General features: G+C 69.1%; 46 protein-coding genes, 1 tRNA gene and 2 pseudogenes (1 of these 49 running past the window's edge). 39 read left to right on the top strand and 10 right to left on the bottom strand.

Annotated features, from left to right (window positions below; genetic code table 11):
- Positions 1–515: the 5' portion of a hypothetical protein gene (locus ACWD4O_RS02935; RefSeq protein WP_451276830.1), read on the bottom strand. Its footprint begins 7 nt before the window's first position; the window shows 515 of its 522 coding nt (coding positions 1–515); the start codon lies at positions 513–515; its stop codon lies off the left edge, out of view.
- Positions 516–1,358: 843 nt separating this feature from the next.
- Between ACWD4O_RS02935 and ACWD4O_RS02930 the strand changes: the two genes are divergently transcribed.
- Positions 1,359–2,588, top strand: a complete 1,230-nt coding sequence (locus tag ACWD4O_RS02930) for a hypothetical protein (RefSeq protein ID WP_451276828.1) — start codon at positions 1,359–1,361, stop codon at positions 2,586–2,588.
- 982 nt (positions 2,589–3,570) lie between these two features.
- Positions 3,571–3,900 carry a hypothetical protein gene (locus tag ACWD4O_RS02925; RefSeq protein WP_451276826.1) on the top strand — a complete coding sequence of 110 codons (330 nt, stop codon included), beginning with the start codon at positions 3,571–3,573 and terminating at the stop codon, positions 3,898–3,900.
- A 680-nt stretch (positions 3,901–4,580) separates the two neighbouring features.
- On the opposite strand, the gene ACWD4O_RS02920 is transcribed toward ACWD4O_RS02925, so the two are convergent.
- Positions 4,581–6,287 (bottom strand): caspase, EACC1-associated type, encoded by a 1,707-nt coding sequence (locus ACWD4O_RS02920; protein WP_451276824.1) that lies wholly within the window; start codon positions 6,285–6,287, stop codon positions 4,581–4,583.
- A 2-nt stretch (positions 6,288–6,289) separates the two neighbouring features.
- Positions 6,290–6,670 (bottom strand): hypothetical protein, encoded by a 381-nt coding sequence (locus ACWD4O_RS02915; protein WP_451276823.1) that lies wholly within the window; start codon positions 6,668–6,670, stop codon positions 6,290–6,292.
- Positions 6,671–7,275: 605 nt separating this feature from the next.
- Between ACWD4O_RS02915 and ACWD4O_RS02910 the strand changes: the two genes are divergently transcribed.
- The 5 genes from ACWD4O_RS02910 to ACWD4O_RS02890 all read left to right on the top strand — a co-directional run bounded on the left by ACWD4O_RS02910 (position 7,276) and on the right by ACWD4O_RS02890 (position 11,475).
- Entirely contained in the window at positions 7,276–7,803 is a 528-nt protein-coding gene (locus tag ACWD4O_RS02910) for an SMI1/KNR4 family protein (RefSeq protein WP_451276821.1), read from the top strand.
- Positions 7,804–8,277: 474 nt separating this feature from the next.
- Entirely contained in the window at positions 8,278–9,129 is an 852-nt protein-coding gene (locus tag ACWD4O_RS02905; RefSeq protein ID WP_451276819.1) for a helix-turn-helix domain-containing protein, read from the top strand.
- Positions 9,130–9,225: 96 nt separating this feature from the next.
- Positions 9,226–9,630 (top strand): ATP-binding protein, encoded by a 405-nt coding sequence (locus ACWD4O_RS02900; RefSeq protein ID WP_451276817.1) that lies wholly within the window; start codon positions 9,226–9,228, stop codon positions 9,628–9,630.
- 178 nt (positions 9,631–9,808) lie between these two features.
- Positions 9,809–10,660 carry a sigma factor-like helix-turn-helix DNA-binding protein gene (locus tag ACWD4O_RS02895; protein ID WP_451276815.1) on the top strand — a complete coding sequence of 284 codons (852 nt, stop codon included), beginning with the start codon at positions 9,809–9,811 and terminating at the stop codon, positions 10,658–10,660.
- Positions 10,657–11,475 carry an integrase gene (locus tag ACWD4O_RS02890; protein WP_451276813.1) on the top strand — a complete coding sequence of 273 codons (819 nt, stop codon included), beginning with the start codon at positions 10,657–10,659 and terminating at the stop codon, positions 11,473–11,475. The genes ACWD4O_RS02895 and ACWD4O_RS02890 overlap by 4 nt, the downstream gene beginning before the upstream one ends.
- A 28-nt stretch (positions 11,476–11,503) precedes the next feature.
- Here the strand turns inward: ACWD4O_RS02890 and ACWD4O_RS02885 are convergent, their stop codons facing one another.
- The gene (locus tag ACWD4O_RS02885) at positions 11,504–11,758 is read right to left on the bottom strand and encodes a hypothetical protein (protein ID WP_451276811.1); all 255 of its coding nucleotides are present in this window, start codon (positions 11,756–11,758) and stop codon (positions 11,504–11,506) included.
- Positions 11,759–11,830: 72 nt separating this feature from the next.
- Positions 11,831–12,364, bottom strand: a complete 534-nt coding sequence (locus ACWD4O_RS02880; RefSeq protein WP_451276809.1) for a hypothetical protein — start codon at positions 12,362–12,364, stop codon at positions 11,831–11,833.
- 502 nt (positions 12,365–12,866) lie between these two features.
- Here ACWD4O_RS02880 and ACWD4O_RS02875 point away from each other — a divergent pair.
- The 10 genes and pseudogenes from ACWD4O_RS02875 to ACWD4O_RS02830 form a co-directional block, all read left to right on the top strand.
- Positions 12,867–13,214 (top strand): SCO3933 family regulatory protein, encoded by a 348-nt coding sequence (locus ACWD4O_RS02875; RefSeq protein WP_451276807.1) that lies wholly within the window; start codon positions 12,867–12,869, stop codon positions 13,212–13,214.
- Between the two features lie 5 nt (positions 13,215–13,219).
- Complete coding sequence (locus tag ACWD4O_RS02870) at positions 13,220–14,584, top strand: FtsK/SpoIIIE domain-containing protein (protein WP_451276805.1); 1,365 nt, start codon at positions 13,220–13,222, stop codon at positions 14,582–14,584.
- 82 nt (positions 14,585–14,666) lie between these two features.
- A complete protein-coding gene (locus tag ACWD4O_RS02865) occupies positions 14,667–14,885 on the top strand; it encodes a hypothetical protein (RefSeq protein WP_451276803.1) in 219 nt (72 codons plus the stop codon).
- 24 nt (positions 14,886–14,909) lie between these two features.
- Entirely contained in the window at positions 14,910–15,596 is a 687-nt protein-coding gene (locus ACWD4O_RS02860; RefSeq protein WP_451276801.1) for a DUF2637 domain-containing protein, read from the top strand.
- A 16-nt stretch (positions 15,597–15,612) separates the two neighbouring features.
- Positions 15,613–15,792, top strand: coding sequence for a mobile element transfer protein (locus ACWD4O_RS02855; protein WP_398421719.1), 180 nt, complete (start codon positions 15,613–15,615; stop codon positions 15,790–15,792).
- A 15-nt stretch (positions 15,793–15,807) separates the two neighbouring features.
- On the top strand, positions 15,808–15,963 hold the full coding sequence (locus ACWD4O_RS02850; protein ID WP_167467581.1) for a hypothetical protein: 156 nt from the start codon (positions 15,808–15,810) through the stop codon (positions 15,961–15,963).
- Between the two features lie 20 nt (positions 15,964–15,983).
- Entirely contained in the window at positions 15,984–16,298 is a 315-nt protein-coding gene (locus tag ACWD4O_RS02845; protein ID WP_451276798.1) for a SpdD protein, read from the top strand.
- A gap of 101 nt (positions 16,299–16,399) precedes the next feature.
- Positions 16,400–17,763 (top strand): annotated as a pseudogene (locus tag ACWD4O_RS02840) (replication initiator).
- Positions 17,739–17,933: a helix-turn-helix transcriptional regulator gene (locus ACWD4O_RS02835; RefSeq protein WP_451276796.1), complete on the top strand. Its 195-nt coding sequence runs from the start codon at positions 17,739–17,741 to the stop codon at positions 17,931–17,933. Before ACWD4O_RS02840 ends, ACWD4O_RS02835 begins: the two are co-directional and overlap by 25 nt.
- Positions 17,934–17,991: 58 nt before the next feature.
- Positions 17,992–18,436 (top strand): annotated as a pseudogene (locus tag ACWD4O_RS02830) (tyrosine-type recombinase/integrase); the annotation flags it as partial.
- 231 nt (positions 18,437–18,667) lie between these two features.
- Here ACWD4O_RS02830 and ACWD4O_RS02825 read toward each other — a convergent pair.
- Complete coding sequence (locus ACWD4O_RS02825; protein ID WP_451276794.1) at positions 18,668–19,246, bottom strand: suppressor of fused domain protein; 579 nt, start codon at positions 19,244–19,246, stop codon at positions 18,668–18,670.
- A gap of 314 nt (positions 19,247–19,560) precedes the next feature.
- Positions 19,561–19,632, bottom strand: a tRNA-Arg gene (locus ACWD4O_RS02820).
- A gap of 200 nt (positions 19,633–19,832) precedes the next feature.
- Between ACWD4O_RS02820 and ACWD4O_RS02815 the strand changes: the two genes are divergently transcribed.
- From ACWD4O_RS02815 to ACWD4O_RS02740, 16 genes are all read left to right on the top strand, one after another.
- A complete protein-coding gene (locus ACWD4O_RS02815; protein ID WP_451276792.1) occupies positions 19,833–20,393 on the top strand; it encodes a response regulator in 561 nt (186 codons plus the stop codon).
- A gap of 237 nt (positions 20,394–20,630) precedes the next feature.
- The gene (nrtL, locus tag ACWD4O_RS02810) at positions 20,631–21,773 is read left to right on the top strand and encodes an ArgS-related anticodon-binding protein NrtL (protein WP_451276790.1); all 1,143 of its coding nucleotides are present in this window, start codon (positions 20,631–20,633) and stop codon (positions 21,771–21,773) included.
- A 50-nt stretch (positions 21,774–21,823) separates the two neighbouring features.
- Entirely contained in the window at positions 21,824–23,215 is a 1,392-nt protein-coding gene (gene lysA, locus ACWD4O_RS02805) for a diaminopimelate decarboxylase (RefSeq protein ID WP_451276788.1), read from the top strand.
- Positions 23,216–23,395: 180 nt separating this feature from the next.
- On the top strand, positions 23,396–24,694 hold the full coding sequence (locus tag ACWD4O_RS02800; protein WP_450948922.1) for a homoserine dehydrogenase: 1,299 nt from the start codon (positions 23,396–23,398) through the stop codon (positions 24,692–24,694).
- Between the two features lie 6 nt (positions 24,695–24,700).
- Entirely contained in the window at positions 24,701–25,759 is a 1,059-nt protein-coding gene (gene thrC, locus ACWD4O_RS02795; protein ID WP_358801265.1) for a threonine synthase, read from the top strand.
- A 304-nt stretch (positions 25,760–26,063) separates the two neighbouring features.
- Complete coding sequence (thrB, locus tag ACWD4O_RS02790) at positions 26,064–26,993, top strand: homoserine kinase (protein ID WP_351903502.1); 930 nt, start codon at positions 26,064–26,066, stop codon at positions 26,991–26,993.
- 406 nt (positions 26,994–27,399) lie between these two features.
- Entirely contained in the window at positions 27,400–29,445 is a 2,046-nt protein-coding gene (gene rho, locus ACWD4O_RS02785; RefSeq protein WP_451276785.1) for a transcription termination factor Rho, read from the top strand.
- Positions 29,446–29,629: 184 nt separating this feature from the next.
- Positions 29,630–31,381 (top strand): trypsin-like serine protease, encoded by a 1,752-nt coding sequence (locus tag ACWD4O_RS02780; protein WP_451276783.1) that lies wholly within the window; start codon positions 29,630–29,632, stop codon positions 31,379–31,381.
- Between the two features lie 169 nt (positions 31,382–31,550).
- Positions 31,551–32,690 (top strand): LCP family protein, encoded by a 1,140-nt coding sequence (locus ACWD4O_RS02775; protein ID WP_451276781.1) that lies wholly within the window; start codon positions 31,551–31,553, stop codon positions 32,688–32,690.
- A 138-nt stretch (positions 32,691–32,828) separates the two neighbouring features.
- A complete protein-coding gene (gene rpmE, locus ACWD4O_RS02770; RefSeq protein WP_351903514.1) occupies positions 32,829–33,053 on the top strand; it encodes a 50S ribosomal protein L31 in 225 nt (74 codons plus the stop codon).
- A 105-nt stretch (positions 33,054–33,158) separates the two neighbouring features.
- Entirely contained in the window at positions 33,159–34,235 is a 1,077-nt protein-coding gene (gene prfA, locus ACWD4O_RS02765; RefSeq protein WP_451276779.1) for a peptide chain release factor 1, read from the top strand.
- 36 nt (positions 34,236–34,271) lie between these two features.
- A complete protein-coding gene (gene prmC / locus ACWD4O_RS02760; protein WP_451276777.1) occupies positions 34,272–35,117 on the top strand; it encodes a peptide chain release factor N(5)-glutamine methyltransferase in 846 nt (281 codons plus the stop codon).
- A gap of 53 nt (positions 35,118–35,170) precedes the next feature.
- Positions 35,171–35,818 carry an L-threonylcarbamoyladenylate synthase gene (locus ACWD4O_RS02755; protein WP_358801270.1) on the top strand — a complete coding sequence of 216 codons (648 nt, stop codon included), beginning with the start codon at positions 35,171–35,173 and terminating at the stop codon, positions 35,816–35,818.
- Entirely contained in the window at positions 35,815–36,492 is a 678-nt protein-coding gene (locus ACWD4O_RS02750; RefSeq protein ID WP_358801271.1) for an arsenate reductase/protein-tyrosine-phosphatase family protein, read from the top strand. The genes ACWD4O_RS02755 and ACWD4O_RS02750 overlap by 4 nt, the downstream gene beginning before the upstream one ends.
- A 298-nt stretch (positions 36,493–36,790) precedes the next feature.
- Positions 36,791–38,053, top strand: a complete 1,263-nt coding sequence (locus ACWD4O_RS02745; protein ID WP_451276774.1) for a serine hydroxymethyltransferase — start codon at positions 36,791–36,793, stop codon at positions 38,051–38,053.
- Between the two features lie 196 nt (positions 38,054–38,249).
- Positions 38,250–39,602, top strand: a complete 1,353-nt coding sequence (locus ACWD4O_RS02740) for an MraY family glycosyltransferase (protein WP_451276772.1) — start codon at positions 38,250–38,252, stop codon at positions 39,600–39,602.
- A gap of 12 nt (positions 39,603–39,614) precedes the next feature.
- Here ACWD4O_RS02740 and ACWD4O_RS02735 read toward each other — a convergent pair whose 3' ends face one another.
- From ACWD4O_RS02735 to ACWD4O_RS02725, 3 genes are read right to left on the bottom strand one after another with little or no spacing between them, the layout of a single operon-like run.
- Complete coding sequence (locus ACWD4O_RS02735) at positions 39,615–40,709, bottom strand: methylmalonyl-CoA mutase family protein (RefSeq protein ID WP_451276770.1); 1,095 nt, start codon at positions 40,707–40,709, stop codon at positions 39,615–39,617.
- Positions 40,706–41,359 (bottom strand): 4'-phosphopantetheinyl transferase family protein, encoded by a 654-nt coding sequence (locus ACWD4O_RS02730; protein WP_451276768.1) that lies wholly within the window; start codon positions 41,357–41,359, stop codon positions 40,706–40,708. Before ACWD4O_RS02730 ends, ACWD4O_RS02735 begins: the two co-directional genes overlap by 4 nt.
- Positions 41,356–42,228 (bottom strand): metallophosphoesterase family protein, encoded by an 873-nt coding sequence (locus ACWD4O_RS02725; protein WP_451276766.1) that lies wholly within the window; start codon positions 42,226–42,228, stop codon positions 41,356–41,358. The genes ACWD4O_RS02730 and ACWD4O_RS02725 overlap by 4 nt, the downstream gene beginning before the upstream one ends.
- Before the next feature lie 279 nt (positions 42,229–42,507).
- Between ACWD4O_RS02725 and ACWD4O_RS02720 the strand changes: the two genes are divergently transcribed.
- The 6 genes from ACWD4O_RS02720 to ACWD4O_RS02695 form a co-directional block, all read left to right on the top strand.
- Complete coding sequence (locus ACWD4O_RS02720) at positions 42,508–43,296, top strand: thioesterase II family protein (RefSeq protein WP_451277708.1); 789 nt, start codon at positions 42,508–42,510, stop codon at positions 43,294–43,296.
- Positions 43,297–43,576: 280 nt separating this feature from the next.
- On the top strand, positions 43,577–46,360 hold the full coding sequence (locus ACWD4O_RS02715; protein ID WP_451276764.1) for a LuxR C-terminal-related transcriptional regulator: 2,784 nt from the start codon (positions 43,577–43,579) through the stop codon (positions 46,358–46,360).
- Between the two features lie 131 nt (positions 46,361–46,491).
- The gene (locus tag ACWD4O_RS02710) at positions 46,492–49,248 is read left to right on the top strand and encodes an AAA family ATPase (protein WP_451276762.1); all 2,757 of its coding nucleotides are present in this window, start codon (positions 46,492–46,494) and stop codon (positions 49,246–49,248) included.
- 246 nt (positions 49,249–49,494) lie between these two features.
- Complete coding sequence (locus ACWD4O_RS02705) at positions 49,495–50,691, top strand: cytochrome P450 (protein WP_358801279.1); 1,197 nt, start codon at positions 49,495–49,497, stop codon at positions 50,689–50,691.
- Positions 50,692–51,117: 426 nt separating this feature from the next.
- Complete coding sequence (locus tag ACWD4O_RS02700; protein WP_451276759.1) at positions 51,118–52,314, top strand: cytochrome P450; 1,197 nt, start codon at positions 51,118–51,120, stop codon at positions 52,312–52,314.
- Positions 52,315–52,534: 220 nt separating this feature from the next.
- On the top strand, positions 52,535–57,671 hold a 5,137-nt coding region (locus ACWD4O_RS02695; RefSeq protein ID WP_451276757.1), incomplete at its 3' end, for a beta-ketoacyl synthase N-terminal-like domain-containing protein.

The raw sequence follows: 57,671 nt of genomic DNA, 5'->3' as shown, positions 1-57,671 counted from the left end.
TAGCTCAGAGGTCCGTGCCCCATGGGATACGTCTCCCGGATCAAAGCGGCAAGGTCGTCTTGAACCTCCAACAAGTGCTGCCTGGTCTCCTCGGCCTCCGTCACCCACGTGCGCAACGACTCAAGGTCAGCTGCCTCAGCCGCCATGGCCTTTTCCAGGGCTGCGCGATTTGCCTCAACCCACGCTAGCCGCCGATCCGTTGCCTGTTCGAACGCGAGTAGAAGTTCGGGGCAGTACACGCGCATCATGTTGTGGAGATTGCGCCGTGCGGCCCGTTTCCTCAGTCTGTGAGTAAGCTTCTGTATCAGGGAGTCCTTCGAGGTCAGCTGCTGTGTGATCTGTCCGTAGATGCTGTGCTGAGATCCCAGGGAAAACGAAATTGGGGTCCGCCCTCGCCGTTCTCGTCTCGGCGTGCTCGGCAGGCTCGACTGCGGATCCTCAAGTCTGTTCTGGATCAAGCTCACGGTCTTGGCAGCAGCCTCGCACCAATCAGCAACGATCGCGTGCAGCTCCAAGAGCCCAGCGTGAAGAGAAGGCCACTGCGACGATGTCGTTGCCTGCCGTGCTACGCCTTGCACGATTGTGCTACTTGCCCGCACGACGACGGCTGCTTCTGGTCCAGCGAGCATGTTCCCACCTCCAGTCGAAGGCGAATACTGCTAGTTATCACCATTCTCCCGCAGACACCCCTAGGTGGCCTCGCAGCTCCGCGCTCGGCCTGGATGGCACACCAACAGGGGCCTGTTCCGCCCTTTCGGCTCAGGCCCCTGACCTGGTAGCTCTCTGTCGGGGTGGTGGAGTTTGAACAGCCGTGCAGTAACTGCAACATGGCGACACCCCAGTCATCACCCGGGGATCTCCGTCGTGCGTTCGCAGGCGGCCGAGCTTGTCCGCCGTTGCGCGTGGGCGTTGTCACGTAGTTAGACACTCACGGGGCGTATGCCCAACCTGCTGCCTGAGGCCGGGTGAGGCCGGCGCCCATCCGACGCACGGCTGTTGGCGAACGAGGCCGTGCCGTCGTTACAGTCCGTGTTGCCGTCACTTCAATCACTTCTCGGATTCACTCGACCGCAGTAGTTCGGCAGGACCTTGGCTGGCAGAAGGCGGAGTGTGGTCCCATGGGTATTCGACCTTGGGTGATCGTGGAGCCGCCGGACAGCCGCGGTCTTCGTAAGATCACTATCAACGGCAACGTAGTGGGCAGTGCTTGGTCCCTCCTCGAGCTGCGCAAGGTACTCCGTAGCCTTGGCTATCCGGACGACATGGACATGGGCGACGAGTCTTGCGTCCACTGGCGTGGTGGCGACAACAGCGCGTGGCCCGATAGGGGCTGGAGACGGCATTTGACCATCGGTCTCATGAGCGTGGGGCTGCTGATTTCGATGACCCTGCACGCCGTCATCGGTTGGCCGGATGCCGTCGGCGCCCTCACCTTCGCTCAACGTCTCGTCGGTGCCTTGTTCCTGTTGGCAGCCGCAGCGCAGGGCCTGGCGACGCTTGCGGTCGTCGACCATTGGGGCCGGCGACAGGTCAGCCTGTCTGGTGCGCTGGTCTTTCTCGGTGTGCTAATCGCTCTGGCCACGACCAGCCTTCTGCTCTTTATGTGGTCTCAGGAGCGAGAAATCGTACCTGCAGTGGCGGTTTTTGTTTCACTGTGGGTCTGGTCCATTTGGGCTCTCTACATCCTTACCCAAGAAAAAATTTGGAGACAGATACCACACCCTAAGAAGTTCGCGGCCGGTGTTACCGCCACCGCACTACTGACAGCCGTCAGCATTGGATACTCTTCCCTTTATCAGCCGACGTCCGCCCCTGTACACGTTCTCCTGAAGGAAGAATTTGGGAAACCTCAGGCGGGTAGTTCAATCTCCTACATTCAAATCCCTCTTAAGCTTTCCGCGAAAAACGATGGAGGGATTCCTCTCTACATAGTCGTGGACGACTACTCCGTCTATGGGAGGTCGTATGCAATCTCGAGTTCGGGCACAGGGATGGAAGGGTGGAAAAAGAAATGGGAGGAGCTGGGGGACACAAGGGCGGAAATGTATGTAAGCCTGCCCGAGGAGGAAGTTATTGCATCTGGACAGTTCCAAGGCCCTGGAACCACGCTCGATCCCGGGGAAGAGTTCAAAATGGAGACAGTGGTCACGCTTCCCAGGGACACAACGTACGAAACGCTCAACGCCGTTCTTAGTGTCGCCATCTTGAGGCAAGATCGCGGGAAGCTTGATGACGAATTCGAATACCCCAAGGCCTCCTGGCGGAAAGATTCGGGCAGTTATTACTGCCCACCCGAACAATGCGGAGAGCATCTCGTATATTACGGCAGGGTGCGCTATAACAATAACCTGATCAATGTAACACGTCAACCGCGATACGTCGCGGCTTTCTGGTCGCCGCTAGAGCCTCCAGATGTTTTCATTTCATCGTTCAAATTCGAAAATGAGAAGAGTGGGTCGGTTTATGCCACATATGAAGGCCTGGATCTAAAAGAATCGGAAAGAGAGCGGAACAGGTATGAGCTTTATTGGGTCTGGGGCAATTCGGAAGTGTCTGTCCCGGGACTGCTGAAGCAGTCCATGCCCTAAAATTCAGGTATCGTCGATCGAAATCTGCTGCTGAAACGCAGGTTGAGGACCTCGGCTCACGCGCCGCCCATTGTCTGGTGCCTCCGACAGGATCAGATCTGGCGACGCGCTCTTTAGGAGAGAGGCTGGGGTGTCCTGCTACTGACCCGCGGCTTCGATACCTGATGCGGTGGCTGGCAACTCGACCCCACGCCACCATTGTTGACCGTGGCTGACCCCTGGATCTGGCACGGTTGTGGCACGAACCTCAGCCGACGACAGTCAGCACGACGGCGGGTGCGCCGACCGACCACGCACGCGTGTGCCTCGCTGCACCTCCACTGGCCTCAGCTACGCTGCCATGCGTTCGACCAGAGCAAGTCACGACGGCCGGGCCGTGAAAGAGATTCCCGAGCCACATCGGTCCGGGAGCTCGTGAAGCTTCGAGACCACCCCCCTCCAAGCAGCCGTCCAGAGGTCCCGAACCGCGCGCGGATCACTTCCTGCGACGCCGGCTCGCACGCTTCTTCAGCTCGGCCTGGCCACGTTTCGTCCATTCACCCTGATGGCGGTAGCAACGTGCCGTGCCCTTCAACGTTTTGTTCTGACAACGGGCTCCGGCCGCCGTCGGCCAACCGCACTTCCCCTGCTTCCAGTCACCCACGCTGTCTCCCCCTCCCGATCGTCCGCTTCGTGCCCGGGCATCCAGGGTCTGGCACGTAGCTAACACACAGCAGGGCGCACAGTCAGCGGAGTCAGGCGATGCAAGCGCACGCGGGTCAGTACGTCGGGGGCGCTCTTCTGGGTGCACGCTTTCCAACTGTGGTGGTGCCTCGCGGGGCCGCGTACGAGGTCGTTCACCTGCGTTCATGGCCGGTCGGTCGCGGGAGCGGATACGGGTTACGGTCCCGTCTGAACGGCCGTGAACGGCGCTGAATGAGACGAAAATGAGACGGAGGGCGGGGCCGGGCTCGCTAGCATCGTCGCTGTTGAAGGGGGAGCCATGGCACTGGTCCGCAAGGGATCACGACGGATCGTTGTCGACGGCACGGCCTACCGCTGGCGGCTCCGAGGCCGGCCGACGTACTTCCAGGCGCTGGCCTGGTCGCCGTGCACGTTCGCGGTCGAGCATGCAGATATCCCGGTCATGACGCTCGTGGTCACCACGAACCAGCCGCATCCGAGCAACTGGTTCGGACGCGAGGCCACGCCTGTACTGCCGTCCGGCGTTGCCCAGGCCATTCAGCTTGCTCTCCGCGCGGGTTGGACTCCGACGGCTCCGGGCTCCCCGTTCCACCTCGACCAATCCGCTGGCCTCACGCCCTCGTCCTGAACGCCGTGACGCTGGCACGGCTACCTCTTGCAGTGCTGGCAGGCTGTGAGCCCTTGCGCCTTGGCCTGGTCCTCGGACATCGACTCTTGACTCATGTAGGTGTCCTGCTTCCCGTTCAACGACGGGCAGTCGGCGTCAGTGCGGCACTTGGTTCGTTGGTCCCCGATGCGTACGTGAACAGTGCTCATGAGGGCTCCTGAGTTGCTTGCCTGACGATGTGTAAGCCGGACACGGTAAGAAACACCCCATCTTGCCTGAGGTCCACCCCTGGGTAATAACCCGTTTGGTCGGGGGCCGTGAGCTGGGGTTTCGTCGCAGACGGCCGTGGCTGGCCTGTCACTGTCGGTCGCTGTCGAGTGGCCTCGGTCGCCCTTGCACGGCTCAGAGACCGCCCCGGGGTTGATCACCACGGTCAGCCGGTTGCCGACGACGGACACCTTCGATGCGCACCGCCTGAACCTCAGCCGACGACAGTCAGCCACGACGTCGGGCGCGCCGACCGACCAGGCGCACGTGTGCCTCGCCGTACCCCCACCGGCCTCAGCCACGCTGCCAGGCCGTCAACCAGAGCAAGCCCCACCGGCCGGCCCGTAGGCAACCTTGGGTAGTTCGCCCCTCGAAGACCTCAGCTTGGCTTGGGCGCTCTGGGAGCAATTATTGGCGATGGGCCCGCCTCCCCGTCAAATGTCGGGAGTTTGAGCTATAAAACTTGAGTCTTTTAGATTCTGGGTAGCCAGCATCATTTCTGCTGCATTCACGCGTCGCGGCACCAACTTCGAAGCCAGGTGTGGGTTCTTATGGGCAATGTCTTCAGCAGACATCATTAGTGCTTTCGCAAGTTTCTCTGGAGTGGCCTCTGGGTAAACCATCCAAGCCAGGGCCAAGATGCCGGTTACTATACAGCAAGGAAGAGAAGTCCCAGAGAGGACTCTGTAACTCCCTTCCGGCCCGGCTGAAAACACGCCAGCACCAGGAGCACTCACGCTGACCCATTCACCGTAATTAGAGTATGACGGAATTCTGTCTTCGTGATCAACTGCTGCCACACTCACCGAATGTCCGATCGACCCAAAGGATATAGGCTCGGATTTTCCGTCATTACCAGCCGGGCACACGACAAGTGCACCGAGCTGTTCCGCTCTGGCAAACACGTCTAGCCATATCTGCGATCCTTCAACGCGTCCAAAAATAGGCAAACATATCAAGCGCAGGCCATGGTCAAGAGCATGCGAAATGGCTGAGAGTAGCTGGAAGTCGCTTGTAGCTCGACCAGCCAGTACCCTGTAGAGATGGAGGGTTGCATACGGTGACACCCCGACGAAAGCGTCTTCATGCTGGCGACCAACCAGTATGCTGGCCACGGCGGTGGTGAATTCCATTTCGATGTTAGTTTCATCCTGGCCCGGCGAGTCGGTCACCTGTGTAAATTCAACTTCACGTATATCGGCATGCTGCAAGGATGGGTGACCTTTATCAATTGCCCCCGCCAGGAGTGCTACATCGCAGCTAGAGTCCTTGGGCGTCAGGGCCCATGCGCTCTGCAAATGTATTGTTTCATAGTAGTAGGAGTTACTCCCCTCCTTGCTGAATCGACTAGATCGGATCATTGCAGGGCGAATATCCGGAACTGCAAAATCTCTGCGACGTGTACTCCGCGCGAGTACCGGAGGGCTCCCTTGGGCGCCATATTTCGAAAGAGTGGGAGTCTGGTAAGTCTTAAGCTCCGTAGTTCGAATTCGGGCAAACTCATAAAGTTCTTCAACATCTATGAACCCGTCACCGTTTAGATCCGCTTCCTCCGACTCTATCCCCTCAACGAGGAACCTAGTAAAGATACTTCTGTCTCCGCTAACCCAAGATCGTTCATATGCTCCCGAACTGGTGAGTACATATTCGCCGATGCCTTCGGATGTTAGCTGTTCAAAATCCGTCGAGTCACCCTTGGCCAGACCGCTCGGCGCCTTCCCGCTGTGGCAGCAGTCCAAGATCAGAATCACCTTGCGCGAGGCGCACTCAACGAGTATCTCCTTCAAAGTCGTCCAGGGGAGCGAAGTGGAGGCTAGGGAATTTACCCTACTGTCTTTTGTTGCCAGATACAGTCGCCCGAATGTGTCAGCCTTTCCGTGGCCGGAATAATAGAGGAGTCCGAGGTCGCTGCGATGCAGTTTCGAAATGAAGCCGTGTACTGTGCGGAGTAGTTTGTTTGATGTCGGACTGTGTACTTCAGTGACGCATTCGAAGACGCCGTGAGGTGGTTCCGATAGAACCTCGTGAAGTAATGTCACGTCGTTTGTCGCGGCAGGCAAATCGGGAAGTTGGGACTTGTTGTAGGTGTATTTGGCTGACCCTATAAGCAAGGCCTGATTTCGACTGCGTACGTTACCCATTTCTATCCCTGGTCGACTCTGGCGCTCTCTATGATTTTCTGCACATCTTTAGCGGAGTATCCTTGGGTATTGGCGGTAAACTTCTTCTTCCCAATGTCAATTTGGATTTTGGCCCGCCGCTCACCCAGCATGTGAACCCACTCGTTTATTGCCCCAACTGCGCGAGTCACGGCCGGAGTTCCTGCCAGCATGACGATCAGAACTCCGATAGTAATTGGGTCTCCCTTTGCGTCGACCCCAGCATCTCGGACAGGGGGTACTTTAACGTCTACTTCGGAGTCAGCCTCCAGCATGTTTTGCAGCTCGCGACACATTAGCTCCCATGCGGGGTCGTCACGATCCATGTCCTCTGGAAGGACAGTCAAAGCCATGGTGGCAGTCATGAAGATCAACCTCTCGCGGCGGCTCCATCGCAAGCTGCACTTGCTCTTCTTCTTTCCAGGATCCGGCTGCAGCCTATGAGTAGCAAGTCAGGGCTTCCTGTTAAAGACGCGCGCAGGAGTCGGGTGGAGCACGGGTGCGTCATCCTGATTGGAACGCTGAGCTTCTGCTGCTCAACGGGCTAACGAAGGAGAGGGAACGGGCCCTTGCCGGCCTACCGCCTTGTACCCGACGTCCTGCCGTTCCCCGGAGGGAGGGCCGGGGTGTTGTGGCGGAGTTCCAGATCAATTCACCCTGCTTAGAGGGAGGTTCGAACTGCGGGCTGCGGCGCCGGAGGGGCCGTGCGCCAGAGCGGGACGCAGGCAGGAGCGGCGGCGCGCGGGCCATTCGAGCGCCGCGCGCCGCGCTTGCGCGGCGCCTTGAACCAGTAGAGAAACTTTGAATCATGGGCACGGCTGCTGGTTTGTCCGGTCCCGGGAGATGCTTGACACTTCGGTCCCAGCTGATGGTTGGCGCAGGGTGGCGTGGCGAGCAAGGTACGTGGCTGACCAGGGTGATCCATGCACAGCAGTCATCCAGAGACATCGGTGGTCGCTACCCTGTCCGCGTGATCGATACCGATGATCGGCAGTTCCCCGCTGCCCTCGCCGCCGCGTTGGCGATTCCGTTCGACTACAACGATGGCGATGGGGTCGACTTCGAACCCTTCCAAGCCTTCCTGTCTGCGCAGGAGACCACCGACTGGTTCCGGGCCTGGACTGGCAATGCAGAGCTGAGCGGTGACGGCTTCCGCGTGTTCGGCCAGGATGGATCGGGCGGATACGCGGCGTTCTGGCTGATCCGCCTGAGCTGCCCGCTCGTCGATCAACCTGTGGTCTTCCTCGGTTCCGAGGGGGAGACCGGCGTCGTGGCGCGTGATCTGGGTGCCTTCTTGTGGCTGCTGGCTGGTGGCTTCGGCCCTTGGGAAGCAGCCGCCTCGGACGAACCCGACTGGACGCCGTCCCACAACCACGAACTGGCGGCCGTCGCGGAACGATTCGCGGCCGATCGGCAGCAGTCGGCAGCTGCTGTCATTGAGCAGGCGACCCGCGAGTTCCCGGACTTCGATGGCACCGTCATGGAGCTCTGCCGCTGACTCAGCTCGCACCTCTATGAGTGATCAAGACGACCATCGTTACAGGGCTGGGCCTGGAGGGAAGATGGCCGGGTGCTCCCATCTCGACTCCTGTGGCGTGATCCCAGGCCGATCCCGAGGCTCAACCGACAGGACCCGGTGACGCAAATTGTGTGTGATCCGGACTTCTGTGAGCCAGCGAACGACGACAACTGCTCGGCGTTCTCGTACTTCTGCCAGACCCATGGCCGCTTCTACTGGTACGACGGCTGCGGTGAAGGGGCGCATCTCATCGCCCTTCATTGCGAACGGCACGGACCCGAGAACATGTGGCCTCAGCCCCTCATGATGGCGTTCCCCGACGGGTTCTCTCCTCCGCTCAGTGACGTGCAACTGGCCTGGGTGCGATCGGAAGAGGACTCTTCCTGAGACCCGTGAGGCGGAGAGGCTACGGCACATCGGGAGACCGCTGCGCCGTGGTGTAGAACCCTGGGTATGGGGAGTGAGCGACAGCAGCGGTTGAAGGCGCTTGGGGCGCGTCTTCGGGGACTTCGTGCAGAGGCCGGCCTGACGGGTGCCGTGTTGGCGCAGCGCGCCGGCGTGGGGCAACCGACCGTGTCCAAGGTTGAGAACGGGCGCATGGTCCCCAGTCTCGATGTTCTGCGCCGCTTGTCGTTGGCTCTCGACCTCGACGAGTTGACCTCTCGTGAGGTGCGTGACCTCCTGGTCGCTGTCGAAGCTGCGCCGGAGACTGTCGAGGCGTCTGGCGAGGAGGCTCCGGCCGGGGCGACCCTCGATGACGCGGTGCGGTCCGCACGGCTGGTGCGTCCGTTCCAATGTGTCGTCCTGCCCGCCATGCTTCAGAGCGCGGAGTACGCCCGTCACGTTTTCGAGAGTGCGCCGAACTCGACCCCTGAGGCGATCGGCCGGGCTGTCGCTGCTCGTGTGGAGCGGCAGAGCCTCCTGTACGAGCCTGGGCGGGAGGCGGTGTTCGTGCTGACGGAGGCCGTGTTGCGGACCTGGCCCGGCAACCCCTCGCTGATGCTCGCCCAGTTCGACCGGCTCTTGGCCGTCGAGAGTCTGACCACTGTGCGCCTCGGGATCATCCCCTGGCGTCGAGCGGTGCCGGTCATGCCTCGCCACGGGTTCACCTTGTGCGACCGGAGTGCGGTCGTCGTCGAGACCTTCCGAGGTGAGCGGGTCCTGGACGACTCCGCTGAGGTTGCCGCGTACGAGGAGACCTTCGCCCGGTTCGAAGAGGCTGCGATCTTCGGGATCGAGGCGCGGGAGATGCTGCTCCGGGTGATGCAGGAGTTCCGGGAGTTGGAGGACTTCACCACCCGCTAGAGGAATAATTCCTCTAGATGCCTGGCTCATCGGTCGTGCGTAGGAATACTCTGCTCGCAATGCCGTCTAGCCCCCTAGACGAAGAGGAGAGTTCCCATGCCCAAAAAGTGGTGCCGCATCTTTCCCGGCCTGGCCTGGCAGGTTGCGGAGGCCCGGCACTTCGTCGCCGCCCTGCTTGGGGACGAGGGGTCAGCCGTTGTGGACGACGCCGTCTTGGTCGTCGGAGAGATGGCGGCCAATGCCGTCCGGCACACACGAAGCGGCTGGTACCGCGGATGGTTCCTCGTGGTCGTCTGCTTCGACGACGACCTGGTGCGCATCGAAGTGACCGACCAGGGCGGCGACGAGGAGCCCCTGCTCCGCAGCGTGAACAGCCAGGTGGAGGAGGGCGGTCGCGGGCTGATGCTGATCGCGGCCTGCGCCAAGGACTGGGGCGTGAAGGACCGGCCCGCCGGTGGGCGTTGCGTCTGGGCAGAGCTGCCGCGGAACGGAGCGGCATGACCTCCTCTCCGGTGGTGATCCGTGGCCGTGGCTGCCTCGCGGGCAGTGGAGGGTGAGTCCTCGTGGGGTGCCTCGGCGGCGGGCCGGCTTCTATGTGATCGGAGTTCATTCGGGCAGGCGGCTCCCGCCCATTCCGTCTAGGGCCCTAGACTCCTGGGTACTTCTAGGAGGTGTGGTCATGTCGGACGAGTTGCAGCGGATCATGGCGATCGATGATCCGTACCTGCTCCTGCGTGAGGTCACGACGCGGTTGGCCGACGCGCAGCAGGAGGTGACCGAACTCGCCCGGCTCCGTCGCCGTGTGGTCCAGGACCTCCACGCGCAAGGGCTGTCGTATGCGCAGATCGCAGAGAAGGCCGGCCTGAGCCGCGGGCGGATCCACCAGATCCGGCACACCGGTCCGGCGCCCGAGGGGGCCTTCCTCGGTGCGGGGGCCGTCACGATCGTGACTCCGCTGCGATGGGACGGCGAGAAGAAGCGTCCGGTCGTCGCCATGGCTGACGTCAACTCCGGGAAGCGGCTGGAAGAGCTGGCCAAGTCGTACGGGCTCGACGTCAGCTCCGGCCATGTCCAGGTGAGCGGTGAGGTCGACCTCAACCGGGACGGCCTGGTCGTCGTCTGCGGGCCCGGCATGTCCCAGGCCATGAGCGACCTGTACGCTCAGGACCCGGTACTCGGCTGGGAGCACCCGGACGGTGAGCCATGGGCCCTGGTGGACCGGCGTACCGGCACGTCGTACCGTGCGGGAGCGGACACGGAACCGTACCGCCCGCACGACGTCGGATACCTTGGCCGGCTGCCCCGCCTGGACGGCAACGGCTCGGTGCTCGCCGTCGCGGGAATCCACACCGCGGGCTCCCTCGGCGTCGTGCAGCTGCTCGCCTCTGACCTCAGCGCGCTCTGGGGACAGGTGGGCGAGCGCAACTTCTCCGCACTGGTGGGCGTCGAGTACGACCCCGAGACCGATGAACCGCAGTCCGTCGAACTCCTCACTCCCCTCTACCTACACGACGAGGAGACGACGGCGTGAACGTCGCCCTCGCCTCCTTGCCTGCCGAACCCGGCCAGCAGAACGAGGATTTCGCCGCCGCAGCACCTGGAGCGGCCGTTCTGTTGGACGGGGCCGGCGTGGCCGGCGCTGATACCGGCTGTACGCACGGCATCGCGTGGTTCTCCTCCACGCTGGGCGGGCTGCTGCTGGCCACCATGACCGCGCACCCTGCTCGATCGCTCGCCGATTGCCTGGCCGACTCGATCCGGGCTGTTCGGTCCTTGCACGAGGACAGTTGCGACCTGTCCTATCGGGCCAGTCCGACCAGTACAGTCGTCGCTGTCCGGGCCGGCGCGGGAGCTCTGGAATACCTCGTACTCGGGGACTCGACGCTCCTCCTCGCCGACCAGGACGGGAAGACGACGGCCATCACCGACCAGCGCCTGGACGAGGTCGGCAAGCGACTTCGCGGGCCGGTCGACGAACTGGCCACCGGCTCACCCGAGCATGCCGCCGCGCTGGCCGAGTATCGAGACTCCCTGACAGGGCTACGTAACCGCCCGGGTGGCTTCTGGATCGCCGGCCCGGATCCGCAGGTGGCTGAACACGCCCTCGCAGGGGTGGTGCCGCTCGACACGCTGGCGTCCGTGACGCTACTGAGTGACGGCGCGACTCGCCTCGTCGACTCCTTCGAACTTGCCAGCTGGGAAACGACGCTGACCGTTCTCAACTCGTCCGGGCCGGATGAGCTGATCCGCCATGTGCGGGAAGCAGAGAGCGGAGACCTTGACGGTCGGCGCTGGCCGCGGGGCAAGGCGCGGGATGACGCTACGGTCCTTCATTGGTCGCTGTGAGAGCGCTCAAGCTGTTCTGAGCGCAGGACTACGGCAGGTCATCGCAGAGGGCGTGAACCAGCTCTTCAAAGCCGGTGACTTCCACTTCGGCCGCTCCTAGGACTCGTCGGTCGATCTCGACCATGCGCTCTTGGGCCTCGATTGCCGCAGCGTCCGGATGCGATTCCGCCTTCAAGTGGGCGAGCTTCGCTTCGTCTTCTGTCAGGTCTCTCTGAAGGCGATTCTTTCGCTGCTCTGCTTGCTTGAGTTTGGTTTTTGCTGCCTGGCACTGTTCGTGAGGCATGTTGCTCCCTGTAGCTACTTGTAGGGCAGTCGTCAAGGGCGGTTCCGCGTTCCTGGCGGGGCATGGATCCGGTCACTCTTGAAGGTGCCTTCGCGCGTCAGGAGCCGCATCAGCCGTCGTCGCGACGGAGCGGTGCCATGAATCCGTGCCGTCTGCACTACGGCAATCCAGATGCAAGAAGATCTTGGCGATTGACCTGCCTACGAGTGTGAAAGGCACGTTCACAGTGCCTCCGGCCGCCAGGGGCCCGATCGCGAAGCAATCTTCGTAGGACACGTCAAACGTCCCGCTCTCGATCAACATTTTCCCATGCACCCCATCGCCAGTCACGTTGACTGTGATGCCGCTCAGCGCGGGCCCGGAGGTCTGCCGCAGCGTCACGTCGCCATCCCGGGTACTGATGCGCACGCCCTCCACGGCGAACTGCGGACCGCGGTCTTCCCTGCGGTGCTTTTCCTCGCCTTCGACTTGGCGCCGCATCAGAGCGACCTGTTCCTCGGCTGAATGAGCAGCGGCTTTGGCGATGTGCGACTCCCGGTACGCGACTCCTGCAGCCCCAAGACTCACGACAGCCGAGGCGATGGCCGCGATCGTTTCGCTGTCCATTGTGTTTTCCCCTTCGGGCGGAGTGTGCACGTGGACGCACCGCATGCCGACGTGACAGTCCTGTGGGCACTGAGTTCTGTGAGTCAAGGCCCACCATCAGTCATGACAATTAGCCGTGCGACGCTGCTTCAGCCTTACGGGTCGGCAGTCGACGTGCATGTCAGCTTGGCCCAGGTGGGCGTCTCGCCGGGTCGGCCTGGGTGGAGGTCGGCGACGGGCGGCTGAAAGCCATCACTCAAGCGGTACAAGCGTCGGCGTGCCCGTCGGCGGCTCGGTGATCGACCGCCATCGAGGCCGCTGCGTCAGCCCGTCGAGATGTCGCGGCATGGCCCGCACGGAGACTCGCACGTATACCCCCCTAGACAGTTGACGGTCCGTCGGTCTACCGTAGTCGTCAACCCCCCTAGACGGTTCGGGTGGGTCACCCTCCGGATGTCTAGGGGGGTATCCAGACCTAAGCGGTGCGGACTGGCCGCTCCGCCAACCAAGTGAGGTTCACGAAATGCGTGTCATCCCCGTAGACGTCTCGGCCGCGACGCTCCTCGTCACCAAGCTGCCCGAGGTCAAGGTGAAGGACCGTCAGACCGGTGAGTTCGCCATCGACCCGGTCACCAACGACCGGCTCATGGTGCTGGAGCTGGTGTTCATCGCGGCCGGCGGTTCGGACATGATCAAGGTCACCGTTCCCGAGAAGGGCATCGGTGAAGGCCTGGTGATGGGAGCTCCGGTCATCATGCCCGGCCTCATCGCCCGGCCGTGGGAGAGCGAGTTCGGCGGACGGATGCGTCACGGCATCGCCTACCGGGCCGACGCCGTCATGGTCAACGCTCCGGCTCCGGTGCAGGGCTGAACAACATGAGCGACATCGTCTGGACGCTGACACTGTGCCTGCTGGCACTCGCCGCCCTGCTGGTCCTGCGCCGCCGCGCACCGGTCGCGTTCTGGTGGCTGGTCGGCTACCCGTTCGTCGCGCTGCGCGTGCTCACCACCTACCGGGCCACGATGGACGCGTGCGGCCTGACGGTCCCGGCCTCGGCCGTCCGTCGGGCCACGGCCCGGATGATCGGACGGGAAGCCGCACCCGTCCCGCCTCGGCGGTCGCTGCCGTGGCCGACCGGGTCCGGGCTAGTGATGCGGCTGCGCATGGCGACCGGCCAGGCTCCCGAGGACTTCATGGCCTCGGCCGACCGGCTGCGCCACGCCTGGGCCGCGCACGCCGTACACATCCACCCCACCAAGCCGGGCTGGCTCGAACTACGCCTGATCGGCTGGGACGTCCTCTCCGACGTGCAGCCCGCACGGCGCTGGAAGCAGCACGGGCCGCTCACTCTTCCGCTGGCGCTTCGGGATGACGGACGGTGGCACGTACGGGACTTCCGCGCCGTGCCGCATGAACTCATCCTCGGAGCGACGCAGTCCGGCAAGTCCGTGTACCTGCGGAACCTGGTGTGCGGCCTGGCCCGGCAACGGGTCGTCCTCGTCGGGGTCGACTGCAAATGGGGCGTCGAGCTCGCGCCGTTCGCACGCCGGTTGTCCGCGCTCGCCGACACCCCGGACCGGGCGAACGAGCTCCTTGACGTCCTGCTGGAAGAGATGGAGGCACGGTTCCGCCTGATCGGCCTCTCGTCCGCTGCGGGCCCGGACGCCGTGCTCACCTCGGACGTGTGGGGGCTGCCGGACGCGGTCCGGCCGGTGCCGGTCGTGGTCGTCGTCGACGAGGTCGCCGAACTCTTCCTCGCCGCGAGCCGGGACGACGAGAAGCGACGCGACGCCATGGTCACCAAGCTGATCCGCATCGCCCAGCTCGGCCGTGCGGCCGGCATCTACCTCGAAGTGTGCGGGCAGCGCTTCGGCTCCGAACTCGGCAAGGGCGCGACCATGCTCCGCGCCCAGCTCACCGGCCGCATCTGCCACCGGGTCAATGACGAGTCCTCGGCGAACATGGCGCTCGCCGACATCTCCCCTGAAGCGGCCCTCGCCGCCACCTCCATCCCGGCCGAACGGCCCGGCGTCGCCATCGTCGGCGACTCCTCCGGCGGCTGGTCCCGCGCCCGCTCTCCGCACCTGTCCCTCGATGAGGCGGCGGCCATCTGCCGCGACACGGCCGCCCTGGTGCCGGAACTGCCCCGCCTCGATTCCTTCCGGCCCGCCGTCGCCGTCGAGTCCTCCAAGACGCTCATCCCGGCCGCCGTGCCCACCGCCCGCCCGGTGACCGAGTAACCGCACCACCCTCCCCACGGTCGGCGTGACCGCCTCGCGCCAACTCCCTACCCCTCCCATGCCGCGAACCGGAAGGAAGCCCATGTCACGCCCCTCCATCGCCGAGGTCAGCGCACTCATCGCCGACCTGGCCGCGCTGCGCCAGAACCCGAACCGCACCTCCGCCGAGTACGCGGCGCTCATGAACCGCAAGGCAGACCTGTTGGAGCGCATCGCGGCCCGCACGCCTGGCGACGCCGACGCCGCCGAGGTGGCCCGGCTGGCCCGTGAGCGTGCCGACTCACTCAACTTCGCCAACTGACCGCACGGAAGGGATCGCGAGCCGATGCGTGCCCAGCTCGCCTGCGTAGATGCGGTGATCGTCCAAGCCGTCATCGCGGGTGCCCTGTCCTTCTCGCACCTTCACGACCTCGCCGACGCGGCCGGACAGGGCGGCTGGAAGGCGTGGGCCTACCCCGTCTCCGTCGACCTGCTGCTCGTCGCCGCCTGGCGCCGGATGCGCGAACAGCAACGCGCCGGACAACCGGCCGGGGGACCGCGGCTGTGGTTCCTCGTCGCTCTGGCCGCATCCCTCGGCGCGAACGTCGCGACCGCCGGACTCCTCGACCTGGACGACGTCCCCGCGTCGCTCCGCGTCGTGGTGGCCGGCTGGCCCGCCGTCGCCTTCTTCGGCGGAACACTGCTCGCCCACACGCCCCGAACCCCGGCGCCCGCGGTGACATCGGCCCCGGAGACGCCCCCGGCCGCTGCCGTCGAATCCCCCCGTGACGTCCTCCCGGTGTCCTCCGCCACCCCGGAGCTGGCTTCGCAGCCTGCTGCCGAACCGATCGCCGTTCCCGCCCCTGCGCCCTCTGCGCCTGCCGTCTCCCTGCCGCCCGCACTGGTCGACCGCGTCCGAGCCCTGGCCGAGGAACACCGGACCGCTACCGGCCGCCCGGCCGACCCCGACCACGTCCGCGTGCGGCTGGGCCTGCCGCCGTCCATGACCGCGTCCGTCGCCGCCCACCTCTGAGAAGGGGCCGCCCACCGTGAACCCGCGCTTCCGCAACGTCCGCCGCATCGGCCCCGTACAGGTCGCCTCCTACATCGCCCGCGGCCGCAACCGCCACCTCGCCACCTGCACCGCACCCCGCTGCGACTTCTCCGCCGAGTACGACAGCCGCGCCGCCGCCGAACTCGCCGCCCGCACCCACCGCTGCAAGGCCTGACAGGAGACCGCTGCCATGACCGTCCCGCTCTGGTTCGCCGTGCTCGTCGTCGCCGTCCTCGGCATCCAGCTCGCCCGCCCGCCGTGGTGGCTGGTCGCCCTGCTCCTCCTCGGCGGCTACCTCGTCGCCAACAGCGTCCTCGCCCCCGCCGTCGCAACCCTCCTCGACTGACCCACAGAAGGGACCGCCCCGTGTTCACCCCCAAGTACCCCCGCCCGGACACCGCACCAATCCCCACAAGCACGCCCCCGACGACCTACAGCCCGTCGGTCTACAACCCCACCGCCTATGCACCGGCCCCGGTTCCGGCCGCCCCGACCTCCAACCGGCCGGCGGTCCAACTCACCCCGGGCAGCGTGCTCACCCTCGCCGCCGGTGGGGGAGCGCTGGTCCTGGTCGTCGGCGCGGTCCTGGTCTCCATGCTCCTTGCCGTCGCCATCACGGCCGCTTCCGTGGCCGTCTGCGCGGTCGTCGTCCGCTCGATCCTCAAGAGCGACCGTCGCTGACCTCATCTGCGCAGCATCCCGGCCTGCCCACGCTGTCTAGCCCCCTACGCAGGCCGGGGTGCCCGTCCCGAACTTCCACCCCTCCGAGGAGGAACCCGCACATGCGCCCCGAGGCTCCCGCAGGAGCCATCCGCCAACTGGCCGCCCTCGCCCAGTACGGCGACCTCAGCACCTACGCACACCAGATCCAGCGTCTCGGCGGCTGCGAGCGGCCCGTACGGATGGAGGGTCACCGCGTGGACGTCCACGCCGCAACGGGGGAGATCGTTCGTGAGGTCGTCGACCGCGACCTTCCGGCCGGGCAGGTCCTCATCCGCTGCAACAACCGTCGGGCCACCCGGTGCGCGGCCTGCGCGGAGGTCTACCGCAAGGACACCTTCCACCTCGTCACGGCCGGCCTGAGCGGCGGCAAGGGCATCGGCCCGACCGTCGCCGGACACCCCCGCGTCTTCGCCACCTTCACCGCTCCCTCCTTCGGGCCCGTCCACAACCGGCCCGGCGGTGGTTGCTGCCGCTGCGGACGCATCCACCCGGAAGACGCCCCCCTCGGCACGCCCTTGGACCCGGAGCGCTACGACTATCGTGCGGCCGTCCTCTGGAATGCGCACGCAGGTGCCCTTTGGGCCCGGTTCGCCACCTACCTGCGCCAACACTCGCCTCCCGCGCGGGCATCGGCCGATCGGCGCTGCGCGACTGCCTCAAGGTGTCGTACGCCAAGGTCGCCGAATACCAGCGACGTGGGGCCGTCCACTTTCACGCCGTGATCCGGCTCGACGGTCCGGACGGTGCCGAGGACACCCCGCCGGTCTGGGCCACGACAGAACTCCTCAGCGACTCGATCCGCTCTGCAGCCCGGCTCGCCGAGGCACCCGGCCCGACCCTCGACGGCCGCGCCCACACCTTCCGCTTCGGCGAACAGCTCGACATCCGCTCCATCGCCTCGGCCGACTTCACCGGGCCCACCAACCTGACCAGCCGGGCCGTCGCCGCCTACATCGCCAAGTACGCCACCAAAGGCGCGGAGAGCGCGACGGGCACTCTTGACAGCCCGATCCGCAACCCCGTCATCGACCTCATCGGCACCGACGTCACCGACCACGCCCGCCAGATGATCCTCACGTGCTGGCACCTGGGCGCACGCCCCGAACTCGAAGCCCTGCGCCTGCGCAAGTGGGCCCACATGCTCGGGTTCCGTGGCCACTTCTCCACCAAGTCCCGCGCCTACTCGGTCACCCTCGGAGCCCTCCGCCAGGAACGGGCCGACCACAACGAAACGCTCACCCGCGAACGCGCGGCCCAGGCCGGCCACCCCCTCCCGGACCCGGACACCGTCCTCGTCCTCTCTCACTGGCGCTTCTCCGGTGCCGGGCTGACCGCCGCCGAATCCTGGCTTGCCACTTCACGGCGGCCCGCCTCCGACACGACGGAAGGAGACACGTCGTGGACCGCCGACGAGACGAACTGATAACCGTCCCGCAGATCCTCGCCGAGCTGGGCGGAGTCTTCCGCCGCACTTTCTATGGCTGGCGCGAACTGGGGCAGGCTCCGGAAGCGATCAAGCTTCCGAACGGTGAACTCCGTTTCTGGCACAGTGACTTCACCTCGTGGCTCCACGGACTCGGGGAGGCGGCGTGAAGTCGCATGACGTGAAGGTGTGGAGTATCCGCAAGCGGCCGTACAAGACGCCGTCGTACGCTGGACCGGAACGGGGGAGGTGCACGACAACCGCGGCCTCAAAAATCGACCGGCAAACGAAACCCGCATAGTTCCGATTCCGCCGCGCCTTGTGCGCATGCTCCTCGCGCATATAGAGGAGTTCGGCACGGCCAAGGACGGTCGGCTGTTCGCCAACGAACGCGGGGGAGTGGTCGCCTCGACGACGTACTGGCGTGTCTGGGACGAGGCGCGGCACCTGGCGCTCATGCCGGAACAGGTGGCTTCACCGCTGGCCTCTCGACCTACGACCTGCGGCGCTCTCCTCGTGGCTCAACGCCGGTGTGGACCCCACCGAGGTTGCGGAGCGCGCGGGCAACAGCGTCGAAGTGCTCCTCAGCCGCTACGCGAAGTGTCTCGACGGTCGGCAGGACGTCGCCAACCGTCGGATTGCCGAGTTGCTGGACGATGCCTGCGAAGAATGAAGCAGCGGAGTGCCTGAGCTCAACCTACTCACGTGAGTAGGTTGGGTTTCTCTGCGTTCCGAGTGAAGGCGCGCAGACCAATGCCTGTGGCGGCTCTCAGCAGGTGGCAGGGCGTCCCACTGCTCAGGGCTGTCCTGTAAATGATCCCTGGTGCGCTGAGTGAGCTGCTGAGGCAGACACCCGCGGGGAGCAGGTTGACATCCCGAGCGATCGCCGCCGGAAATGCGGAGTTCAGGCGACCGATGCTCGGAAGGGATCCGTGGGGATGATCTGTGCCTCGTCGAAGAGCTGTTCCAACGCCTCGTGTCCGTGTTGCCGACGGAATTCGATTTCGGCGGTGGTCACCGGCAGGGTCCACAGGATGCGGACGTGTCCTCCAGGCAGCGGGCAGTGTTCAAGGTCGGGGCCGTGGAGGTAGGGCAGGCTGAACAGCAGGTGGTCGCAGGTCGACCCCGGCACCCACGGTTCACCGATCGGCATGCTGTGCTCCAGGTCGAGTGGGTGCCCTCCGCAGTGGTCGTAGGCAATCATCGCCATGAGCTCGATGAACCGCTGGTCGCGGACGTGTGCGGTCATGACGAACTCAAGGCCGTTGCCGTGCTTCTCCGTCGGGGCCCAGCAACCGGCGGTCACATAGGCCCAGCTGTCGCTGCGAGGGCCGGGCTCCACGACGAGAACTCGCAGAGCGGGTAGTGCCGCTCGCCGTTCAGGGCCGAGGTCGTAGTCGACGGCCTCGACGGCGTGCCCTACGAAGAACGCCCGGACGTGTGACTCAACGGCCTCCACGGCCGGCAGCCTTGCATCACTCACCGCTCGATCATCCCAAACTGCGATCGACTACCCCTGACCACTTACACAACACCAGTAGGGAGACGAGTCCGGCGACGGGCCCTGATCCACACGCCCCTCACGCACACCTACGGCATGATGGCCCCTGGACTACGGTCCGGGGGTCGCGTCGTTTCCTGGGGTTGACCTGCTGATTCCTGGTCGTCGGCCAGTCCACGCATAGTCCACAGCCCCCGACATACGGCCGCTCCGAGCGGCACATGCCTGCACGTACGCCAAGACCCCGTCCTCAGCGAAAGTGCTGGTGGCGGGGTCTTTGGGCACCCAATACAAGGTGCCCCCGGCAGGATTCGAACCTGCGCACACGGCTCCGGAGGCCGTTGCTCTATCCCCTGAGCTACGGGGGCGTATCGGCCGGGAGGGTGTTGCTCGCGGCGACGGGTAGAACACTACCAGCTCGTTCAGGGTGTTCATGAACGGGTTTCTGTGGGGTGGATGAGGGTGTGTGGGTCGCCCGCACGGGGTGGAAGTGGGGAAAACCCGGACGCGGTGGCCGGTCCCGACCTACTCTCGAGTTGTGTCAGGCGCGTCGGGCCGGGTTCTTGTTGTGGACGACAACAAGGTCATCCGGCAGCTGATCAGGGTCAATCTCGAGCTGGAGGGCCTCGAGGTCGTGACCGCGTCCGATGGTGCCGAGTGTCTGGATGTCGTTCATCAGGTGCGGCCCGATCTTGTGACCCTCGATGTCGTCATGCCCCGGCTCGACGGGCTGCGGACCGCCGCTCGCTTGCGTGCTGATCCGCGGACGCGTGATCTTCCCCTTGTCATCATCAGCGCCTGTACGCAGTACGAGGTCGAGGCCGGCCTCGACGTCGGCGTCGACGCTTTCCTCGCCAAGCCCTTCGAGCCTGACGAACTCGTCTCTGTCGTCAGGACGTTGCTCGAGAGAGCGAGAGGGAGTGAAGGGGAGAGGGGTGAAGGCGGGGAGGGGAGTGGTGGTGGGGGTGCGGCCGAGTTGGATCTTGGGTTGGATGTCGGGCTCGGACTCGGGCCCGGACGTGGGTTGGGGCTTGGGGACAACGGTCTTGGGGCGGGTGAGGGTGTGAGTGAAGGCGTGGGAGCGGGGAAAGGCAACGGGGCGAGTGGCGGGCCCTCGGTCGCCGAGTAGCGTCTGCCGTCTGCCGTCTGCCGTCTGCCGTCTGCCGTCTGCCGTGTCGCTCAGTCGCCGAGTCGCCTCAGGTGTCATGGCGGCGCTGCCTGTCGGTGAGTCGTGCGTGTTGCGTGTTGAGTGTTGCGTGACGCGGTTGTCTGGTTCGGGTGTATTTGGTCCGATCCTCCGTCCGTATCCCGGACCCTCCCCAAACCGGCTCGCGTACCCACCCCCCTCCTCCCATACGCTTGTGCCGTGACCCCCGTCGAGCTGTCTCGGACCGTGCTGCGCGCGGTGCGTTGTGCTGTTGACGACGGGGAGCTCAGCGTGGCCGTTCCTGTGCGGGCCGTGGTCGGGCCGCCGGGGGCCGGCGGGCGCGGGGACTACGCGACCGGCATCGCCCTGCAGCTCGCCCGGTCCGCCGGGCAGCCCCCGCTGCGGGTTGCCGAGGTACTGCGGTCGTATCTTGCGCGGGCCGAAGGCGTCACCGGGGTCGAGATCACCGGGCCCGGGTTCCTCAACATCAGCCTTGACGGTTCTGCCGTCTCCGACCTCGTCCGGCGTATCCGGAGCGAGGGAGTGCGGTACGGGCACAGTGATCTTCTCGCCGGGCGGGTGTTCGAGGTGCGGGTGCCTTACGAGGTGCGGGCCGAGGTTCTCGCCGATGTGCTCGCGCGGATCATCGGGGCGCAGGGCGGTCGTGTCGACGTCCGACATGAAGTCCGGCATGAAGTCCGGCATGAGGTCCGGCATAGGGTCCGGAATGCACTCGGGCGTGGATCAGGCGGGGGCGGCCCCCTTCTGGTCGTTCCTGCGCCCGAGGATCCCGCGTTTCTCGGGCTCGATGCCGCTCGGTGGGCGCTGCTTCATCCTGCCCCGCATGATCGGCCCCGGATCACCGCCGACCACCTGGTCCAGCGAGAGAGCAATCCTCTCTTCCGGGTCCGCTACGCCCACGCCCGTATCCGGGCCGTGCGGCGCAACGCCGCCGACCTCGGGTTCGCCGCCGACCCCGGCCCCAGCCCCGCCTCTTGTCCCGGCCCCGGCCCCGACCCCGCCCCCGGTCCCGACCCCGCGGACGGACGTGATCTCGTCGCCCTTCTCGCGGACTACCCCCGCGTCCTCGCGACAGCCGTCCATGACGTTCCCGATGTTCCCGAAGTCCCTGCCGTCCCCACAGTGACCTCCGCCCCCGACCCCTCCGCTCCCTCCCGTCTCACCCGGCATCTCCTCGCTGTCGCCGACGCCGTCCTCCCCCTCCTCTCCGATGTGCTTCCCCGTGGTGAGGAGAAACCCTCGGCCGCCCACCGTGCCCGGCTTGCGCTTGCCGAAGCTGCCGGGGTGGTGCTGGCCGGCGGCCTGTCCCTGCTCGGCATCGACGCACCCGACCACCTCTGACATCTCTGACCTCTCCGCCATCCCAGAGACTTCTGAAAGAGCACGCCCAGATGAGCCGATCCGCCCACCCCGCCGGGCCCCGCCACGCCGATGTCCTTCCCGAAGGGCACTACTCCGCGCCGCCCGCCGATCTCAACACCCTCGACGCGAAGGTCTGGGCGCAGACCGTCGCCCGCAACGCCGACGGTGTCGTGACCGTCGGCGGTGTCGACGTCCTCAGCCTCGCCGAGCAGCACGGCACCCCGGCCTACATCCTCGACGAGGCCGACTTCCGCGACCGGGCCCGCGCCTGGCGTACCGCCTTCGGGGCCGACGCCGACGTCTTCTACGCCGGCAAGGCGTTTCTGTCCCGGGCCGTCGTGCGGTGGCTGCACGAAGAGGGGCTGAATCTTGATGTGTGCAGCGGTGGGGAGCTGGCCACCGCCCTCTCCGCCGGGATGCCCGCCGATCGCATCGCCTTCCACGGCAACAACAAGTCGAAGGAAGAGATCCGGCGGGCCATCGACGCCGGTGTCGGGCGTATCGTCCTCGACTCGTTCCAGGAGATCGTCCGGGTCGCGCACATCGCGCAGGAGCTCGGGAAGCGGCAGCGGGTCCAGATTCGGATCACGGTCGGGGTCGAGGCGCACACGCACGAGTTCATCGCCACCGCCCACGAGGATCAGAAGTTCGGGATTCCGCTCGCCGGCGGGCAGGCCGCCGAGGCCGTGCGGCGTGCTCTCCAGCTCGACGGGCTCGAGCTGGTCGGGATCCACTCCCACATCGGGTCGCAGATCTTCGACATGTCGGGGTTCGAGGTCGCCGCGCACCGGGTGGTCGGGCTGCTGAAGGACGTCCGCGACGAGCACGGGGTCGAGCTGCCCGAGATCGACCTCGGCGGTGGGCTCGGGATCGCCTACACGAGTGACGACGATCCGCGGGAGCCGCACGAGATCGCCAAGGCGCTCACCGAGATCGTCACCCGGGAGTGCGAGGCCGCCCGGCTGCGGACGCCGCGCATCTCCGTCGAGCCCGGGCGGGCCATCGTCGGGCCGACCGCCTTCACCCTCTACGAGGTCGGCACCGTCAAGCCTCTCGACGGGCTGCGGACGTACGTCTCCGTCGACGGCGGCATGTCGGACAACATCCGCACCGCGCTGTACGACGCCGAGTACAGCGTCGCGCTCGTCTCCCGGACCAGCGATGCCGCGCCCATGCTCAGCCGGGTCGTCGGCAAGCACTGTGAGAGTGGGGACATCGTGGTCAAGGATGCGTTCCTGCCGTCCGACCTGGCGCCCGGCGACCTCATCGCCGTGCCCGCCACCGGTGCCTACTGCCGGTCCATGGCCAGCAACTACAACCATGTGCTGCGGCCGCCCGTCGTCGCCGTGCACGAGGGGGCCTCGCGGGTCGTCGTGCGGCGGGAGACCGAGGAGGATCTGCTGCGGCTCGACGTCGGCTGAGTCACCCGGAGTAAAAGAAAAGAAGCGGAAAGCGTGGGCGGAGAATCTTCTGTCTGGCGCCCCTGTGAAAATGAAATAGATGTCTCACGATCCGGACCGGGGATAGAAACTCCGGTCCGGTGGGTGAGACTGGGTCAACCGGAAACAACCGTAGACGGTATGAGGAAACGAGGTCGGATGATGCGTACGCGTCCGCTGAAGGTGGCGCTGCTGGGCTGTGGAGTGGTCGGCTCAGAGGTGGCGCGCATCATGACGACGCACGCCGACGACCTCGCCGCGAGGATCGGGGCCCCCGTGGAACTGGCGGGCGTGGCCGTCCGGCGGCCCTCCCGGGTCCGGGACGGCATCGACCCCTCGCTCGTCACCACCGACGCCACCGCTCTCGTCAAGCGCGGCGACATCGACGTCGTCGTCGAGGTCATCGGCGGCATCGAGCCCGCCCGTACGCTCATCACCACCGCCTTCGAGTACGGCGCGTCCGTCGTCTCCGCGAACAAGGCGCTGCTCGCCCAGGACGGCGCCGCGCTGCACGCCGCCGCCGAGGAGCACGGTGAGGACCTCTACTACGAGGCCGCCGTCGCCGGCGCCATTCCGCTGATCCGGCCGCTGCGCGAGTCCCTCGCCGGGGACAAGGTGAACCGGGTGCTCGGGATCGTCAACGGCACCACCAACTTCATCCTCGACAAGATGGACAGCACGGGCGCCGGGTATCAGGAGGCCCTCGACGAGGCCACCGCCCTCGGGTACGCCGAGGCCGATCCGACCGCCGACGTCGAGGCCTTCGACGCCGCCGCCAAGGCCGCCATCCTCGCCGGGATCGCCTTCCACACGCGCGTGCGCCTGGACGACGTCTACCGCGAGGGCATGACCGAGGTCACCGCCGCCGACTTCGCCTCGGCGCGGGCGATGGGCTGCACCATCAAGCTGCTCGCCATCTGTGAGCGGGCGGCCGACGGGGGCTCCGTCACCGCGCGCGTGCACCCGGCGATGATCCCGCTGACCCACCCGCTCGCCTCCGTCCGCGGCGCCTACAACGCCGTGTTCGTCGAGTCGGACGCGGCCGGGCAGCTCATGTTCTACGGTCCCGGCGCCGGCGGTTCTCCCACCGCCTCCGCCGTGCTCGGCGACCTCGTCGCCGTCTGCCGCAACCGGCTCAGCGGGGCGACGGGGCCCGGCGAGTCGGCGTATGCCGCCCTGCCGGTGTCACCGATGGGTGATGTCGTCACCCGCTACCACATCAGCCTTGACGTCGCGGACAAACCGGGCGTTCTCGCTCAGGTGGCCACCGTCTTCGCCGAGCACGGGGTGTCGATCGATACCGTGCGGCAGCAGGGACGCCAAGACGGCGGCGGCGAGGCCTCTCTCGTCGTCGTCACCCATCGCGCGTCCGACGCCTCCCTGACCGGGACCGTCGAGGCGCTGCGCAAGCTCGACACCGTGCGGGGTGTCGCCAGCATCATGCGGGTTGAAGGAGAGTAACCAGCAATGACCCACCAGTGGCGCGGAATCATCGAGGAGTACCGGGACCGGCTGCCGGTATCCGACAGCACGCCCGTCGTGACGCTCCGTGAGGGCGGCACGCCCCTCGTGCCCGCGCAGGTGCTCTCCGAGCGCACGGGCTGCGAGGTCCACCTCAAGGTGGAGGGCGCCAACCCCACCGGGTCCTTCAAGGACCGCGGCATGACCATGGCGATCACGCGGGCCAAGGAGGAGGGCGCGCAGGCCGTCATCTGTGCCTCTACGGGCAACACGTCTGCCTCTGCCGCCGCCTACGCGGTGCGCGCGGGCATGGTCTCGGCCGTCCTCGTGCCGCGCGGCAAGATCGCGCTCGGCAAGATGGGGCAGGCGCTCGTCCACGGCGCGAAGATCCTCCAGGTCGACGGCAACTTCGACGACTGCCTCACGCTCGCCCGTGAGCTGAGCGACAACTACCCGGTGGCGCTGGTCAATTCGGTCAACCCGGTGCGTATCGAGGGTCAGAAGACGGCCGCGTTCGAGATCGTGGACATGCTCGGGAACGCCCCCGACATCCATGTGCTGCCGGTCGGCAACGCGGGCAACATCACCGCGTACTGGAAGGGCTACCAGGAGTACGCCGCCGACGGCATCGCCGCGCAGACGCCCCGGATGTGGGGCTTCCAGGCGTCCGGCAGCGCCCCGATCGTGCGCGGCGAGATCGTCAAGGACCCGTCGACGATCGCCACCGCGATCCGCATCGGCAACCCCGCCTCCTGGAAGTTCGCGCTGGCGGCGCAGGAGGAGTCCGGCGGCTTCATCGACGAGGTGACGGACCGTGAGATCCTGCGCGCCTACCGGCTGTTGGCCGCTCAGGAGGGCGTCTTCGTGGAGCCCGCGTCCGCCGCGTCCGTGGCCGGTCTGCTGAAGGCCGCCGAGCAGGGCAAGGTCGACCCGGGGCAGCGGATCGTCTGCACGGTCACCGGCAACGGGCTGAAGGACCCCGACTGGGCCGTCGCCGGCGCCCCGCAGCCGGTCACCGTCCCGGTCGACGCGGTCACGGCGGCCCAGCGCCTCGGCCTCGCCTGAGCGACCCACGCGTGACGAGTCCCCGACGGGCGACCTTCCGACTTCCGAAGGCGACCCGCCGGGGGCTTTCCGCAACGGGGGTGCACAGGGGGCTTGCGACACGCATCGTGCGCCTCCTGTGCGCCCTATGTCGCCGCAGAACCTTCCTTCGATAGGCTGTACTGAACCCGCCCGCCGCATATGCCGCAGTGCCGCGTCGCCGCCAGCCAGTGGCCGTCGCCCGTAGCCGTCGCGGTCCCAGGGTTCTCCCATACGCATCGAATGTCATTCGACAGTCCCGCAGCTCAAGGAGAGTCATCGCGAGATGGCCGGTCCCGCCTTCCGCGCCGCCCCCGTCCGGGTGCGCGTCCCCGCCACCAGCGCCAACCTCGGCCCGGGCTTCGACGCCTTCGGCCTCGGGCTGGGGCTCTACGACGACGTCGTCGTCCGGGTGGCCGACTCCGGGCTGCACATCGACATCGCGGGGGAGGGCAGCGAGACGCTGCCGCGTGACGAGAAGCATCTTCTCGTCCGCTCCCTGCGCACCGCGTTCGACGTCCTGGGCGGCCAGCCGCGCGGCCTGGAGATCGTCTGCGCCAACCGCATCCCGCACGGCCGGGGACTCGGTTCCTCCTCCGCCGCGATCTGCGCCGGCATCGTCGCCGCGCGCGCGGTGACCATAGGCGGCGAGAGCAGGCTCGACGACGCCGCCCTGCTCGAACTCGCCACCGAGATCGAGGGGCACCCGGACAACGTCGCGGCCTGTCTGCTGGGCGGGTTCACCCTGTCCTGGATGGAGTCGGGCGCCGCGCGGGCGATCAGGATGGACCCTGCCGATTCCATCGTTCCGGTGGTTTTCGTGCCCGGGAAGCCGGTTCTCACCGAGACCGCGCGCGGACTGCTCCCGCGCTCCGTTCCGCACGTCGACGCCGCCGCCAACGCGGGCCGGGCCGCGCTGCTCGTCGAGGCCCTCACCCGGCGCCCCGAACTGCTGTTGCCCGCCACCGAGGACCGGCTGCACCAGGAGTACCGCGCACCGGCGATGCCGGAGAGCGCGGCGCTCGTGGAGCGGCTGCGCGCCGACGGGATCCCCGCGGTCATCTCCGGCGCGGGACCCACGGTGATGGCGCTGACCGACGCGGCCACGGCCGACAAGGTCGAGGCCTCGGCCGGTGCGGACTGGGCCGCAAACCGCCTGGCCATGGACTTGCAGGGGGCGTGCGTGCTGCCTCTTGCACCCTCCGGCGACATTTAACAAGCGCACGGTTGCCGGATTTCGAGAGGGGGAATGTTTGTTGGATCCGGTAGTGTTAACCTCAAGTCTGCACCCGACCCCACCATGGCGAGGTGCTTCGTGTCCCCGTCAGGGACAGACATTCTTCCGGGAGCTCCCCAAGCCGCACTGCGTTCCGTACGTCGTACCTGGGCAGTACGCCGTGCAACGACGCTGAGCGGTCCACGGGGCACGCTCCGGAATCGGTGCGACCACGCCACGTGACACTGGGTGTCACGGCTCGTCGAGGAAGCGCCATCACCAGAAAACTCTTCCGCCGCTCCGGCGGACAACCGCCCCGGCTTCGCCACAGCAAGGACCGAAGTCGGACAGCACAACCGGTCGCCGAGCCAGACAGGCCGACGTCCGCTCCAGGGAAGGACCCTTCGTGAGCGACACCACCGATCTGATGGGCGCACGTGTCGAGGAGACCGCTGCCGCGCCCGCCACGGACGCCTCCGCGCCTGCCAGCGGTGCCGGCTCCCGGCGGCGCCGCGGCACCGGCCTCGAGGGCATGGTGCTGGCCGAGCTGCAGCAGGTCGCATCGGGCCTCGGCATCAAGGGCACGGCGCGTATGCGCAAGAGCCAGCTGATCGAGGTCATCAAGGAGGCGCAGGCGGGAGGGGGCTCCGCGGCCCCCAAGGCGGCTGCCGCCCCGGCCGGGGAGGTCGCCGAGACCAAGCCCAAGCGCCGTGCCACCTCGAAGAGCCGTACGGGCGATGCCGCCGAGAAGACGGCGGAGGCCGCTCCGGCCGAGGCCGCCGCCGAGAAGGCCGTGGCCCAGCAGCAGATCGAGATTCCCGGCCAGCCGGCCGGCGGGAACGAGGCCCCGGCCGAGCGCCGTCGCCGCCGCGCCACCGCCGAGGCGGGCAGCCCCGAGACGGTCGTCGCCGAGGCGAAGAGCGCCCCGAAGGCCGAGACGCCCGCCGCGGTGCAGACCGAGGCCCCCGCGCAGCCGCAGGGCGACGCCAAGAACGACGTCGACGGTGGCGAGGGCCGCCGTCGCGACCGCCGTGAGCGTGGCCGCGACCGTGGCGAGCGCACCGACCGCGGGGAGCGCGGCGACCGCCGCAAGAGCGAGGACCAGCAGGGCGGCCAGCCGCAGCGCGGCGGCCAGCAGCAGGGTTCGCAGCAGAGCGGTGGCCGTCAGGACCGTCAGCAGCGCGACAACGGCCCGCAGGACGACGACGAGTTCGGCGACGGCCGGCGTGGCCGTCGCGGCCGCTACCGCGACCGTCGTGGCCGTCGTGGGCGTGACGAGATCGGCGCCGCCGAGCCGCAGGTCGCCGACGACGACGTGCTGATCCCCGTCGCGGGCATCCTGGACATCCTCGACAACTACGCCTTCATCCGTACGTCGGGCTACCTGCCGGGCCCCAACGACGTGTACGTGTCGCTGGCCCAGGTCCGCAAGAACGGTCTGCGCAAGGGCGACCACGTCACCGGCGCGGTCCGTCAGCCCAAGGACGGCGAGCGCCGCGAGAAGTTCAACGCGCTGGTCCGGCTGGACTCCACCAACGGCATGGCGCCCGACTCCGGGCGCGGGCGACCGGAGTTCAACAAGCTGACCCCGCTCTACCCGCAGGACCGCCTCCGTCTGGAGACGGACCCGGGCGTGCTGACCACGCGGATCATCGACCTCGTGTCGCCGATCGGCAAGGGCCAGCGCGGTCTGATCGTGGCCCCGCCGAAGACCGGCAAGACCATGATCATGCAGGCGATCGCCAACGCGATCACGCACAACAACCCCGAGTGCCACCTGATGGTCGTCCTGGTCGACGAGCGTCCGGAAGAGGTCACCGACATGCAGCGGTCGGTGAAGGGCGAGGTCATCTCCTCGACCTTCGACCGCCCGGCCGAGGACCACACCACGGTCGCCGAGCTCGCCATCGAGCGCGCCAAGCGGCTGGTGGAGCTGGGCCACGACGTCGTCGTGCTGCTCGACTCGATCACCCGTCTGGGCCGTGCGTACAACCTCGCCGCCCCGGCCTCCGGCCGCATCCTCTCCGGTGGTGTCGACTCGACGGCCCTCTACCCGCCGAAGCGCTTCTTCGGTGCGGCCCGCAACATCGAGGACGGCGGCTCGCTGACCATCCTCGCGACCGCGCTGGTCGACACCGGGTCCCGCATGGACGAGGTGATCTTCGAGGAGTTCAAGGGCACCGGCAACATGGAGCTCAAGCTCGACCGGAAGCTCGCCGACAAGCGCATCTTCCCGGCGGTGGACGTCGACGCGTCCGGTACCCGTAAGGAAGAGATCCTGCTCGGCAACGAGGAGCTGGCCGTCACCTGGAAGCTGCGCCGGGTGCTGCACGCGCTCGACCAGCAGCAGGCGATCGAGCTGCTCCTCGACAAGATGAAGCAGACGAAGTCGAACATCGAGTTCCTCATGCAGATCCAGAAGACGACGCCGACGTCGGGCAACAACGACTGACGACGGTCCGAAAAAGGCTGGAAAGAAAGGGTCGCCCCCCGTTCTCGGGAGGCGGCCCTTTCCGCTGTTCCACGACGGGGTACGATCTCGCCTTCGGTCATGTTTTCGACCACGAACTTTCAGATCCCGAGGGGGGACTTGAGTGGGTACACCCACGTCCGGGGGACGGCGTCACAGACGTCGGATGCGGATCGTTCTGCCGGTCGCCGCGGCCGGCCTCGCCGCCGCGGTGGCCGGTGCGTTGCTGACCTCGTCGGCGCAGGCGGCCGAGGCGCCGCCGACGCCCAAGGCCAGCGCTCCGTCGGCGAAGGAGCTGCAGAAGCGGCTCGACATCGCCGTGGCCGGTGACGACGTCGCGGGCAAGACGTCGAAGGCGTCCCTGAGCGCGAGCGAAGGCGCCGCCACCACGATCAACCCGAAGATCATCGGCGGCACCACCACCACGATCACCACGGCGCCCTGGATGGCGCAGCTCTGGTACGGGGACGATCGTGGCACCCCCGACAACACCAGCGACGACATCGGCTTCTTCTGCGGCGGCGCGGTCGTGTCGCCCACGAAGATCCTCACCGCCGCGCACTGCGTCAAGGGCTACGACTGGAAGGCCAACGGCGCGATCGTCACCGGCACGTCGCAGCTGCCGTCCGAGGGCGACCTGCACGGCGGCACCGTCAGCGGCGTGTGGCTCCAGTGGAACCACTGGTCGTACAGCGCGTCGTCGCTGGACAACGACATGGCGGTGCTGACCCTGCCGAACCCGATCAAGGCCACGCCGATCCCGATGATCACGTCGGCCAACACCGGGTCGTACGTGGCGGGCACCAAGGCCAAGGTCTACGGCTGGGGCCGCACCAGCTCCACCAGCCAGGACATCTCCGACACGCTGAAGACCGCCACGCTGCCGATCCAGTCGGACACCACCTGCGCGAACTACTACGGCGCCGACTTCGTCAAGGGTCACATGGTGTGCGCGGGTGACCCCGCCACCGGCAGCGACGAGGGCACCAACTCCGCCTGCAACGGCGACTCCGGCGGTCCGCTGGTCTACGGCGGCCGGATCGTGGGCGTCGTCTCCTGGGGCGTGACGGACTGCGTCGAGAGCGGTGCGTACAGCGTCTTCAGCAAGGTCACCTCGTTCGTCGGCACGGTCTATCCGCGCATCGACGACACCAACCTCAGCGGTGACCACAACGCGGACCTGTTCGTGCGCAACTCCAGCAACCAGACCGGCTACGAGCTGGACTCCAAGGGCACCTCGCTGGCCGCGCGGCTGTCCTGGGGCACCTGGAGCGGCTACAACCTCATCGTGCAGGCCGACCTGGACCGTGACGGCTACCAGGACCTGATCGTGCGCCGCACGTCCGACGGGGACGTCTTCTGGAAGCACTACGTGCCCGCCAGCGGAACCTGGGCGAACAAGCTCATCGGCGACAACTGGAAGTCCCGGCTGGCGATCGTCGCCCCCGGTGATGTCACCGGCGACTACCTGCCCGACCTGGTCTCGGTGGACTCCGCCGGCGTGCTGTGGATCTACCCGGGCAAGGGCAACGGCAGCTTCGGCGCCGTGTCGAAGGCGGGCACGGGCTGGAACAGCTTCAACGTCGTGCGCGGCCACGGCGACTTCAACAACGACGGCAAGGCCGACCTGCTGGCCCGCAACAAGACCAGCGGCGCGGTCTACCTGTACCGCGGCCGGGGCGTCACCGGCACGGGCGCCTTCGCGCCGGGCCTCAAGGTGGCGACCTGGAGCAACACCACGTACAACGCGTTCGCCACGGTCGGCGACGTCAACGGCGACGGCAAGGCGGACCTGCTGGCCCGCACGCCCGCCGGCAAGCTGGTCCTGTACCGGGGCAACGGCGGCGCCACAAATGTGATCTTTTCCGCAGCGCTGTCCCTCGGCACGACGTTCAAGCAGTACGACATTCTCGGCTGAGTTCGGCCGAAGACGCAGGTGAGCGGTGTGCTCCACGCCCACTTGCGGAACGCTCCGTGTCCGGTCCGCAGCGGATCGGACACGGAGCGTTTGTGCAACCCTGTCCCGAGTTTCCCCGTCTGACCTGACGGAGTGACGATGGTGAGGTTGCACGAGAACAGAGGAGCACATGTCCGCCGACAGCACGCCGGAGCCCGGCATACCGGGTGAGGCCGGCACGACGAGCGGCGCGGCCGGCGGCAACGGCCCGCGCCACCGCAAGCAGCGAGGCAGGCACAAGGGGCTGCTGATCGCCGCGTGGACCGCCGCGGGCATCCTCGTACTGGGCGGCACCGGTGTGGGCTACCTGTACTTCAAGCTCAACGGGAACATCGAGAGCGTCGACATCGACCAGGCGCTGGGCACCGACCGGCCCACCAAGGTCGACAACGGCTCCGAGAACATCCTCGTCCTCGGCTCGGACACCCGCTCCGGCGCCAACAAGAAGCTCGGCGGCGGCGCCGACGACGGCAGCGCCCGCTCCGACACCGCGATGATCATCCACGTGTACGAGGGCCACAAGAAGGCCGGCGTGGTCTCCCTGCCGCGGGACACCCTCATCGACCGCCCCGCCTGCACGGACACCAAGGGCGTCACCCACGACGCCGCGTCCGACGTCATGTTCAACTCGGCGTACTCCACGGGCGGCGCCGCCTGCGCCGTGAAGACGGTCGAGTCGATCAGCGGCGTCCGGATGGACCACTACCTGGAAGTCGACTTCTCCGGCTTCGAGAAGCTCATCGACGAACTCGGCGGCGTCGAGGTCACCACGACCAAGGCCATCGACGACCCCGACAGCCATCTGAACCTCAAGGCGGGCACGCACACCCTCACCGGCGAGCAGGCGCTCGGCCTGGTCCGCACCCGGCACGGCGTCGGCGACGGCTCCGACCTCGGCCGCATCCAGCTCCAGCAGGCCTTCATCAAGGCCCTGGTCGAGCAGGTCAAGCACGTCGGCCTGTTCACCGGCGGCACGAAGCTGTACGACCTCGCCAACACCGCGACCAAGGCCGTCACGACCGACTCCGACCTCGGCTCGCTGAACTCCCTGATGTCCTTCGCGAACGGTCTGAAGGGCATCAGCTCGGCGAACATGAACATGGTGACGATGCCGGTCGTGTACGACCCGGCCAACCCCAACCGGGTCATCGTCGCCGAGGCGAAGGCGAAGCAGGTCTGGACGGCGCTGAAGAACGATCTGCCGATCCCGAAGGCGGCGACCGAGGGCAACGCGACCGGCGAGGCGGCGGGGGTCGTGAGGTCGTCCTGAGGGCGCCGGGAATAGAAATCGGCAACCCCCGGTTTTGGGGGATGCGGCCAGTCCTGGCAGACTGGTACGTCGGCCCCGGTTCACGCTGGTCGTGTCCCGCGACAGCGACCCGGAGCCCTCCCGAAACTAGGAGACACCTTGAAGCGCGACATCCACCCCGAGTACGTCGAGACGCAGGTCAGCTGCACCTGTGGCGCGTCGTTCACCACCCGTAGCACGATCGAGAGCGGTTCCATCCGCGCCGACGTCTGCTCCGAGTGCCACCCGTTCTACACGGGCAAGCAGAAGATCCTCGACACCGGTGGCCGTGTGGCCCGCTTCGAGGCCCGCTTCGGCAAGGCTTCCGCCGGCTCCAAGAAGTAGCGAGCCCCTTTTCGCCGGTCCACGGTCGTGTCCCCGCCCAGGGGCACGCCGGGACCGGCGTTTTTGGTCGCCCGCCCTTCCCCCACGCACGTCTAGGAGCCCACCATGTTCGAGGCCGTCGAGGAGTTGCTCGGTGAGCACGCCGACCTGGAGACGAAGCTGGCCGATCCGTCGGTCTTCGCCGACCAGGCCAACGCGCGCAAGCTGAACAAGCGTTACGCCGAGCTGACCCCCATCGTCGGCACCTACCGCTCCTGGAAGCAGACCGGCGACGACATCGAGACCGCGCGCGAGTTCGCCGCCGACGACCCCGACTTCGTGGCCGAGGTCAAGGAGCTGGAGAAGCAGCGCGAGGAACTCACCGAGAAGCTGCGCCTGCTGCTCGTCCCGCGGGACCCCAACGACGACAAGGACGTCATCCTCGAAGTCAAGGCGGGCGCGGGCGGCGACGAGTCGGCGCTGTTCGCCGGCGATCTGCTGCGGATGTATCTGCGGTACGCCGAGCGCGTGGGGTGGAAGACCGAGATCATCGACGCCACCGAGTCCGAGCTGGGCGGCTACAAGGACGTCCAGGTCGCGGTGAAGACCAAGGGCGGCCAGGGCGCCACCGAGCCCGGGCAGGGCGTGTGGGCGCGGCTGAAGTACGAGGGCGGCGTGCACCGGGTGCAGCGGGTGCCCGCGACCGAGTCGCAGGGGCGGATCCACACCTCCGCCGCCGGTGTGCTCGTCACGCCCGAGGCCGAGGAGGTCGACGTCGAGATCAACGCGAACGATCTCCGCATCGACGTGTACCGGTCCTCCGGTCCCGGTGGCCAGTCCGTCAACACGACCGACTCCGCGGTGCGCATCACGCACATTCCCACCGGAGTCGTCGCCTCCTGCCAGAACGAGAAGAGCCAGCTGCAGAACAAGGAGCAGGCGATGCGTATCCTGCGCTCCAGGCTGCTCGCAGCGGCAGTGGAGGAAGCGGAGCGGGAGGCCGCCGACGCCCGTCGCAGCCAGGTCCGCACCGTCGACCGCTCCGAGAAGATCCGCACGTACAACTTCCCGGAGAACCGCATCTCGGACCACCGCGTGGGCTTCAAGTCGTACAACCTGGACCAGGTCCTGGACGGCGACCTCGACGCGGTGATCCAGGCCTGCGTCGACGCGGACTCGGCCGCCAAGCTCGCAGCCGCGTAAGGCACCGCACGCACCAGTACGACACGGAGGACTTGCGTGAACCTGCTGCTCGCAGAGGTGGCCCAGGCCACCCAGCGGCTGGCCGACGCCGGCGTGCCCTCGCCGCGCAACGACGCGGAGGAGCTCGCCGCGTTCGTGCACGCCGTGAAGCGCGGTGAGCTCCACTCCGTCAAGGACTCCGACTTCGACGCCCGCTACTGGGAGACCATCGCCCGGCGTGAGCAGCGTGAGCCGCTGCAGCACATCACCGGGCGGGCCTTCTTCCGGTATCTGGAGCTCCAGGTCGGCCCCGGAGTCTTCGTGCCACGCCCCGAGACCGAGTCCGTGGTGGGCTGGGCCATAGACGCCGTACGCGCCATGGACGTCGTCGAGCCCCGGATCGTCGACCTGTGCACCGGCAGCGGCGCCATCGCGCTCGCCCTCGCCCAGGAGGTCCCGCGCTCCGCCGTGCACGCCGTGGAGCTGTCCGAGGACGCCCTGCGCTGGACGCGCAAGAACATGGAGGGGTCCAGGGTCGACCTGCGTCAGGGCGACGCCCTGGACGCCTTCCGCGACCTCGACGGCCAGGTCGACCTGGTCGTCTCCAACCCCCCGTACATCCCGCTCACCGAATGGGAGTACGTCGCTCCCGAGGCGCGGGACTACGACCCCGAACTCGCCCTGTTCTCCGGCGAGGACGGCCTCGACCTGATCCGGGGCATCGAACGCACCGCACACCGGCTGCTCCGTCCGGGCGGTGTCGTCGTCATCGAGCACGCCGACACCCAGGGCGGCCAGGTGCCGTGGATCTTCACCGAGGAACGGGGGTGGGCCGACGCGGCCGACCACCCCGACCTCAACAACCGCCCGCGCTTCGCCACCGCCCGCAGGGCGATGCCGTGAGCGCGCCCCACACTTGTGACCCGCAGCAGTACGTGTACGAGGAGGCCCGCTAAATGGCTCGGCGATACGACACCAACGACGCGACCGACCGCGTGACCGGTCTGCGCGAGGCCGCGTCCGCCGTCCGTCGTGGCGAGCTCGTGGTCCTGCCGACCGACACGGTGTACGGGATCGGCGCCGACGCGTTCTCCTCGGAGGCCGTCGTCGACCTCCTCGCGGCCAAGGGGCGGGGCCGCAACATGCCCACTCCGGTGCTGATCGGCTCTCCGAACACCCTGCACGGCCTGGTCACGGACTTCTCCGAGCTGGCCTGGGAGCTGGTCGACGCGTTCTGGCCGGGCGCGCTGACGCTCGTCGCCAAGCACCAGCCGTCCCTGCAGTGGGACCTGGGGGACACCCGGGGCACGGTCGCAGTGCGCATGCCACTGCACCCGGTCGCCATCGAGCTGCTGACGGAGGTCGGCCCGATGGCGGTCTCCTCCGCCAACCTGACCGGCCACCCCGCGCCGGAGAACTGTGACCACGCGCAGGAGATGCTCGGCGACTCCGTCTCCGTCTACCTCGACGGCGGCCCGACCCCCGGCAACGTCCCGTCCTCGATCGTCGACGTCAGCCGAGAGGTGCCGCTGCTGCTGCGTGAGGGCGCGATCACCGTGGACGAGCTGCGGAAGGTCGTACCCGACCTCGAGGTGGCGAATTGACAGCCCCTGACGCGGGGCGTGGCATAGGCAACGGGGAACGTGCCGCGGAACAGACGACGACGTTCGGGTTTCCGCGCGACACCTTCCGCATCCTCCACGTCAGCACCGGAAACGTCTGCCGCTCGCCCATCACCGAGCGGCTGACCCGGCATTTCGTGTCCCAGCGGCTCGGCCTGCTGGGCGGCGGGCTGATCGTGGAGAGCGCGGGCACCTGGGGCCACGAGGGCGCGCCGATGGAGGCCAACGCGGAGACCGTGCTGGCCGACTTCGGCGCGGACGCCACCGGCTTCACCGGCCGCGAGCTCCTCGACGAGCACGTCATCATGGCCGACCTGGTCCTGACGGCGACCCGCGACCACCGCGCCCAGGTCATCTCCATGGGCCACTCGGCGGGCCTGCGCACCTTCACCCTGAAGGAGTTCACCCGTCTGGTGAACGCCATCGACCCCACTACGCTCCCGCCGCTGGACGAGGGCGTGGTCATGCGCGCCCGCGCCCTGGTGCGCGCCGCGGCGGCGCTGCGCGGGTGGCTCCTGGCCCCCACGCTGGAGGCGGACGAGGTCTACGACCCCTACGGCGCGCCCCTCCCGTTCTTCCGCTCGATCGGCGACGAGATACACGAGGCCCTGGACCCGGTCGTCACGGCGCTGACGGGTGTGCCCGCGCGCGCTTGACGAGGGCCGCACGGAGCCGGCGGACGGTGGCCGCCGCAGCGGCCCGCTGCCCGTGAGGCCCGCAGGGCCGAGCGGTGCGAGGGGCGCGTCGGGGATCGGGTCCCGGTGGTGACAGCCCTGACGGGCGTACCCGCGCGAATGTGACGCGGCAGCGCCCCGAAGGGGCGCGAGGAACTGCGCGACCAGCCACGAAGGCGCCGCAGCAGAACGACGGCACATCGCGGCACGTCCAGCGGAGCGCGTCTTCCGCCCCGGGCCTACATTGGACGTACGTCATCGTCGACGCCCGGAGCGCATCATGTCGGTCACCCATGTCCCCGAGGCCGATGTCCTGCGCCGGCAGGACCCCGAGCTGGCCGAGATCCTGCTCGGGGAACGGGAGCGGCAGGCGACGACGCTGCAGCTGGTCGCCGCCGAGAACTTCACCTCGCCCGCCGTGCTGGCCGCGCTGGGCTCGTCGCTCGCCAACAAGTACGCGGAGGGCTATCCGGGGGCCAGACACCACGGCGGCTGCGAGATCGTCGACGTCGCCGAGCGCATCGCCGTGGACCGCGCCAAGGCGCTGTTCGGCGCCGAGCACGCCAACGTACAGGCCCACTCGGGCTCCTCGGCGGTGCTGGCCGCCTATGCCGCCCTGCTGCGGCCCGGGGACACCGTCCTCGCGCTGGGGCTGCCCTACGGGGGCCATCTCACCCACGGCTCGCCGGCGAACTTCTCCGGGCGCTGGTTCGACTTCGTCCCCTACGGGGTGGACGCGGAGACCGGGCTCGTCGACCACGAGCAGGTCCGCACGCTGGCCCGGAGCCACCGGCCCAAGGCGATCGTGTGCGGGTCCATCGCCTACCCCCGCCACCTCGACCACGCCTTCTTCCGGGAGGTGGCCGACGAGGTCGGGGCCTATCTCATCGCCGACGCCGCCCACCCCATCGGGCTGGTCGCCGGGGGCGCGGCGCCCAGCCCGGTGCCGTACGCCGACATCGTCTGCGCCACCACGCACAAGGTGCTGCGCGGGCCGCGCGGCGGGATGATCCTCTGCGGCGCCGAGCTCGCCGAGCGGGTGGACCGGGCCGTCTTCCCGTTCACCCAGGGCGGCGCGCAGATGCACACCATCGCCGCGAAGGCGGTCGCGTTCGGCGAGGCGGCAACACCGGCGTTCACCGTGTACGCCCATCAGGTGGTCGCCAATGCGAGGGTTCTGGCGGCCGCTCTGGAGGAGGCGGGGCTGGTCGTCACGACCGGCGGCACCGACACCCATCTCATCACCGCCGACCCGGCGCCCCTCGGCGTCGACGGGCGCACCGCGCGCGGGCTGCTCGCGGCCGCGGGGATGGTGCTGGACTGCTGCGCCCTGCCACACGGCGGAGCCGGATATGTCACGGCTGCCCACGTCCGCGGCCTGCGCTTGGGCACCGCCGCGGTCACCACCCAGGGCATGGGGGAGCAGGAGATGAGGCGGATCGCGGCGCTGCTCGCGGGGGTGCTGCGGGACGAGATCGAGGGCAAGAAGGCCCGTGAGGAGGTGCGTGAGCTGACCCTGGCGTTCCCGCCCTACCCGGGCTGAAACCGGGGCGTACGCACGTCGTACGCGCCCCGTGGACACCTCTGTGCACACCCCCTGGCGCTCCTTCTCACAGCCTCACGTGAAACCATCGTCACTACCCGGAAGTCCTCACACATATGCGACACATATGCGCCGAGTAGGAGTCGATCGCTAGGGTGTGGGACTGAGATGGCCAGCGAGACCTGTGGGGAAGCCCGTGCGTGAATACCTGCTGACGCTCTGCATCACGGCCGCGGTGACGTATCTGCTGACAGGGCCGGTACGTAAGTTCGCGATCGTGGCCGGAGCGATGCCGGAGATCAGGGCCCGTGACGTGCACCGGGAACCGACTCCGCGGCTCGGCGGGATCGCGATGTTCTTCGGCCTGTGCGCCGGTCTGCTGGTCGCCGACCATCTGACCAACCTCAACGAGGTCTTCGAGAAGTCGAACGAGCCGCGCGCCCTGCTTTCCGGGGCGGCGCTGATCTGGCTGATCGGCGTCCTGGACGACAAGTTCGAGATCGACGCCCTGATCAAGCTGGGCGGCCAGATGATCGCCGCCGGCGTCATGGTCATGCAGGGTCTGACGATCCTGTGGCTGCCCATCCCGCTGGTCGGCACGGTCGCGTTGACCCAGTGGCAGGGCACCCTGCTGACGGTGGCGCTGGTCGTCATCACCATCAACGCCGTCAACTTCGTGGACGGCCTGGACGGCCTCGCCGCGGGCATGGTGTGCATCGCGTCGGCCGCGTTCTTCATGTACGCCTACCGCATCTGGTACTCGTACGGCATCGAGGCCGCCGCTCCGGCGACGCTGTTCGCGGCGATCCTGATGGGCATGTGCCTGGGCTTCCTGCCGCACAACATGCATCCCGCCCGGATCTTCATGGGCGACTCGGGCTCGATGCTGATCGGGCTGGTGCTGGCCGCGGGCGCGATCTCCATCACGGGGCAGGTCGACCCCGATGTCATGAAGCTGTTCTCCGGGTCCGAGCGCAACGCGGTCCACCAGATGGTGCCGGTCTACATCCCGCTGGTGATGCCGCTGACGATCATCGCGATCCCGGCCGCCGACCTGGTCCTGGCGATCGTGCGCCGCACGTGGCGCGGCCAGTCGCCGTTCGCCGCGGACCGCGGGCATCTGCACCACCGGCTGCTGGAGATCGGCCACTCGCACAGCCGTGCGGTGCTGATCATGTACTTCTGGTCGGCGCTGATCGGGTTCGGCGCGCTCGCCTACTCCGTCAACGCGGCCTCGATGTGGATCGTCCTCGGTGTGGTGTTCCTCAGCGCGATCGGGTTGCTGCTGCTCCTGCTGCCGCGCTTCACGCCGCGTGCGCCGCGCTGGGCCGAGTCGTTCGTCCCGCCGCGCTACCGGCGCCCGACGGCCGCCCCGGGCGAGATCCTGATGTCCGCCCCCGCCGCGGTCGCCGTGTCGGCAGCCCCGTCCGAGCGCGTCGCGGAGACGGTCCCGGCCCGCGAGCCGGGCGTCCCGCGCACCCTGCACGGCAGCACGGCCCTGTCGGAGCGCACCGCCCGCCTGCGCACCCAGGAGCGCGAGCGCGCGTAGCGGCAGCTCCCGTCAGTGCGGGGACCAGGCTCGGTGCAGGGTGGTGCAGACCTCGCCCACGGTGGCTCTGGCGGCCAGGGCGTCCTTCATGGGGTAGAGGACGTTGTCGGTGCCCCGGGCGGCCTGGTGGAGGCGTAGGAGGGCCTCGTCCACGGCGGACTGGATGCGCCAGGCGCGCAGTTTGGCCAGGCGTTCGGCCTGGCCGGCCTGTAACGCCTGGGAGGCCGGGTGCGGGCGCGGGACGCGGCGGCGGGTCGGGACGGCGTGACCGAGGAGCGTGAGCGTGCCGTGCTGTCTGTGCATGCGGTCCAGCACGGCCAGCGCCGCGGCGTCGAGGGCTCTGGGGAGCGGGCGGAGCGCGGGAGCGGGCGAGCCGTGTCGGGGGTGCGGGACGTACAGCCGGGGGGTGGGCAGGCCCGGGGTGAGGTGGTCGTGTGCCGTGCGGGTCCAGACGGTGCGGGCCGCGCGCAGTTTCGCCCGGCTCTCGCGGGCCGTGGCGCCCGCGGTGAGGCAGATGGTGAGCCGGCGGGCCACCGCGCGCGGGTCCAGGCCCGCCGAGGCCGCCGCGCGCAGGTACTCGACGCCGCCCGCGACGGTGCGGGCGACCTCCAGTGCCGGGTCGGCGTCCGGTCCGGCCAGATGGTGGCCGCAGATCGACAGGCACTGCCAGCGCGGCAGCTCGGCCAGGCCGTAGGCGACCACGTTCATGGCCAGCCGCAGCTTCGGCCGGTGGGGGAGGCCGTCGGGTCCGCGGTCGAGGATCCTGCGGAAGACGTCGTTGCGGACCGCGCCGGTGAGCCGGCGGGCGGGGGTGCCGTGCTCCTCGGCGACCAGCTGGTAGAGGAGCAGCAGCGGGGCGGCCGAGACGTCGGCGGCCAGCGTGGGGAAGATCCGCTCCAGTCGGAGTCCGCCGAACAGGACCCGCATGTCGTCGATCGAGTCGACGGGCACCCCGCAGCGGCCGACCAGTCCGTGGGCCTGGGGTGCGTCGGAGTCGAGGCCGGCCCGCGTGGGCAGGTCGAAGACGACCGGCACGGTCCGGGCGCCGTCGGCCACCCGCCGCCGGAACCCGGCGTTGACCTCGGCCGCGGCGCCGGAGACGCTCATGCCACGATCGTCGTGACGATGATTCCTTGTGCCACGAGCCAGCGGCCGTGGAGGTTGCGCAGGGCGGGTTGTGCCGCGCGCAGGGCCGTGGGCAGGACCCGGGCGTGGAAGGTGCCGCCCACGGGGTCGACGTCGATCAGCGCGTCCTCGAATCCGAGGGGCAGTGCGGTGGCCGGGAACCATGCCTTGTAGACGCTCTCCTTGGCGCTGAACAGCAGCTTTCCCCAGCTGACGCCGGGGTGCCGGGCCGTGTGCTCCTTGACCTGCACCTGTTCGGCGGGGAGTGCGACGGCCTCCAGGACGCCCTCCGGGAGCGGCAGGTCGGGTTCCGCGTCGATGCCCACGGCCGTGACGGCGGGCGTACGGGCGACGGCGGCGGCGCGATAGCCGGCGCAGTGCGTGATGGCCCCGCAGACTCCGGCGGGCCAGTGCGGTGCGCCGCGGGGCGTGGCGAGCAGCGGGGCCGGCCGGATGCCGCCGAGCGCGGCCAGCGCCCGGTGTGCGCAGTGCCGGCCGGTGGCGAACTCCCGGCGGCGGCCGGCCACGGCGTCCCGGACGAGCGCGGCCTCCTCGGGGTGCAGGGCGTCGACGGGGGCGTCGGCGAACATCTCGTGGGCCGCGACCTGCGGCGGCAGGATCCGCTCGATCATGCGCCCACACCGCCCAGCCGGGCCGGCGTGGGGGCCAGGACGTCGACCGGCCACTCCCGTCGCCGTGGGTGGCGTTGCCATTCCCGTGGATAGCCGAGGGACACCTCGTGGTGGGGCACGCCGTCGCAGTGGATCAGCCGGGGGATGTGCAGATGGCCGTAGACGACCGCGGCGGCCCGGTATCTGAGGTGCCAGTCCGCCGTCGACGTGGTGCCGCACCACAGGGCGAACTCGGGGTGGCGCAGGACGTGGGTGGGTTCGCGGACGAGCGGGAAGTGGTTGACCAGGACGGTGGGCCGGTCGGCGGGCAGCGCGTCGAGCCGGGCGCGGGTCGATGTGACCCGGGCGCGGCACCAGGCCTCGCGGCTCGGGTAGGGGTCCGGGTGCAGCATGAACTCGTCGGTGCAGATCACCCCGGCGTCGTCGGCGAGGCGCAGCGCGTGGCTCTTCGACCAGGCTCCCGGCGGCAGGAAGCTGTAGTCGTAGAGGAGGAAGAGCGGGGCGACGGTCACCGGGCCGCCGGCGCCGTGCCAGACGGGGTACGGGTCCTCCGGGGTGACGACGCCCAGTTCCCGGCAACGGTCCACCAGATGCCGGTACTTGAGTTCGCCGCGCAGTTCGTCGGGGTCGCCGGGTGCGGTCCACAGCTCGTGGTTGCCGGGCGCCCAGACGACCTGGGCGAACCGGTCGCGGAGCAGGGACAGGGCCCAGACGACGTCGGCGACGCTCTCGCCGACGTCGCCGGCGACGAGCAGCCAGTCGTCGGCGGAGTCGGGGTGCAGGTTCTGGACGATGTCCCGGTTCTGCTGGTGGCGGACGTGGATGTCGCTGATGGCGAGGAGCCGGCCGCGTGGTCGATCCTGGCTCAATCCTGCCCCTTCCCGGACCCCGGCCGCCGGATGCTGTGACGGCGCTGCGTGGCTCAGCCTGAGCCACCGTCCCGGGCCGGGGAAACCCCTAATCTTCACCCCGACCGGACTTCGGCGATATTGTCCGGTACGACTCGAAAGGGAATTCGCGTCGCGGCCGCGGTGTACCGGGTCCCCCGTGTCGTGTAGGGGGGTGCGCTTCCGATTAGGGGTTGTGGGGGGAGTAAGGGGTCGCGAAGCATGGGTACCGAGACGACGGAGCCCAAGAGTCGCAGTCCGATGGTCACTTGTAGCACGAAAGGTTCTATTGTGAGTGCCAACCGCGTTGACGAGAACCTGTGGGTCCGCCAGTTCCACCCGGCGCCGACCGCGGCCACCAGGCTCGTCTGCCTCCCACACGCCGGTGGATCCGCCTCGTACTTCTTTCCGGTCTCCAAGGCCCTCGCTCCGGGGGTCGACGTTCTCGCCGTCCAGTACCCCGGGCGGCAGGACCGCCGCCACGAGGCGTGCATCGACGACATCTCCGAGCTGGCCGACGCCGTGACGGCTGAACTGCTGCCGCTGGCCGACCGGCCGCTGGTGCTTTTCGGCCACAGCATGGGGGCCAGTCTCGCCTTCGAGGTGGGCGTGCGGCTGGAGAAGGAGGGCATCGTGCCCCTGGCGCTGTTCGCCTCGGGCCGGCGCGCTCCGTCCCGGCACCGTGTCGAGACCGTTCACCTGCGCAGCGACGACGAGATCATCGCCGAACTCAAGGCGCTGAGCGGGACGCAGTCCGCGGTGCTCGCGGACGAGGAGATCCTGCGGATGGTGCTCCCGGCCATTCGCAGCGACTACAAGGCGGCCGAGACGTACCGTCACACCGACGGAGCGCGGCTGGCGGCGCCGATCCAGGCGCATTTCGGGGTGGACGATCCGCGGGTCAGTCGCGACGAGGCGGCGGCCTGGGCGGATCACACGAGCAGCGGGTTCGAGCTGGCGAGCTATCCCGGCGGGCATTTCTACCTCAATGAGCAGGCGCCCCGGGTCATCGAGGCGATCGCCCGCGTGACCTCCACCGCTGTGGCGTAGCCAATTCCCGGTCCGGGTATTTCCATCTCTCACTTCCCCTCTTACTTCATTCTTATTCAATCTTCATTTTCCTGATCATCCAGGCATGCGTGACGGTTGGCCTAATCTTGACCAAACCTGTCCGAATATTTTCGCATGTTGACATTTGCGATGAACTGATGATTGAATGTAACGGATTTTTGGCGTTTATGGAGAGGTGAACTGCCGAAGAAAGGAATTCCTCCCGCTATGCGCCACGGCTTCTGAATTGTTCTGATCGATACGGGGTGTTTTACAATTCATGGTGCTGAATGGGCGAGCCCAGGAAAAATACCGATTGCTCGCAGCCTTTTCTTCGGTTCAGGCCACCGGTAGATCGCGGACGGTGCTCGTCGAGGCGTCGGCGGGCTGCGGCAAGACCGAGCTTCTCGGGGAACTGGTACGGCATGTGGAGTCACTCGGTCTGACCGTGTTGCACACCACGGCCATCGAGGAGGAGAGGGACAACCCTCTCAGCGTGATCCACAGCCTCGTCAACGGGGCCCCCTTCCCTGACGAACTGGTGCGGCGATTCCACACGATGGGTGACGCCGCGGCGGGCCGGATCGCGGCCGAGCGCCGCGACGAGACCCGCCGGGACGCCGGCTGGTACGAGCTGATGCGGATGTTCTGCACGGAGGTCCGCTCGCTCGCCCGGCGCGAGCCCGTAGTGGTGGCGGTCGACGACGTCCACCACGGTGACGCCGACTCCCTGCGCCAGCTGCTGCACCTGGCCCGGCACTGCTGCAACGTCCCGGTGCTGCTGGCGTTCACCAGGCCGCTCGTCGGCGGACCGGCGGGCTCCGGCTTCGGCGCGGAGCTGCTCAGGCAGCCGAACCTCGACCGGATCCGACTCTCCAAGCTCGACCTGCGCGGCGTCGGCGACTTCCTCGCCGAACAGGGGTACCCGGGTGCGAGCGCCGACCTGGCCGAACGCTGCTTCGCGATCAGCGGCGGCAACCCGCTGCTGCTGCGCGCGCTGCTGGAGGACACCCGGCTGGACGCCGAGAGCTCCGCCGACGGCCCCGTGGTCGTGCTGCCGAGGGCCGGGCAGGCCTACGGCAAGGCCGTCGTCACCTGTCTGGACCGCAGCGGCGAGAAGGTGCGCGAGGTCGCCGCCGGGCTGGCCGTGCTCGGCCGGGCGTACACCCACGACCTGCTCTCGCGTCTGCTCGACATGTCGGCCGCCGAGCTCACCGAGAACCTCCAGGCCCTGTGCGGCGCCGGCATCGTGTCCGGCACGTCCTTCCAGCACCCGGCGGCCAAGAGCGCCGTCCTGGACTCCCTGGAACCCTCGCACCGGCTCGCGCTGCACCAGCGCTCCGCGGGGCTGCTGCACGCCTTCGGCGCCGCGCCCGCCGTGGCGGCCGAACACCTCCGCAAGGCGGGACACGCCGACGGCGCCTGGGCGGTCGAGGTGCTCGAACAGGCCGCGGAACAGGCGCTGCTGGAGGACAGGGCAGGCCGTGCCGTGTCCTATCTCGAGCTGGCCCACGCCGCCAGCGAGGACCCGCTGTCCCGCGCCGAGATCAAGATCAGGCTCGGCTCGGTCGCCCGGCGGATCAGCGTCACCGACGCCGAACGCCATGTCGACGACGCGCTGCGGGTGCTGCGCACCGGCCGGCTCGACCCCTCGGACGCGGGCGGGCTCGGCGAACTGCTGCTGGCCCACGGCCGGCTGGAGCAGGCGCGCACCCTGCTGGGCCACATACCTCCGCAGTCCACCGACGAGGCCAGGATCCGGGACCGGATCGCCGAGGTCCCCGACGGCCGGCTGCGGCGTCGGACCTGGCACCTCGGGGGCTGGTCGGCCCGGCTCGGCGGCTCGCGCTCCGGGCAGCGGTCCCAGCGCGTCGCCGCCACCGAGGGCATCCTGGAGATCACCCAGCTGACCGACGCCACCTTCGACCTCGTCGTCGACGCCATCTGGACACTGCTCGCGCTCGGCGCGGTGGAGCGGGCCCTGCACTGGTGCGACACCTTTCTGCGGGAGTCGGCGGCACGCAACGCACCCGGCTGGGAGGCGGCCTTCGCGGCCGTCCGCTCCGAGGCGGCCCTGCACGGCGGCGGTCTGGCCGAGGCCGAGCGGGACGCGAAGCGCTGCCTGGCGCTGCTGCCGGACCGGTACCCCTCGGCCCTGGAGGCGGCGGCGATCGCCCGCCTGGTCACCGTCCAGATCGCCCGGGGCGACCACGCGGCGGCGGCCCGGCTGCTCAGCCGCCCGGTGGCGGAGTCCCTGCCGGACACCGTCCACTGGCTGCACTACCTGCGCGCCCGCGGCCTGTACTACCTGGCCACCCGTCAGTACGACTCGGCCCTGCGGGACTTCCACGAGGTGGGCCGGGTCGCCGAGCGGTGGGACACGGACTGGCCCGCTCTGCTGCCGTGGCGCACCGACATCGCCGAGGTGCTGCTGCGCCTCGGCGAACGGGAGCAGGGGCAGCGGCTGGCCACCGAGCAGCTGGCGCTCGTCCAGCAGGGCGCACCGCGCGTCCGGGGCATCTCGCTGCGCCTCCAGGCGCTCGCCGCGAAGCCCGGCGCCCGGCTCCCCCTGCTGAACCGGGCCGTGGTGGAGCTGAACCGGGCCGACGACCCGCTGGAACTGTGCCGCACCTTGTTCGACCTGGCCGACGCCTACCGGCAGGCCCGGCAGACCAGACAGGCGGCGATGGCGCTGCGCCGGGCGCGACTGCTCTCCAAGAGCTGCGGGGCGGAGCCGCCCCGGGACCGGATCGGCTCGCACGATCCGACGGAGGAGCCGGTGCAACGGCTCTTCACCGAGGGCGAGGGCGAGGGCGAGAGTGCGGGCGGCGGTGGGAGCCGGGACCGGGAGTCCCGGCCGTCCACCGGCTGGGAGCATCTGAGCGAATCCGAGCGCCGGGTGGCGAGCCTGGCCGCCGACGGCTGCACGAACCGGGAGATCTCCGGCCGGCTGCACATCACGATGAGCACGGTGGAACAGCATCTGACGCGTGTTTACCGAAAGCTGAACATAAATGGACGTGAAGAATTGATGTCAGAAGTCCGGACGGGTGTACGGGTTTAATTTCCCCTTTACCGATCGGGCCTTTCGGGAGTTCTTTCATAGGGGGGTTCGGATTTTATAGGGGTTGGGGAAAGGGGTGGTTCCGGATAGCCTCGAATCGATCGAACAATCAGTCGAGTCGGGGGTAAACAGTGGAACTGGTGGAGCGGGCCGAGGAAATGGCGTTGCTCACGAACATGCTGGCCCGGACCGAGAGCGGCGAGGGAGGCGTCATTCTCCTCGACGCGGGGCCCGGAGTCGGCCGGACGGCATTGCTCGACGAGTTCCTGCGCCGGGCCGCCGCAGCCGGCGCCCGGGTGGGCGCGGCCACCGGATCGTCCGCCGAGAGAGACGTCGAGTACGGCATCGTCGACCAGCTCTTCCCCCCGGACGGCGGTCTGAGCGCCGGACCGCGGCTCGCGCGGGCGCTCGGCCGGGGCGCGGCCGACACCGGGTCCGGCCCCGACACGAGCGCTCTGTTCGACGCCCTGTGCCAGGAGTTCCGGCAGGGGCCGGTGGTGATCGCCGTCGACGACGCCCAGTTCGCCGACGCGGCCTCCCTGCGGTTCCTGCTCCACCTCGTACGCAGGCTGCGCACCGCCCCCGTGGTGATCGTGCTCACCGAACCCAGCGGGCCGGACTCGCTGTCCCCGTCCTTCCAGGCCGAACTCCTGCGCCAGCCCCAGTGCCGGCGGCTCGGACTGCTGCCGCTGTCCCGGGCCGGCGTCGCCCGGGTGATCGCGCCCCAGGTGCCCGCGGCCGAGGCGGCAGGGCTGGCCGCGGACTTCCACGCCGTCACCGGCGGCAACCCGCTCCTCGTCCGGGCGCTCGTCGCGGATCGCCGCGACGCCCACCGGCTGGACCCGGAGTCCGCCGTCGCCCAGCCCGCCACCGGAGTGGCCTTCGCCAAGGCGGCCCTCGCCTGGGCCTACCGCGACGACCCCGTCCTCTTCGACGTCGCCTGCGGGTTCGCCGTGCTCGGCGGGTCGGCGACCCCCTCCCTCGTCGCCTGTCTCGTCGACCGGGGCGCCGACGCCGTCGCCCGGGTCATGACCGCGCTGGACACGGCCGGACTGCTGGACGGCGGAACCCTGCGCGGCACCGTCGTCGGCCGCGCCCTGCTGGCACACGTCGACGTGGAGACCCGGGCCGAACTGCACCGGCGCGCCGCCGGACTGCTGCACGCCGACGGCGCGCCCGCGACCGTCGTGGCCCGCCATCTGCTCGCCGCCCCCGTCGTCGAGCCATGGGCCTGCCACACCCTGCTCACCGCCGCGGAGCAGGCCATGCGGGACGACGAGAACGAGTTCAGCCTCGACTGTCTGCGGCTGGCCGGACAGAACGCCGCCACCGAACACGACCACGCGGCCGTCGTCATGGCCCGGGCCCGGATCGGCTGGGAGATCGACCCCCGGCTGGTCAGCCCCTGGCTCGACGAACTCGTCGACGCGCTCGAACAGGGCAGCCTGCGCAGCGCGGACGCCGCCTGGATCGTCCGGCATCTCGCCTGGCAGGACCGGTTCCCGCAGGCCGCGGAATGTCTGCGCGCCCTCACCGAGCAGGCCGGCCGGGGCGCACCCGGCGCGGCAGCCGAACTCCACGTCGTCCGGCACTGGTTGCGGCACACCTGCCCGCCGCTGGACCCGGGCGCCCCGGACCTCGGGATGCCGCGCACCCCGCAGCCCCGGCGGATGAGCCCCGCCGCGTACGCCTCCGAAGTGCTCGGCCAGGTCCTCACCGAGGGGCCCGGCGAGCACGGCATCGGCATGGCCGAGGAGATCCTGCGGGGCTGCCGGTACGGCGAGACGGCCGTCGAGGCCCTGGAAGCGGCGCTGTTGGCGCTGCTCTACGCGGGCCGCCCCGACCGGGCGCTGCACTGGTGCGACGCACTGCTGACCCAGGCCGGCGACCGCTCCACCGGCACCTCGATGGCGATCCTCTCCGGCGTGCGGGCCGAGATCGCGCTACGGCACGGCGCACCGCACAGCGCCCAGGAGCACGCGCGCAGCGCCCTGTCGGCCATCTCACGGTCCGGCTGGGGAGTGGCCATCGGCTCTCCGCTGGCCACCCTGGTGCAGGCCGCCACGGAGTCCGGCATGAGCGGGGCGGCGGGGGCCTGGCTCAACCAGGACGTGCCCGAAGGCATGTTCCAGACCCGCCACGGACTGCTCTACACACACGCCCGGGGCCACTACCACCTCGCCGTCGACCGACCCGCCGCCGCCCTCGACGACTTCCTGACCTGCGGCGACCTCGCGAAGCAATGGGGCATGGACGTGCCCACGTTCCTGCCCTGGCGCACCTCGGCGGCCGAGGCGCACCTCGCCCTGGGCAGCACAAGCCAGGCGCGCACGCTGATCCGGGAACAGCTGGCCCGGCCCGGCGGATCCACCCCACGGGCCCGGGGCGTCTCCCTGCGACTGCTGGCCGCCACCAGCGAGGTCGGCCAACGGCCCGCCCTGCTGCGCGAGTCGGTCAGCCTGCTGGAGAACTGCTCGGACCCCATGGAGCTCATCCGCGCCCTGGCCGACCGCTGCCAGGTCCTGCACGAGATCGGCGCGCCCGCGAAGGCGCGGACGACCGCACGCCACGCCAGGAACGTCGCCGACGCCTGCGGCGGGCACGCGCTGTTCCGCAAGCTCTTCAAGGACGAGATCCCCGAGGACTCGGTCGCATCCGACGACCTCGACGACGCGGACCGGGGCTCGGCGAGCCTGACGGCGGCGGAACGGCGGGTCACCGCCCTGGCCGCCCTCGGGCACTCCAACCGGGAGATCGGCCGCAAGCTGTTCATCACCAAGAGCACCGTCGAACAGCACCTCACCCGCGCCTACCGCAAACTCGGCGTCCGCAACCGCACCGACCTGGGCGACCTCCTGGCCGGCACGAACCTCGCGGCCACGGGATAGGCGCCCGGCCGGCGGCGTGAGAACTCGGACAGCGGCTGCGGCCAGGTCCGGGGCTGCCGGACAGACGGAGAGCGTGGCCGTCCGTTCGGGACGCGGCGCCGATCGCCGCCCGGTCGGGACGGTCGCGTCCACGGCGGCCGGATGTCACGAGGCCGCTCACCCGGGGGCCGCCCCGCCGTCTTCGCCGACACCCGTGTCCCTTCGTACTCAACCAGCGGAAGACCGACACAAGAGGAGACCCTGTCCATGACATCCCCGTACCCCCTGACCGTGCCGGCCCCCCGTGAGGCCGGCTGTCCCCTCGACGTGCCGCGGGCTTACCGGCAGGCCGCGCAGCAGGGCCCGGCCGTGAAGATCGGGAGCCCCGACGGCTCGGAGTGCTGGCTGATCACGGACCACTCGGCGGCGCACGTGGTGCTGGGGGACCGGCGCTTCAGCTCGGACCCCATGCTGGCGAACTTCCCGCTCATGTCCGACGAACTCCGCAAGATGATCGGGGAGTCCCGCAAGTCCACCGCGGAGGTCGACGACCAGGAAGCCGTCCGGCGCCGGCGGATGCTGGCCGCGGAGTTCAAGGCGAAGAACGTCGAGGCGCTGCGCCCCCGGATCCAGAGCATCGTCGACGAGACCCTGGAAGAGATGATCGCCGAGGGCGGTCCGGCCGACCTGGTGTCCCGCTTCGCGGTCCCGGTGCCGTCCGCGGTCATCTGTCTCCTGCTCGGCGTCCCCTACGGCGACCGCGAGTTCTTCATGGGCCGCAGTCACATCATGCTCGACCTGAAGGCCGGTCCCGAGGCGATGATGAAGGCCCGCCTCGAACTCATGGAGTACATGAACCGCCTCGTTGCCGACAAACAGCGGGAGCCGGACGACGCGCTCATCAGTCACCTGCTGACCGGGGGTGAACTGGCCGCCGACGAAGTGGCCGGCACCGCGCTGCTGTTGCTGATCGCCGGCCACGAGACGATGTCCGGCACGCTCGCCCTGTCGACGCTGGCGCTGCTGGGCGACCCCGACCAGCTGGCCCTGCTGCGCGAGGACCCCGGGCTGGTCAAGGGCGCCGTGGAAGAACTGCTGCGCTACGTCACAGTCGTGCAGAACGGCGTGGGGCGGGTGGCCCTGGAGGACGTGGAGATCGGCGGTCAGACGATCAAGGCCGGGGACGGCGTGCTGTGCATGATCTCCCTGGCGAACCGGGATGAAGCGGTCTTCCCGCGAGGAGAGGAACTGGACCTGACGCGCGACGCCCGCGGCCACCTGACCTTCGGCTTCGGGATCCGCCAGTGCGTCGGTCAGTCCCTGGCCCGCGCCGAGCTCCAGATCGCCCTGGAGACCCTGCTGCGCAGACTGCCGGAGCTGCGACTGGCGGTTCCCGTGGAGGAGTTGAGGTTTCGCGACGGCTTCGGCTCCTTCGCAGTGGAGGAGCTGCCGATCCTCTGGTGAACGGGCGTGGACGTCGGCCCGAGCGGTGGCACGCCTGACCGGTGAGCCGCCGCTCGGGCCGTCTCGGCCCCTGCGCCCGCGAAGGCCGGCAGGTGCGTGAACTGACGGAGCGTGTGCCGGATCCCGGCTAAGGGGTCCGGTAGTGGTTGAGGGCAGGGGTGGGGCGGCGGGACAGTCGGGGAGCGTGGCGGGGGCCTGGCGGCCTCGGGACGCCCGTGGACACCGGGACCGGTGCGGAGCGTGGCCGTCCGTTCGGGACGCGGCGCCGATCGCCGCCCGGTCGGGACGGTCGCGTCCACGGCGGCCGGATGTCACGAGGCCGCTCACCCGGGGGCGCTCCGCCGTCTTCGGCGACGCCCGTCGACCACGGTCCGTGGTGTCCCTTCGTACGCGACCAGTAGCAGACCGACAAGAGGAGAGCCTGCCATGACATCCACGCATCCCCTGATGGTGCCGGCCCCCCGTGAGGCGGGCTGCCCCTTCGACCTGCCGCAGGACTACCGCAAGGCCGCGGAGCAGGGCCCGGCCGTGAAGGTCGGCACGCCCAACGGTTCGGAGTGCTGGCTGATCACCCACCACGAGGCGGCGCACGCGGTGCTGGGCGACCGGCGCTTCAGCTCGGACGCCATGCTGCCGAACTTCCCGCTCATGTCCGAGGAACTCCGCAAGATGGTCAGCGAGTCCCGCAAGTCCACCGCGGAGATCGACGACCAGGAGCACATCCGCCGGCGCCGGATGCTGACCGCGGAGTTCAAGGCGAAGACGGTCGAGGCCCTGCGCCCCCGGATCCAGAGCATGGTCGACGAGGTCCTGGACGAGATGACCGCCGACGGCTCCTCCGCGGACCTGGTGTCCCGCTTCGCGCTCCCCGTGCCGTCCGCGGTCATCTGCCTGCTGCTCGGAGTCCCCTACGGCGATCACGAGTTCTTCATGGAACGCAGCCACGTCATGCTCGACTTCAATGCGGGCCCCGAGGCGATGATGAAGGCCCGCCTCGAACTCATGGAGTACATGAACCGCCTCGTGGCCGACAAGGAGCGCGAGCCCGACGACGCGCTCATCAGCCACCTGCTGACCAGCGGTGAACTGGCCGCCGACGAAGTGGCAGGCACCGCCCTGCTGTTGCTGCTCGCCGGTCACGAGACGACGTCCAGCATGCTCGCCCTCTCGACGCTCGCCCTGCTGCGCAACCCCGACCAGCTGGCCCTGCTGCGCGAGGACCCCGCACTGATCAAGGGGGCCGTGGAGGAGCTGCTGCGCTACCTCACGATCGTGCAGAACGGCGTGGGACGCGTGGCCCTGGAGGACGTCGAGGTCGGCGGACAGACCATCAAGGCCGGGGACGGCGTGCTGTGCATGATCTCCGTCGCCAACCGGGACGAAGCGGTCTTCCCGGGCGGCGGGGAACTGGACCTGACGCGCGACGCCCGCAGCCATCTGAGCTTCGGCTTCGGCATCCACCAGTGCGTCGGCCAGTCACTGGCCCGCGCCGAGCTCCAGATCGCCCTGGAGACCCTGCTGCGCAGGCTGCCGGAGCTGCGGCTGACGGTCCCCGTGGAGGAGCTGCGGTTCCGTGACGGGGTGGGCTTCTACGGCGTCGAGGAGTTGCCGGTCGCCTGGTGAACGGGCGGTGCCGGAAGGGCGAGCGGCGGTGCGGCCGGGTCGGTGCGCCGCCGCTCCGGCATGCCCGGACGAGACCCCCTGGGCCACGGCCCCTACCCGGCCTAAGGGGTCGGGTAGTGGTTGAGGCTAGGGGCGGGGCGGTCGGATATTCGGAATGAACTGCGGGCTGTACGCCGCATTGAGCGCGCTTCGCGTATTCCTAGTGAGGTAAGGGAAACACATGGCGGGTGGATCCGAGTCAGACACTGCTGAATTCCGGGCACGATCCACCTGGCCGATAGCCGTAGTGGGAATGGCGTGCCGACTCCCCGGCGCGGCCGGACCGGACGAGTTCCGGGAACTCCTGCGAAAAGGCACGGAAGCCGTCGGCGCCCCCACCCCGGACCGGCCCTACGCACCCCGCCGGGGCGGATTCCTGGAGTCGGTCGACCGGTTCGACGCCGCCTTCTTCGGCATTTCGCCCCGCGAGGCCGCGGCGATGGACCCGCAGCAGCGGCTCGTCCTGGAACTGGCCTGGGAAGCGCTGGAGGACGCCGGCGTCCGCCCCGCCCGGCTCGACGGCACGAGCACCGGCGTCTTCATGGGCGCCGTCGCCGACGACTACGCCACCCTGTCGCGGGCCGCCGGCGCGGACGCCGCCACCCCCGAGACGTCGACCGGCCTGAACCGGGGCATCATCGCCAACCGGGTCTCCTACACGCTGGGCCTGCGCGGCCCGAGCTTCACCGTGGACTCGGGCCAGTCCTCGTCGCTGGTCGCCGTCCACCTGGCCGCCGAGAGCCTGCGCCGCGGCGAGTGCTCCGTGGCCCTGGCCGGCGGGGTGAACCTGATCCTCGCCGAGGACAGCACCGTCACCGTGGAACGCTTCGGCGCGCTCTCCCCGGACGGCCGCTGCTACGCCTTCGACGCCCGTGCCAACGGCTATGTGCGCGGCGAGGGCGGCGGTGTCGTCGTCCTCAAGCCGCTGGCCGACGCGCTCGCGGACGGCGACGACGTCCACTGCGTGCTGGCCGGCAGCGCGATGAACAACGACGGCGGCGGCGACGGCCTGACCGTGCCCGACCGCGACGGCCAGGAGGCGGTGCTGACCGCCGCCTACGAACGGGCCGGGATCTCCCCGGACGCCGTCGGCTACGTGGAGCTGCACGGCACCGGCACCCCGGTCGGCGACCCGGTCGAGGCCGCCGCGCTCGGCGCCGTCCTCGGCCACGGCCGCCCGGCCGGACGGCCGCTGCTGGTCGGCTCGGTGAAGACCAACATCGGTCATCTGGAGGGCGCCGCCGGCATCGCCGGGTTCCTCAAGGGCGTCCTGAGCGTCCGCCACCGGGAGATCCCCGCCAGCCTCAACTTCGCCACCCCCAACCCGGACATCCCGCTGGCCGAACTCGGGCTGCGGGTGAACACGGCGCTCGCGCCCTGGCCGGGGCAGCCCCGGTCGGAGGAGTCCCGGTCGGAGGAGTCCGCGCCGCTCGTCGTCGGCGTCAGCTCCTTCGGCATGGGCGGCACCAACTGCCATGTGGTCCTCACCGAGTGGACCGGCCCCGCTGCCGGGCAGCCCGCCGCCGGGCTGCCCGCCGAGCCCGGGATCCGCCCGGCCGGCACACCCGTCCCCCTGCTCGTCTCCGGCCGCGACGAGCAGGCCCTGCGCGAGCAGGCCGGCCGGCTGCGGGCCCACCTCGACGCCCACCCCGGCCTCCGGCTCACCGACGTCGCCCACACCCTCGCCGTCGCCCGGACCGCGTTCGACCGGCGCGCGGTGCTGCTCGCCGACGGGCCCGGCGACGCGTCGGCCGCACTCGCCCGCCTCGCCGACGGCACGCCCGGCCCGGACGTCGTGCAGGGCGCCGTCACCGACGGCTCGCTCGCCTTCGTCTTCACCGGGCAGGGCAGCCAGCGGCCCGGCATGACCGCCGAGCTGTACCGGACCTCGCCGCAGTACGCCGCCGCCCTCGACGAGGTGTGCGCGGCCCTCGACCCGCACCTGCGCCTGCCGCTGCGGGACGTGCTGTTCGCGCCCGAAGGCTCGCCCGAGGCCGCCCTGCTGGACCGCACCGAGTTCACCCAGCCCGCGCTGTTCGCCGTCGAGGTCGCCCTCTACCGGCTCGCCGAGCACTGCGGCCTGACCCCGCGGCTGCTGCTCGGCCACTCCGTCGGCGAACTCGCCGCCGCACACGTCGCCGGAGTGCTCACCCTCACCGACGCCTGCACCCTGGTCGCGGCCCGCGGCCGGCTGATGCAGGCACAGCCGGAGACCGGCGCGATGGTCTCGATCCAGGCCACCGAGGACGAACTGACGCCGTTCGTCACCGAGTCGGTGACCCTGGCCGCCCTCAACGGCCCGCTCTCCACCGTGATCGCGGGCGACGAGGACGCCGTACTCGCCGTCGCCGCCCACTGGGCGCAGCAAGGACGCAAGACCAAACGGCTGCGGGTCAGCCACGCCTTCCACTCCCCGCACATGGACGGGATGCTCGCCCAGTTCCGCGAGATCGCCGAGGCCCTCACCTTCCACGCCCCCCGGATCCCGGTCGTCTCCAACGAGACGGGCGCCCTCCTCACCGACGACGAGGCTCGCTCGCCCGCCTACTGGGTACGGCACGCCCGCGCCGCCGTCCGCTTCCTGGACGGCGTCCGCCTCCTGGAGGACCGGGGCGTCACCACGCTCCTCGAACTGGGCCCCGACGGAGTCCTGTCGGCCATGGCACGGGACTGTCTGCAAGGCGCCACGACCGTTGCCGTGCCCCTGCTGCGCGGCGGCGACCGCACGGAGCCGGCGGCGGCCCTCGCCGCGCTGGCCGCCCTGTACGTCCGCGGCGTCCCGATGGACTGGGAGCGGCTGGCCGGCGGGGCCGACGCCCGACGCGTGGCGCTGCCCACGTACGCCTTCCAGCGGCGTCGGCACTGGCTGTCCGGCGGTACGACGGACGAACCGACGGCCTCGCCGGTCCGCGGGCCGGCGACGCCGGAACTGGTCCGGCGGGCCACGGCCCTGGTGCTCGGCCACGCCTCCGCGGACGACGTCGCCCCGCACACACCGTTCAAGGAACTGGGCTTCAGCTCCCTGATGCTGGCCGAACTCGGCGAACGCCTCACCGAGGCGACCGGCCGCCGGGTCCCCACCACCCTCCTCTTCGACCACCCGACCCCGGACGCCCTGGCCCGCAGGCTCCGGACGGACGGGACCTTGCCGCACACCGACGACGTGACGGCGGCGCCTGCGCTCATCGATGACGATCCCGTAGTGATCGTCGGCATGGGGTGCCGTCTCCCCGGCGGGATCCGGTCGCCCGAGGATCTCTGGCGGTTCGTGTCCGGCGGCGGCGACGCCGTCTCCGCGCTGCCCGTGGACCGCGGGTGGGAACTCGCCGCGGACTTCCCCGGCGAGGGCGGCTTCCTCGCGGACGCGGCGGAGTTCGACGCGGCGTTCTTCGGGATCTCGCCCCGCGAGGCGCTGGCGATGGACCCGCAGCAGCGGCTCCTGCTGGAGACGTCCTGGGAGGCGCTGGAGCGGGCGGGCGTGGACGCCCTGTCCCTGCGCGGCAGCCGCACCGGAGTCTTCGTCGGCGCGAGCCCCTCGGAATACGGCCCCCGACTGCACGAGCCCTCGGACGCCGACGGACATGTGCTGACCGGTACGGCCCCCAGCGTGCTGTCCGGCCGGATCGCCTACGCCCTGGGCCTGGAGGGTCCGGCGCTGACGGTGGACACGGCGTGCTCGTCGTCGCTGGTGGCCCTGCATCTGGCGGCGCAGGCGCTGCGGAGCGGCGAGTGCGACCTCGCCCTCGTCGGCGGCGTGACCGTGATGGCCACCTCGGGCATGTTCGCCGAGTTCTCCCGCCAGGGCGGCCTCGCGCCGGACGGCCGCTGCAAGGCCTTCGCCGCCGGCGCCGACGGCACCGGCTGGAGCGAGGGCGTCGGCGTGCTGGCCGTCGCCCGGCTCTCGGACGCCCTACGGGACGGCCGGCCGGTGCTGGCGGTCCTGCGCGGTTCGGCGGTGAACTCCGACGGCGCGTCCAACGGCCTCACCGCGCCCAACGGTTCCGCGCAGCGGCGGGTGATCCGGCAGGCCCTGGCTGCGGCCGGGCTGTCCTTCGCCGACGTGGACGCGGTGGAGGCGCACGGTACGGGCACGGCGCTGGGCGATCCGATCGAGGCGCAGGCGCTGCTGGCGACCTATGGCCAGGAGCGGTCGGGGGAGCGGCCGTTGTGGCTCGGTTCGGTGAAGTCGAACATCGGTCATACGCAGGCGGCTGCGGGTGTGGCGGGTGTGATCAAGTCGGTGCTGGCGATGCGGCACGGTGTGCTGCCGCAGACGCTGCACGTGGACGAGCCGACGTCCGAGGTGGACTGGTCGGCGGGTGCGGTGGAGTTGCTGAGGGAAGCGCGGGAGTGGCCGCAGGGGGACCGTCCGCGTCGGGCGGGCGTGTCCTCGTTCGGGATCAGCGGGACCAACGCGCACGTGATCCTGGAGCAGGCGCCGGAGGTTCCTGAGGAGGAGCCTGCGGGTGAGGCTGTGGGGCCGGTGCCGTGGGTGGTGTCGGCGCGGTCGGCGGAGGCGTTGCGGGAGCAGGCGCGGCGGCTGGCGGAGCATGTGCGTGCGGCGGATCTGCGTCCGGTGGACGTGGGCTTCTCGCTGGCCACCTCGCGTGCGGGGCTGGAGTACCGGGCGGTCCTGGTCGGGACTGAACAGGCCGATTTCCTCGCCCAGTTGGCGGGGCTGACCGGCGGCACGGCGGTCGGTGAGGGTGGGACGGCGTTCCTGTTCTCCGGGCAGGGTTCCCAACGGGCCGGTATGGGCCGGGAGTTGTACGAGACCTACCCCGTCTTCGCCGCAGCCTTCGACGAGATCTGCGCGGGCTTCGACGGGCTGCTGCCCGGGTCGTTGCGGGACGTCGTGTTCGGCGGCGGCGCGGACCTGGACCGGACGGAGTGGGCCCAGCCGGGGCTGTTCGCCCTGGAGGCAGCGCTGTTCGAGCTGGTGGGCTCGTGGGGTGTGCGGGCGGACGTCCTGCTGGGGCATTCGATCGGCGAGCTGACCGCCGCGTACGTCGCGGGTGTGTGGTCGCCCGCGGACGCGTGCCGGATCGTCGCGGCGCGGGGGCGGCTGATGCAGGCGCTTCCGGCGGGCGGCGCGATGGTCGCCGTCGAAGCCTTGGAGGAGGAACTGCCGGAGCTGTCCGCAGGGGTTTGCCTCGCGGCGGTGAACGGTCCGCGTTCGCTGGTGCTGTCCGGTGACGAGGAGCCGGTGCTGGCCCTCGCGCGGACGCTCTCCGGGCAGGGGCGGCGGACGAAGCGGCTGGCGGTGAGTCATGCGTTCCATTCGGCGCGGATGGAGCCGATGCTGGCGGAGTTCGCCG

The organism is Streptomyces sp. NPDC002623 (assembly GCF_053592635.1).
Note: the sequence above shows the minus strand (reverse complement) of the source record. Positions and strands in the feature narration are given on the sequence as shown.

Bases quoted from the DNA above. Each gene is read 5' to 3' on its own strand.
- ACWD4O_RS02915 (WP_451276823.1), bottom strand. From the start codon at position 6,670: ATGACTGCCACCATGGCTTTGACTGTCCTTCCAGAGGACATGGATCGT.
- ACWD4O_RS02715 (WP_451276764.1), top strand. From the start codon at position 43,577: ATGGTGCTGAATGGGCGAGCCCAGGAAAAATACCGATTGCTCGCAGCC.
- ACWD4O_RS02720 (WP_451277708.1), top strand. From the start codon at position 42,508: ATGGTCACTTGTAGCACGAAAGGTTCTATTGTGAGTGCCAACCGCGTT.
- ACWD4O_RS02905 (WP_451276819.1), top strand. From the start codon at position 8,278: ATGGGGAGTGAGCGACAGCAGCGGTTGAAGGCGCTTGGGGCGCGTCTT.
- ACWD4O_RS02920 (WP_451276824.1), bottom strand. From the start codon at position 6,287: ATGGGTAACGTACGCAGTCGAAATCAGGCCTTGCTTATAGGGTCAGCC.
- ACWD4O_RS02700 (WP_451276759.1), top strand. From the start codon at position 51,118: ATGACATCCACGCATCCCCTGATGGTGCCGGCCCCCCGTGAGGCGGGC.
- ACWD4O_RS02780 (WP_451276783.1), top strand. From the start codon at position 29,630: ATGCGGATCGTTCTGCCGGTCGCCGCGGCCGGCCTCGCCGCCGCGGTG.
- ACWD4O_RS02705 (WP_358801279.1), top strand. From the start codon at position 49,495: ATGACATCCCCGTACCCCCTGACCGTGCCGGCCCCCCGTGAGGCCGGC.
- ACWD4O_RS02745 (WP_451276774.1), top strand. From the start codon at position 36,791: ATGTCGGTCACCCATGTCCCCGAGGCCGATGTCCTGCGCCGGCAGGAC.
- ACWD4O_RS02900 (WP_451276817.1), top strand. From the start codon at position 9,226: ATGCCCAAAAAGTGGTGCCGCATCTTTCCCGGCCTGGCCTGGCAGGTT.
- ACWD4O_RS02850 (WP_167467581.1), top strand. From the start codon at position 15,808: ATGACCGTCCCGCTCTGGTTCGCCGTGCTCGTCGTCGCCGTCCTCGGC.
- ACWD4O_RS02885 (WP_451276811.1), bottom strand. From the start codon at position 11,758: ATGCCTCACGAACAGTGCCAGGCAGCAAAAACCAAACTCAAGCAAGCA.
- ACWD4O_RS02925 (WP_451276826.1), top strand. From the start codon at position 3,571: ATGGCACTGGTCCGCAAGGGATCACGACGGATCGTTGTCGACGGCACG.
- ACWD4O_RS02730 (WP_451276768.1), bottom strand. From the start codon at position 41,359: ATGATCGAGCGGATCCTGCCGCCGCAGGTCGCGGCCCACGAGATGTTC.
- ACWD4O_RS02865 (WP_451276803.1), top strand. From the start codon at position 14,667: ATGTCACGCCCCTCCATCGCCGAGGTCAGCGCACTCATCGCCGACCTG.
- ACWD4O_RS02895 (WP_451276815.1), top strand. From the start codon at position 9,809: ATGTCGGACGAGTTGCAGCGGATCATGGCGATCGATGATCCGTACCTG.
- ACWD4O_RS02875 (WP_451276807.1), top strand. From the start codon at position 12,867: ATGCGTGTCATCCCCGTAGACGTCTCGGCCGCGACGCTCCTCGTCACC.
- ACWD4O_RS02880 (WP_451276809.1), bottom strand. From the start codon at position 12,364: ATGGACAGCGAAACGATCGCGGCCATCGCCTCGGCTGTCGTGAGTCTT.
- thrC (WP_358801265.1), top strand. From the start codon at position 24,701: ATGACCCACCAGTGGCGCGGAATCATCGAGGAGTACCGGGACCGGCTG.
- prfA (WP_451276779.1), top strand. From the start codon at position 33,159: ATGTTCGAGGCCGTCGAGGAGTTGCTCGGTGAGCACGCCGACCTGGAG.
- ACWD4O_RS02735 (WP_451276770.1), bottom strand. From the start codon at position 40,709: ATGAGCGTCTCCGGCGCCGCGGCCGAGGTCAACGCCGGGTTCCGGCGG.
- ACWD4O_RS02870 (WP_451276805.1), top strand. From the start codon at position 13,220: ATGAGCGACATCGTCTGGACGCTGACACTGTGCCTGCTGGCACTCGCC.
- ACWD4O_RS02775 (WP_451276781.1), top strand. From the start codon at position 31,551: ATGTCCGCCGACAGCACGCCGGAGCCCGGCATACCGGGTGAGGCCGGC.
- thrB (WP_351903502.1), top strand. From the start codon at position 26,064: ATGGCCGGTCCCGCCTTCCGCGCCGCCCCCGTCCGGGTGCGCGTCCCC.
- ACWD4O_RS02860 (WP_451276801.1), top strand. From the start codon at position 14,910: ATGCGTGCCCAGCTCGCCTGCGTAGATGCGGTGATCGTCCAAGCCGTC.
- ACWD4O_RS02800 (WP_450948922.1), top strand. From the start codon at position 23,396: ATGCGTACGCGTCCGCTGAAGGTGGCGCTGCTGGGCTGTGGAGTGGTC.
- ACWD4O_RS02930 (WP_451276828.1), top strand. From the start codon at position 1,359: ATGAGCGTGGGGCTGCTGATTTCGATGACCCTGCACGCCGTCATCGGT.
- lysA (WP_451276788.1), top strand. From the start codon at position 21,824: ATGAGCCGATCCGCCCACCCCGCCGGGCCCCGCCACGCCGATGTCCTT.
- ACWD4O_RS02755 (WP_358801270.1), top strand. From the start codon at position 35,171: ATGGCTCGGCGATACGACACCAACGACGCGACCGACCGCGTGACCGGT.